The sequence below is a fragment of the Streptomyces sp. NPDC057438 genome (genome assembly GCF_042802995.1).
Taxonomy (GTDB): Bacteria; Actinomycetota; Actinomycetes; order Streptomycetales; family Streptomycetaceae; genus Streptomyces.
The window spans coordinates 1-50,923 of record NZ_JBHVDD010000067.1 but is presented as its reverse complement, the minus strand read 5'-3'; the positions used below and the strand labels follow the sequence as shown (position 1 = coordinate 50,923).

The following is a 50,923-nucleotide window of genomic DNA, read 5'->3' as shown; positions in this document are numbered from 1 at the left end:
GACGAGGTCACGCGGGTGGCGAACGAGGTGGGTGCCGAGGGCCGGCTGGGCGGTCAGGCGCAGGTGCCGGGCGCGGCCGGGACGTGGAAGGACCTGACGGACTCCGTCAACACGGCGTTCCGGAATCTCACCGGGCAGGTGAGGAACATCGCGGCGGTGACGACGGCCGTGGCCAACGGCGACCTCTCGCAGAAGGTCACCGTCGATGTCGCGGGCGAGATGCTCGAACTGAAGAACACCGTGAACACGATGGTGGACCAGCTGTCGAGCTTCGCCGACCAGGTGACGCGGATGGCCCGGGACGTGGGTACGGAGGGCCGGCTCGGCGGTCAGGCCCGAGTGGACGGTGTGTCGGGTACGTGGAAGGAACTCACCGACTCCGTCAACTCGATGGCCGGCAACCTGACCTCGCAGGTGCGCAACATCGCGCAGGTGACGACGGCGGTGGCGCGGGGCGACCTGTCCCAGAAGATCGACGTGGATGCGCGCGGCGAGATCCTGGAGCTGAAGAACACCATCAACACGATGGTCGACCAGCTCTCCTCCTTCGCCGACCAGGTGACCCGGGTGGCCCGGGACGTGGGTACGGAGGGCCGGCTCGGCGGTCAGGCGCAGGTGCCCGGCGTCGCCGGTGTGTGGCGGGACCTCACCGAGTCGGTGAACGGCATGGCCGGCAACCTGACCGGCCAGGTCCGCAACATCGCGCAGGTCGCCACGGCGGTGGCCCGCGGCGACCTGTCCCAGAAGATCACCGTGGACGCGCGCGGCGAGATCCTGGAGCTGAAGAACACGCTGAACACGATGGTGGACCAGCTGTCGTCGTTCGCGGAGGAGGTCACCCGGGTCGCCCGTGAGGTGGGTACGGAGGGCCAGCTCGGCGGTCAGGCCGAGGTGCAGGGCGTCTCCGGCACCTGGAAGGACCTCACGCAGTCGGTGAACTTCATGGCGAACAACCTGACGATCCAGGTGCGCCAGATCGCCGAGGTCACGACCGCGGTCGCCAAGGGCGATCTGTCGAAGAAGATCACCGTCGACGCCAAGGGTGAGATCCTCGAACTCGTCACCACCGTGAACACGATGGTGGACCAGCTGTCGTCCTTCGCCGAGCAGGTGACCCGGGTGGCCCGTGAGGTGGGCACCGAGGGCATCCTGGGCGGCCAGGCGCACGTGCCGGGCATCACGGGCATCTGGAAGGACCTCAGCGGCAACGTCAACCTGATGGCCAAGAACCTCACCATGCAGGTGCGGAACATCTCCCAGGTCGCGGCCGCCGTCGCCAACGGCGACCTGACCCGCACGGTGACGATCGAGGCGGCCGGTGAGGTCGCGGAGCTGGCAGACACCTTCAACAGCATGGTGAAGACGCTCAGTTCGTTCGCCGACCAGGTCACCAAGGTGGCCCGTGAGGTGGGCACGGACGGCATCCTGGGCGGTCAGGCGCACGTACCCGGTGTGGCGGGCACGTGGAAGGACCTCACCGAGTCCGTGAACTCGATGGCGTCCAACCTGACCGGACAGGTCCGCAACATCGCGATGGTGACGACCGCCATCGCCAAGGGCGACCTGACCAAGAAGATCGACATCGACGCCCGCGGCGAGATCCTGGAGCTGAAGACCACCATCAACACGATGGTCGACCAGCTGTCGTCCTTCGCCGAGGAGGTCACCCGGGTGGCCCGCGAGGTGGGCACCGAGGGGCAGCTGGGCGGTCTCGCGCGGGTGCGGGACGTCGACGGCACCTGGCGGGACCTCACCGAGTCGGTGAACGAGATGGCCGGGAACCTGACCCGGCAAGTGCGCGCCATCGCGCGGGTGGCCACGGCGGTGACCCGGGGCGACCTGAATCTCAAGATCGACGTCGACGCGTCCGGCGAGATCAAGGAGCTGCAGGACTACATCAACAAGATGATCGCCAACCTGCGCGACACCACGATCGCCAACCAGGAGCAGGACTGGCTCAAGGGCAACCTGGCCCGGATCTCCGCCCTGATGCAGGGCCGCCGGGACCTCGACGACGTGGCCTCGCTGATCATGAGCGAGCTGACGCCGGTGGTGTCCGCGCAGCACGGCGCGTTCTTCCTCGCGCTGCCGTTCCTCGACGGCAAGGACCTCGCCCCGGACAACGACGACCAGTACGAGCTGCGCATGCTGGGCTCGTACGGCTACTCCATGGGGTCCATGCCGGCGTCGTTCCGGCCGGGGGAGGCGCTGGTCGGGACGGCCGCGAAGGAGAAGCGCACGATCCTGGTGGAGAACGCCCCGAGCGGTTATCTGAAGATCTCATCCGGGCTCGGTGAGGCACCGCCGGCGCAGGTCATCGTGCTTCCGGTGCTTTTCGAGGGAACCGTGCTCGGTGTGATCGAGCTGGCTTCGTTCACGCCGTTCACGCAGATCCAGAAGGACTTCCTGAACCAGATCGCGGAGATGATCGCGACCAGCGTCAACACCATCTCCGTCAACACCAAGACCGAGGTGCTGCTGAAGCAGTCGCAGGAGCTGACCGAGCAACTGCGCGAGCGGTCCGACGAGTTGGAGAACCGGCAGGAGGCCCTCCAGGCGTCCAACGCCGAGCTGGAGGAGAAGGCCGAGCTGCTGGCCCGGCAGAACCGCGACATCGAGGTCAAGAACACCGAGATCGAGGAGGCGCGGCAGGTCCTGGAGGAGCGCGCCGAGCAGCTCGCGGTGTCCATGCGCTACAAGAGCGAGTTCCTGGCGAACATGTCGCACGAGCTGCGTACCCCGCTCAACTCGCTGCTGATCCTCGCCAAGCTGCTCGCGGACAACGCCGAGTCGAACCTGACGCCCAAGCAGGTCGAGTTCGCCGAGACGATCCACGGGGCGGGCTCGGACCTGCTCCAGCTGATCAATGACATCCTGGACCTGTCGAAGGTCGAGGCGGGCAAGATGGACGTGTCGCCGACCCGTATCGCCCTCGTCCAGCTCGTCGACTACGTGGAGGCCACCTTCCGGCCGCTGACGGCGGAGAAGGGCCTCGACTTCTCGGTACGGGTCTCGCCGGAGCTGCCCGCCACGCTGCACACGGACGAACAGCGCCTGTTGCAGGTGCTGCGGAACCTGTTGTCCAACGCGGTGAAGTTCACCGACTCGGGCGCCGTGGAGCTGGTGATCCGGCCGGCCGGCGCGGATGCGCCGGTGGCCATCAAGGAACAGCTGCTGGAGGCGGGCTCGCTGCGGGACGCGGACGCCGACATGATCGCGTTCTCGGTGACGGACACCGGCATCGGGATCGCGGCCAGCAAGATGAGGGTCATCTTCGAGGCGTTCAAGCAGGCGGACGGCACCACGAGCCGCAAGTACGGCGGTACGGGCCTCGGACTGTCCATCTCGCGGGAGATCGCCCGGCTGCTGGGCGGCGAGATCCATGCGCAGAGCGAGCCGGGCCGCGGTTCCACCTTCACCCTGTACCTGCCGCTGCACCCGAGCGAACTGCCCCCGCAGGGCTACGCGCACGCCGCCCCGGCCGCGCTGGAGGCGGGGGAGCTGCTGGCCTCCGAGAACGAGCTGGCCGAACGCAGCCGCAGCGAGACACCGGCGGAGGTGAAGTCGTACCGCGAGACCCAGAACGGGGCCGCGGCGCTTTTCCGCCGGCGCCGCAGGTCCGTGCCGGCGAACTCAGGCTCCGACCTGGTCCAGCAGGGCAACGGGCAGCCGCAGGAGCACTGGGCGCAGGAGGCGGCGGCGCAGCCGCGCCGGACGGTCCGCTTCGACGGCGAGAAGGTGCTCATCGTCGACGACGACATCCGCAACGTCTTCGCGCTCACCAGTGTCCTGGAGCAGCACGGTCTGTCGGTGCTGTACGCGGAGAACGGCCGTGAGGGCATCGAGGTCCTGGAACAGCACGACGACGTGACGGTCGTCCTGATGGACATCATGATGCCGGAGATGGACGGGTACGCGACGACCACGGCGATCCGCAGGATGCCGCAGTTCGCCGGACTGCCGATCATCGCGCTGACGGCCAAGGCGATGAAGGGCGACCGGGAGAAGGCGATCGACTCGGGGGCCTCGGACTACGTGACGAAGCCCGTCGACCCGGATCATCTGCTGGCCGTCATGGAGCAGTGGATGCGGAGTGAGTGACAGGAGATACGGCTCGTGGTCACAATCCGTCGAGAGGCGCCCGGAGTTGTTGACTGAGTGTGGCCGAAGCCGTGTAGAAACGCGGGATTCGGGGAACCTTCTGGTCCCCGCTTGCGTTTCTGCTACGAGCACAGTGACATCACGGTGACAGGGTGTGGCGACGGGCGGGGTGCGGCTACGATGACCGGCACAAGGACGGGTGGCGCGAGGGAGTCGTCCCCTGGGGTGACACCGACCGGTGTCGCGCCGAGTCCTGCGGACAGGGGAGGCCCCAAGCCGGGGCGAGGAGGACGGGCCATGGTGCAGAAGGCCAAGATCCTCCTGGTCGATGACCGGCCGGAGAATCTGTTGGCGCTGGAGGCCATCCTCTCCGCGCTCGATCAGACACTGGTGCGGGCATCGTCCGGGGAGGAAGCGCTCAAGGCGCTGTTGACGGACGACTTCGCGGTCATCCTGCTGGATGTCCAGATGCCGGGAATGGACGGTTTCGAGACGGCCGCGCACATCAAGCGGCGTGAACGGACCCGGGACATCCCGATCATCTTCCTGACCGCCATCAACCACGGCCCGCACCACACGTTCCGTGGGTATGCGGCGGGTGCGGTCGACTACATCTCGAAACCGTTCGATCCCTGGGTGCTGCGTGCCAAGGTCTCGGTGTTCGTCGAGCTGTACATGAAGAACTGCCAGCTCAGGGAGCAGGCGGCGCTGCTGCGGCTTCAGTTGGAGGGTGGCGGCAAGGGCAACGCGGGTGGTTCCAAGGAGCCTTCCGGCGGCATTCTCGCCGAGCTGTCCGCGCGGCTCGCGGCCGTCGAGGAGCAGGCGGAGGCGCTGTCCAAACAGCTCGACGACGACTCGGCGGACGCCGCGGCCGTGGCCACCGCCGCCCATCTCGAACGCAAACTGACGGGCCTGCGCCGGGCGCTGGACGCGCTGGAGCCGGGCACGGGCGGTCCGCCGTCCCTGCCGTCGCAGAACTGAGCGGGTTCCCGGGTGTGTTCCTGGGCGCGGGCGGGGTCGGACAAGTGACCTCGGGCCGCGCCCGTTTGCGTCCGGCCGCCGTGCGGCTGAGGGACTGTCACACCACGTCAGTTTCGGAGCTCGGACGTCGCGACACGAACGGGTGAAGCAGGAGGCACACGTGTCGGCCGTGGTCTCCACCGGTAACCTCACACTCATGGCCTCACGTCAGTCCGCAGCGAAGAAGCCGCCCGCGAAGAAGGCGGCCGCTCCGACGAAGGCTCCGGCGAAGAAGGCCCCCGCGAAGAAAGCCGCCGCCCGGAAGGCACCCGCCAAGAGGGCGGCGGCGAAGAAGACGGCCCCTCCGAAGCCGGCGCCCAGTCCCACCGGAGGCGTGTACAGACTCGTACGCGCCGTCTGGCTCGGTGCCGCGCACGCCGTCGGCGCCGTCTTCCGCGGCATAGGGCAGGGCGCGAAGGGTCTCGACCCGGCGCACCGTAAGGACGGCGTCGCGCTCCTGATGCTCGCCCTCAGCCTGATCGTCGCCGCCGGTACCTGGTCCAACCTGCGCGGGCCGGTCGGCGATCTCGTCGAGATGCTCGTGACCGGCGCCTTCGGCCGTCTCGACCTGCTCGTGCCGATACTGCTCGCGGTCATCGCCGTGCGGTTCATCCGGCATCCCGAGAAGCCCGACGCCAACGGCCGCATCGTCATCGGCCTGTCCGCGCTCGTCATCGGCATCCTCGGCCAGGTCCACCTCGCGTGCGGCTCGCCCGCGCGCAGCGCCGGGATGCAGGCGATAAGGGACGCCGGGGGGCTCATCGGCTGGGGCACGGCCACCCCGCTGACCTACACCATGGGCGAGGCGCTGGCCGTGGCGATGCTCGTGCTGCTCACCGTCTTCGGACTGCTCGTCGTCACCGCGACACCGGTCAACGCGATCCCGCAGCGGCTGCGGCTGCTCGGGCAGAAGCTGGGCATCATCGCCGACGACGAGGACGGCGCCGAGTACGGCGAGGACGACACCCGCTACGACGAGCAGTGGCGCGACGCGCTGCCCGCGCGCTCCCGCGGGCGCGGCTCCGCCCCCGAGCCGTACGACCCGGAGGGCGCCGAGCAGGAGGCCCTCACCCGGCGCCGGCCGAGGCGCTCCGCGATGCGGCAGCCCGACCCGAACCGGCCGATGGACGCCGTGGACGTGGCCGCTGCGGCCGCCGCCGCGCTCGACGGAGCGGTGCTGCACGGCATGCCGCCCTCGCCGGTCGTCGCCGACCTCACCCAGGGCGTGAGCGCGGGCGACCGGGAGGAGACCACTCCCGTCCCGGCCGCGCGCAGCAAGCCGGCCCGGCAGGAGCCGCCGGCCGCCAAGCCGCCCAAGGGCGCCCGGCAGGACACCGTGGTGCCCGACCTGACCAAGCAGGCCCCCGAGGAGCACCGCGAGCTGCCGCCGCGCGCCGAGCAGCTGCAGCTCTCCGGCGACATCACCTACTCCCTGCCCTCGCTCGACCTGCTGGAGCGGGGCGGCCCCGGCAAGACCCGCAGCGCCGCCAACGACGCCATAGTGGCCTCCCTGTCGAACGTGTTCTCGGAGTTCAAGGTCGACGCGGCCGTCACCGGCTTCACCCGCGGGCCGACGGTCACCCGGTACGAGGTCGAGCTGGGCCCGGCGGTGAAGGTCGAGCGGATCACCGCGCTGACCAAGAACATCGCCTACGCCGTCGCCAGCCCGGACGTACGGATCATCAGCCCGATCCCCGGCAAGTCGGCCGTCGGCATCGAGATCCCCAACACCGACCGCGAGATGGTCAATCTGGGCGACGTGCTGCGTCTCGCGGACGCGGCCGAGGACGACCATCCGATGCTGGTCGCGCTCGGCAAGGACGTCGAGGGCGGCTATGTGATGGCCAATCTGGCGAAGATGCCGCACGTGCTCGTCGCGGGTGCGACCGGCTCCGGCAAGTCGTCGTGCATCAACTGTCTGATCACCTCGGTCATGGTCCGTGCGACCCCCGAGGACGTCCGGATGGTCCTCGTCGACCCCAAGCGCGTCGAGCTGACGGCCTACGAGGGCATCCCGCACCTGATCACGCCGATCATCACCAACCCCAAGCGGGCCGCCGAGGCACTGCAGTGGGTCGTGCGCGAGATGGACCTGCGCTACGACGACCTGGCCGCTTTCGGCTACCGGCACATCGACGACTTCAACGAGGCCATCCGCAACGGCAAGGTCAAGCTGCCCGAGGGCAGCGAACGCGAGCTGTCGCCGTACCCGTACCTGCTGGTGATCGTGGACGAGCTGGCCGACCTGATGATGGTCGCGCCGCGCGACGTCGAGGACGCGATCGTGCGGATCACGCAGCTGGCGCGCGCGGCCGGCATCCACCTGGTGCTCGCCACGCAGCGGCCGTCCGTGGACGTCGTCACCGGTCTGATCAAGGCGAACGTGCCCTCCCGGCTCGCCTTCGCCACCTCCTCGCTCGCCGACTCCCGCGTCATCCTCGACCAGCCCGGTGCCGAGAAGCTGATCGGCAAGGGCGACGGGCTGTTCCTGCCGATGGGGGCGAACAAGCCGACCCGTATGCAGGGCGCGTTCGTGACCGAGGACGAGGTCGCGGCGATCGTGCAGCACTGCAAGGACCAGATGGCGCCGGTCTTCCGGGACGACGTCACCGTGGGCACCAAGCAGAAGAAGGAGATCGACGAGGAGATCGGCGACGACCTCGACCTGCTGTGCCAGGCGGCCGAGCTGGTCGTCTCCACCCAGTTCGGCTCGACCTCGATGCTCCAGCGCAAGCTGCGCGTCGGCTTCGCCAAGGCCGGGCGACTCATGGACCTGATGGAGTCGCGGGGCATCGTGGGGCCGAGCGAGGGCTCCAAGGCACGTGACGTTCTTGTGAAACCCGACGAGCTGGACGGCGTGCTGGCCGTGATCCGGGGGGAGACTGAGGCGTAGGGGCCGCAGGCGGGATCGCGCAGGGGACGCGAGAAGGGCGCACGGCAGGGAGAAACCGGTTGTCCGGCGGGCGGAACGCGGATGCGATTACGGCATCCGGGTATTCGAACGTGACTCACCCGTAAGGAAATGGTGAGCAACCGTTTCCCTTCGGCGTACGTCAAGTTGGACGAGGGGAAAGCCCCGTGCCCCACCCTCACCACCAGCAGGATGACCGGCCATTCTGATGGCGTACAAAGTCCCACCGCCCGGTTGCCCCACCCTTTCGTACCCCCCCTAGACTGAACTTCCAGCACAGGTGGCTACACGCTCGAAAGGCGCCCCCGTGTCCATCGGCAACTCCCCTGACGGCAACTTCCCCGAAGACGAGCGTCCGTTCGAAGACGACCTCGACGAACGCTCGGCGGAACGCCCCTCGATCGGTCGTGCCCTCCAGCAGGCACGCATCGCGGCCGGGCTGACCGTCGACGACGTCAGCAACGCCACCCGGGTCCGCATCGCCATCGTGCACGCGATCGAGCAGGACGACTTCGACCCCTGCGGTGGCGACGTCTACGCGCGCGGTCACATCCGCACCCTCGCGCGTGCGGTGCGCATCGACCCCGTCCCGTTGCTCGAACAGTACGACGAGGCCCACGGCGGACGGCCCGCGCCGACGCCCGCGGCCCCGCTGTTCGAGGCGGAACGGATCCGGCCCGAGCGACGCGGCCCCAACTGGACGGCCGCCATGGTCGCCGCGATCGTCGCGGTGATCGGCTTCGTCGGCTTCACCGCGTTCGACAGCGGGGACGACGACGGCTCCTCCACCCAGGTCGCGGAGGGCTCCACGCCGACCACCAGCAAGCCCGCCTCGCCCAAGCCCAGGACCGACAAGCCCGACGCCGACCCCAAGCCCGACCCGACCGACAGCGCCATCGCCGCCGCGCCCCGCGACAAGGTGACCGTGCGGGTCACCGCCTCCGACGGGCGCAGCTGGATCTCCGCCAAGGACCACAACGGCCGGCTCCTGTGGGACGGCCTCCTCAAGCAGGGCGAGTCCAAGACCTTCCAGGACGGCTCCAAGATCGACCTCGTTCTCGGCGACGCCGGGGCCGTCCAGCTCTACGTCAACGGCAAGAAGATCGAGGACGACTTCCAGCCCGGCCAGGTCGAGCGGCTGACGTACACGAAGGGCGACCCCGAGGTCGGCTGAGCCCTCCGTACGTCCGGGCCACGGATGGGCGGACGATCCGAACGAAGACGCGTGGCACGGGGTTGGCCAGGATCGGCCAACCCCGTCGACGTGGGCTGTCACTGGGACGAAGTAGTCTTGAGCCCATGCCTGAACGCCGTACCGTCGCACTCGTCACTCTTGGCTGCGCCCGTAACGAGGTGGACTCGGAGGAGCTCGCAGGCCGCTTGGAGGCGGACGGCTGGGAGCTCGTCGAGGACGCCGAGGAAGCGGACGTCGCGGTCGTCAACACCTGTGGCTTCGTCGAGGCCGCCAAGAAGGACTCCGTCGACGCGCTCCTGGAGGCCAACGACCTCAAGGGTCACGGCAGAACCCAGGCCGTCGTGGCGGTCGGCTGCATGGCCGAGCGGTACGGCAAGGAGCTGGCCGAGGCGCTGCCCGAGGCCGACGGCGTGCTCGGCTTCGACGACTACGCGGACATCTCCGACCGCCTCCAGACCATTCTGAACGGCGGCATCCACGCCTCGCACACCCCGCGCGACCGCCGCAAGCTGCTCCCGATCAGCCCGGCCCAGCGCCAGGAGTCGGCGGCCGGGGTCGCGCTTCCGGGGCACGCCCCGGCCGATCTTCCGGAAGGGATCGCTCCGGCCTCCGGACCGCGATCGCCGCTGCGCCGTCGTCTGGACGGCTCGCCCGTCGCCTCGGTGAAGCTCGCCTCCGGCTGCGACCGCCGCTGCTCCTTCTGCGCCATCCCCTCCTTCCGCGGCTCCTTCATCTCCCGCCGCCCCTCGGACGTCCTGAACGAGACCCGCTGGCTGGCCGAGCAGGGCGTCAAGGAGGTCATGCTCGTCTCCGAGAACAACACCTCGTACGGCAAGGACCTGGGCGACATCCGCCTGCTGGAGTCCCTGCTGCCCGAGCTGGCCGAGGTCGACGGCATCGAGCGGGTGCGGGTGAGCTACCTCCAGCCCGCCGAGATGCGGCCCGGCCTCATCGACGTGCTCACCTCCACGCCCAAGGTCGTGCCCTACTTCGACCTCTCCTTCCAGCACTCCGCTCCGGCCGTGCTCCGCTCCATGCGCCGCTTCGGCGACACCGACCGCTTCCTGGAACTGCTCGACACCATCCGCGGCAAGGCACCCGAAGCGGGCGTGCGGTCCAACTTCATCGTGGGCTTCCCGGGCGAGAGCGAGGACGACCTCGCCGAGCTGGAGCGTTTCCTGAACGGCGCCAGACTGGACGCCATCGGTGTCTTCGGCTACTCCGACGAGGACGGCACCGAAGCGGCCACGTACGAGAACAAGCTGCCCGAGGACGTCGTCGCCGAGCGGCTCGCGCGCGTGTCACGGCTGGCCGAGGAACTGGTCTCGCAGCGTGCCGAGGAGCGCGTCGGGCAGACCGTGCGCGTGCTGGTCGAGTCGGTCGACGGTGAGGAGGGCGCGTACGGCCGCGCCGCCCACCAAGCGCCCGAGACCGACGGCCACGTGCTCTTCACGAGCGGCGAGGGGCTGAGCGTCGGCCTTATGGTCGAGGCGAAGGTGGTCGGCACGGAAGGCGTGGATCTGGTGGCCGAGATGCTTCCGGGCTCTGTCGGCTCCCCCGTGTGTACTGAGGAGGCGGCCAGATGACGGGAGTCCCGGCATCCGCGGCGGGCGGCACCTCCGGCGCCAAGGGCGCGACGAGCGCCCCGGGCGTTCCCGACGCCCCGAGCGCCGCCGCCTCCAGCGATGCCGGGGAGGCACGGGCCGTGCGTGGCGGGAAGCTGGGAGCTGCCGCCGTCAACCAGGCCAGCCTCTGGAACATCGCGAACATCCTGACCATGGTCCGCCTGGTCCTCGTGCCGGGCTTCGTCGTGCTGATGCTCATGGACGGCGGGTACGACCCGGTCTGGCGGGCCTGGGCGTGGGCCGCCTTCGCCGTCGCCATGATCACCGACGTCTTCGACGGTCATCTGGCCCGGACCTACGACCTCGTCACCGACTTCGGGAAGATCGCCGACCCCATCGCCGACAAAGCGATCATGGGTGCCGCGCTGATCTGTCTGTCCTATCTCGGTGATCTGCCCTGGTGGGTGACGGGAGTCATTCTCGGCAGGGAGTTGGGGATCACGCTCCTGCGCTTCGTCGTCATCCGGTACGGAGTCATCCCGGCGAGCCGCGGCGGCAAGCTGAAGACCCTGACCCAGGGCATCGCCGTCGGGATGTACGTCCTGGTGCTGGAGGGACCGCTGGCCACTCTGCGGTGGTGGGTGATGGCGGCGGCCGTCATTCTGACAGTGGTCACCGGAATCGACTATGTGAGACAGGCCATTGTGCTGCGCCGGCGCGGAACCGCCGAGCGCGAGGCCGCTGCGGAGGGAGCGGAACATTGACGTCCACGGCCGCCGAAGTGCTGCGACTACTGACGGTGAGGGGTGAGACGCTCGCCGTCGCCGAGTCGCTGACCGGCGGTCTGGTCGCGGCCGCGCTCACCGCGGCCCCCGGCTCCTCCCAGGCCTTCCGTGGCTCCGTCACCGCGTACGCCACGGAGCTCAAGCACCAGTTGCTCGATGTCGACGCCACCCTCCTGGAGCAGCGAGGAGCGGTGGACCCGCAGGTCGCGGCCCAGATGGCCGACGGTGTCCGCAAGGCGCTCGGCGCCGACTGGGGAATTTCGACCACCGGAGTCGCGGGTCCCGAACCACAGGACGGCCAACCCGTCGGCACGGTCTATGTGGCTATCGCCGGGCCGGGGGCCTCCGAATCCGGCGTATCACGTGGCGGGAAAGTGTCGTCGTTGCGGTTGAACGGCGCCCGGGCGGAAATCCGTATGGAGAGTGTACGGAGCGTACTCGCACTGCTTCTCGAGGAGCTTGCGGGCGAACAGACCGGAAATGAGCGGGCACAGGATACGGAACAGAACGGGGGGACCTGATGTTTGCAGCCCTGAGTGAACACAACAGCGCTCCCCGCACGGCCGCAGCGCAAGGCGGTACGGTGGGGCGTGAAGGATGCGGCTACGCGGTCCGAGGAGGGAGCCACCGATGATTCTGCTCCGTCGCCTGCTGGGTGACGTGCTGCGTCGGCAGCGCCAGCGCCAGGGCCGTACTCTGCGCGAAGTCTCCTCGTCCGCCCGAGTCTCACTCGGCTATCTCTCCGAGGTGGAGCGGGGGCAGAAGGAGGCGTCCTCCGAGCTGCTCTCCGCCATTTGCGACGCGTTGGACGTACGGATGTCCGAGCTCATGCGGGAAGTGAGTGACGAGCTCGCCCTTGCCGAGCTGGCCCAGTCCGCAGCGGCCACCGAGCCGGTGCCAGCACCAGTGCGTCGACCGATGCTCAACTCCGTCTCGGTGGCCGGTGTGCCGCCGGAGCGGGTCACGATCAAGGCGCCCGCCGAAGCGGTGGACGTCGTCGCGGCCTGAACCCGCCGCGACGGTGTGCGCGCGGTGCGGCGCATGCCGGTGACGTGAGGTTCGGCACGCGTGCCGGTGAAGAACGAGAAGTCACGCGAGAGCCCCGGTCGGGGCCTTCAGGGAGACCTGAGGGTGCCGGCCGGGGCTCTTTCGCGTCGCGCCTGTCCCGGGTTGGGGGTCCGGGCTGGGGTCCGGCCGTCCCGTTTGCCGGGGTGGTGGTGTGCGGTCATGGTGGAGGGGCGGAACGGGGACCTGCGCGCGACTCGTTCGTCTGTGCGGGCGCACGGGGTCGTACGGTCGTCTCAAGAATCCGGAGTGCGCTGATGTACGTGGTGAAGAGCCCGCTGTCCGAGGCCGATCTCAGGACCGTCTCCGAGGCGCTGCAAGGTGCCCTCGTCGATCTCGTCGACCTCTCGCTCGTGGCCAAGCAGATCCACTGGAACGTGGTCGGGCCGCGCTTCCGCTCGGTCCACCTCCAACTCGACGAGGTGGTGGACACCGCACGGCTGCACTCCGACACGGTCGCCGAACGCGCCTCCACCCTGGGTGTCTCGCCGGACGGGCGGGCCCAAACGGTGGCCGGGAGCAGCGGGATCGGCACGGTCCCGGACGGCTGGGTCAAGGACGCGGACGCGGTGGGAACCCTGGTGGACGCGCTCGGTGCGGTGATCACCCGCATGCGGACGCGGGTGGAGAGCACCGCGGAGGCGGATCCGGTGAGCCAGGACATCTTCATCCAGATCACGGCGGATCTGGAGAAGCACCACTGGATGTTCCAGGCGGAGAACGGTTAGAGCGACGGCGCTGCGAGCCGGTGCCGCACTTCCGTGCGCCTCCGGTCCGGTGGGCCGTGCCCCCCCGGGGCGGAGGGCGCGGCGGGGGCGTGCGGGCGGCGGTGCGTGGCCCCGGGGCGCATCACACACCCCGTGGGCGCGGTCCGTGTGAGAGGTACGTGCGTCCCTGTGCCGGTGGTGCGCCCTCTCCGGCCGTGACGAGGGCCGTCTAGCGTCGTGTCGGGGGCCCGGAGGCCTTGGAGGTGGCGGCCATGCGGATAGTTCGCTGGGGGGCGGCTCTGGGGTTCGGTGCGCTGTGGTGGTGGGGTGTGCTGCGGCTCGCGCTCGTGCCGGACGCCGGCGCGGTGGAGGGAGCCGTGGCGGCCGGGGGGTGGGGGCTGAGCCTCCTGCCTGTGCACTGCGTACCGAAGGGACGGGCACCGGGACGGCCGGGGGGCGCGTCAGGGGGCGCGAGGGGTGGTCCGGTTCTGGAGGGCGCGGTGGGGGCCGCGGTCACCAGGGCATGGCCACCCCGCCGTTCGGGCGGAGGATCTGGCCCGTCGTGAACGCCGAGGCGTCGGAGGCGAGGTGCAGCACCGCGTGCGCGATGTCGTCGGGCTCGCCGACCCGGCCCAGGGGTGACAGCCGGGCCATGAAGGACTCCGTGCGCACCTGAGCCTCGCCGTCGTGGCGGTCGGTCATGGGCGTGCGGATCCAGCCCGGGGCCACCGCGTTGACCCGGATGCCGTGGGTGCCGACCTCGGTCGCCAGGGTTCTCGTCAGCTGGACCACCGCCGCCTTGGTCACGCCGTAGCAGAGCAGTCCCGGGCCGCCGGTGTCGATCGCGCCCGAGGCCATGGTCACGATGCTGCCGCGCGTCCCGTCGGCGATCATCCGGCGGGCCGCCGCCTGGCAGGCGTGGAGAACACCTTTGAAGTTGACGCTCCACACCCGCTCCAGATCCTCGTCACGCGTCTCCAGAACCGGGCTGCTGTGCATGATCCCGGCGATCGCGGCCATCACATGGAGCCGCTCGCAGGCGGCCACGGCCCGCGTGAGCTGGGCCCCGTCGGTGACGTCGAGATGGTGGGTGTGGGCGGTGGCGTTCCTGGCCTTGATGAGGGTCGCCGTCTCGTGCAGGCCGGCCGCGTCGCGGTCCGCGCAGTGCACGGTCGCGCCCGCCTCGGCGAGCAGCACCGCCGACGCGCGGCCGATACCGCTGCCGGCGCCGGTGACGAACGCGGTGCGACCGGTGAGGTCGTACGCCTGGAGGGACATGACTCGACGGTACGAGTGTTTCTGACGGTCCGTCAATTAGGTGGCCGGCGCCGGACCCGGTTGCCGGGATGAGGAGTTCGCGCGGTGTTCGGGGCCGGTGCCGGACCCGGCTGGCACGCGGGGCACCAGTAGGTGGGGCGTTCACGGGAGCCGTCGCCCTGGTCGGCCGCGCGGACCGGGGTGTGGCAGCGCAGACAGGGGCGGGGGGCCCGGCCGTACACGAACAGGTCGTGGTGGCGGTGGCCCGTCGTGTTGCGGACCGGGCGGTCGCGGTTGGCTTCGAGCACCTTCTTGGCGAGGGCGGGCAGCCGCGCGGCGAGCTCCTCCGGGAGCGCGCCCACGGGGAGCCACGGGGTGACCCGGAGCAGGAAGCACAGCTCGCTCTTGTAGACGTTGCCGATACCGGCGAGATTGCGCTGGTCCAGGAGCGCCTCGCCGAGTGCCCGGTCCGGGTCGCTCAGGAGGTTGGCGAGGGCGAGGCCGGGGTCCCAGTCCGGGCCGAGCAGATCGGGGCCGAGATGGCCGACGGCGCGGTGCTCGTCGGCGGTGCGGATCAACTCCAGTACGGGCAGGCGGTAGCCGACGGCCGTGCGTTCGGTGGTGCCGAGGATGGCGCGGATCTGGTGCGCCGGGCCCCCGCGCCAGCGCTCCCCCTTGGCGTACACCTTCCAGGAACCGTCCATCCGCAGGTGCGAGTGCAGTGTCAGGCCGCCTTCGACGCGGGTGAGGAGATGCTTGCCCCGGGGAGTGACGTCCAGAACGGTACGACCGGTGAGGTCGGCCGTGGCGTACTTCGGCACGCGGAGGTCGGAGCGGGACAGCACCTGGCCGGCGAGGGCGGTGTGGAGTCGCCTCGCCGCTTGCCAGACGGTGTCACCTTCGGGCATGGGTCAAGGGTGGCACGGGTTCGGGTTCGGGCGCCGAGTGGTTGGGGGTGGGCGGGGGCCGGACCGCGTCGGGTTCGGTGGTCATGCTCGGATGCGCAGGCCGCGTGGGGTCGCGATGAAGCCGGCGGCTTCCAGGAGGGGGCCGTGGGGGGAGGTGAGGGCGGAGGCGCCGTTCACCCGCTCCACCGTGACCGTGCCGAGGGAGCCCGCGCGGGCGGCGTCCGCCAGGGCTTCTGCGGCCGGGCGGAGGCGAGGGTCGTCCAGGGGCCTGGCGTCCGGGTCGGCGGGCCAGGCCAGGAGCGTCTTGCCGCCGCGCTCCATGTAGACGGTCAGCTCGCCGTCGACCAGGACGACCAGGGAGCCCGCCTTGCGGCCCGGCTTGTGTCCTGCCTCGGTGGGCGGATCGGGCCAGGGAAGGGCGGCACCGTAGGCGTTCGCGGGGTCGGCCGCGGCCAGGACGACGGCGCGGGAAGAGGGCGCGGGGCGGGTGCGGTGCGGGTCCCGGCCCGAGCGGGCGCGGGGGCCGCCGTCGAAGTCCCCCGAGGCGGAGAAGGCGGCAGCGGCGTACGGATCGTCGGGGCTGGGACTGGGGCTGGGGCTGGGGCCGGGGCCGGGGCTGGGGCCGAGACCGGTGCCGGGGAGGCTCGACGCGTCCGGGAAGTCGTCCCAGGGGGTGTGGGCCGGGTGCGGGCCGGGGGCTTCGGCGGAGCCGTTCGGAGCGAGGTTTCCCAGGGGCTCGCCGCGGTCGCGGGCGTGGGACACCGCGCGGAGCCGGTCCACTGCGCCGTCCATCGCGAACTGGGCGGCGCCCAGGCCCTCGACGACATAGCCGCGGCGGGCCTGGCCGCTCTCCTCGAAGACGGACAGGACGCGGTAGACGGCGGAGAAGCCGCCCTCGATGCCCTCGGCGCCCACGGCACCCCGGGTCACGACACCGTGGCGGTCGAGCAGCGTGCGGGCCAGGGCGTGGGCACGGACGGTGTGGTCGGGCTCGGGGGCGGGCAGGAGGGACCATCGGCCGGCCACCGTGGGCGGCCCCGTACGGGACTGGGGGCGGGCGGCGGCGGTCAGGGACCCGTACCGGCCGCGCGGGACGGTGCGTCTGGCCCGGTGGGCGGTGGACCCCGCGGTGCGGCCCGAGCCCAGCAGGGAGCGCATGGGGGTGAGCGTGTCGTTGGTGAGCCGGCCGGACCAGGCGAGATCCCATACGGCGTCGGCCAGTTGGGGATCGGTGGCGTCGGGGTGCGTGGTCGCGCGGACCTGGTCGGCGATCTGGCGGAAGAAGAGGCCGTAGCCGCCCGTGAGGCTGGTCAGGATCGACTCGTGGAGCGCGGTCGGCTCCAGGGGGTGCGGTGGGGGGAGGAGGAGCGGGGCCGCGTCCGCGAGATACAGCGAGACCCAGCCGTCCTTGCCGGGGAGGGCTCCGGCGCCCGCCCAGACGATCTCGCCGGCCGCGGTGAGTTCGTCGAGCATCGCGGGGGCGTAGCCCGCGACCCGGGAGGGCAGGACCAGCTTCTCCAGGGCGGAGGCGGGCACGGAGGCGCCCTGCAGCTGCTCGACCGCGCGGACCAGTCCGTCGATACCGCGGAGTCCGTGACCACCGCCCACGTGCTGCCACTGCGGCAGGAACTGGGCGAGCGCGGCGGGCGGTACCGGCTCCAGCTCGTGCCGCAGAGCCGCCAGCGAGCGGCGGCGCAGGCGGCGCAGCACGGCCGCGTCGCACCACTCCTGACCGATGCCCGCCGGGTGGAACTCGCCCTGCACGACACGGCCGTTCGCCGCAAGACGATGAAGTGCCCCGTCCGTTACGGCCACGCCGAGGCCGAAGCGGGCGGCGGCCGTGGCCGAGGTGAACGGGCCGTGGGTGCGGGCGTATCGGGCGAGCAGGTCGCCGAGGGGATCCTTGACGGGCTCGGTGAAGGCTTCCGGGACACCGACCGGCAGAGCCGTGCCGAGCGCGTCGCGCAGGCGGCCCGCGTCCTCGATCGCCGCCCAGTGGTCGGTGCCGGCGATCCGGACGCGGATGGCGCGGCGGGCTCCGGCCAGCTCCCGCGCCCACTGCGGCTCGGCGCCGCGCTCGGCCAACTCGGCCTCCTTGAGGGGACCGAGGAGTCGGAGCAGGTCCGCGACACCTTCGGCGTCCTTGACCCGTCGGTCCTCGGTGCGCCACTGCAGCTCCCGCTCCAGCTCGGTCAGAACCTCGGCGTCGAGCAGTTCGCGCAGCTCCGCCTGGCCCAGCAGCTCGGCCAGCAGCCGGGAGTCCAGCGACAGGGCGGCGGCGCGGCGCTCGGCGAGCGGGGAGTCGCCCTCGTACAGGAACTGGGCGACGTAACCGAAGAGGAGGGAGCGGGCGAAGGGGGAGGGCTCCGGGGTGGTGACCTCGACGAGGCGGACCTTGCGGGATTCGATGTCGCCCATCAGCTCGCTGAGACCGGGGACGTCGAAGACGTCCTGCAGGCATTCGCGGACCGCCTCCAGGACGATCGGGAACGAGCCGAACTCACTGGCCACCTGCAACAGTTGGGCGGCACGCTGACGCTGTTGCCACAGGGGCGTGCGCCTACCCGGATTGCGGCGGGGCAGCAGCAGCGCACGGGCGGCGCACTCGCGGAAGCGGGACGCGAACAGCGCCGAGCCGCCCACCTGGTCGGTGACGATCTGATCGACCTCGCCCTTGTCGAAGGCGACGTCCGCCGCGCCGATCGGGGCCTGCTCGGCGTCGTATTCGGTGCCCGCCTTCATGGGCTCCATGTCGAGCAGGTCCAGGCCCATCAGATCGGCGTCCGGGAGGCGGAGCACGATGCCGTCGTCGGCGTGCATGACCTGGGCGTCCATGCCGTACCGCTCGGAGAGCTTCGCGCCCAGGGCGAGCGCCCAGGGGGCGTGGACCTGGGCGCCGAAGGGGGAGTGGACGACGACCCGCCAGTCGCCCAGCTCGTCGCGGAAGCGCTCGACGACGATCGTGCGGTCGTCGGGGACGTGGCCGCAGGCCTCACGCTGTTCGGCCAGGTACGACAGGACGTTGTCGGCGGCCCAGGCGTCGAGTCCGGCTGCCAGCAGGCGCAGCCGGGCGTCCTCCTGGGAAAGGGAGCCGACCTCGCGCAGGAACGCACCGACCGCGCGGCCCAGTTCGAGCGGGCGGCCGAGCTGGTCCCCCTTCCAGAAGGGCAGGCGGCCCGGGACACCCGGCGCGGGGGAGACCAGCACCCGGTCGCGCGTGATGTCCTCGATGCGCCAGGAACTGGTGCCGAGGGTGAACACGTCCCCGACCCGGGACTCGTACACCATCTCCTCGTCGAGCTCTCCGACCCGGCCGCCGCCCTTCTTGGGGTCGGAACCCGCGAGGAAGACCCCGAAGAGACCGCGGTCCGGGATCGTGCCTCCGGAGGTGACCGCGAGCCGCTGGGCGCCGGGCCGTCCCGTGATCGTGCCCGCGACCCGGTCCCAGACCACGCGCGGGCGCAGCTCCGCGAACGCGTCGGACGGATAGCGGCCCGCGAGCATGTCGAGGACGGCTGTGAAAGCGGACTCGGGGAGAGCGGCGAAGGGCGCCGCGCGGCGGACGGTGGCCAGGAGCTCGTCGAACTGCCAGGTGTCCATCGAGGTCATGGCGACGATCTGCTGCGCCAGGACGTCCAGGGGGTTGCCGGGAATCCGCATGGACTCGATGGAGCCGCTGCGCATCCGCTCGGTGACCACGGCCGACTGGACGAGATCCCCGCGGTACTTCGGGAAGACCACGCCCGTCGAGACCGCGCCCACCTGGTGTCCCGCGCGTCCCACGCGCTGAAGGCCGGAGGCCACCGAGGGCGGTGACTCCACCTGGACGACGAGGTCCACCGCGCCCATGTCGATACCCAGTTCGAGGCTGGAGGTGGCGACCACGGCCGGCAGCCGGCCCGCCTTCAGATCCTCCTCGACCAGGGCGCGCTGCTCCTTGGAGACCGAGCCGTGGTGGGCCCTGGCCAGGACCGGGGGCGCCCCCTGGGCGGCGCCCGAGCCGCCCATCAGCTCGGCCGGGCCGTGGTGTTCGTCCAGCTGCTCGCCGGTGGCCCGCTCGTACGCGATCTCGTTGAGCCGGTTGCACAGACGCTCCGCGAGGCGGCGGGAGTTGGCGAACACGATCGTCGAGCGGTGCGCCTGCACGAGGTCGGCGATCCGCTCCTCGACGTGCGGCCAGATCGACGGGCGTTCCGCGCCCTCGTTGCCGTCGGCCACCGGGGAGCCGCCCAGCTCCCCCAGGTCCTCCACCGGCACGACCACCGACAGGTCGAACTCCTTGCCGGACGGAGGCTGGACGATCTCCACCCTGCGGCGCGGGGAGAGATAGCGCGCGACCTCGTCGACGGGACGCACCGTGGCGGACAGTCCGATACGACGGGCCGGCCTGGGCAGCAGTTCGTCGAGCCGCTCCAGGGTGAGCGCGAGGTGGGCGCCGCGCTTGGTGCCCGCGACCGCGTGCACCTCGTCGAGGATCACCGTCTCCACGCCCGTGAGCGCGTCGCGCGTGGCCGACGTCAGCATCAGGAACAGGGACTCGGGGGTGGTGATCAGGATGTCCGGCGGACGTGTGGCCAGGGCCCGGCGCTCGGCGGGCGGGGTGTCCCCGGAGCGGATGCCCACCTTCACCTCGGGCTCGGGCAGCCCCAGCCGCACGGATTCCTGGCGGATACCGGTCAGCGGACTGCGCAGGTTCCGCTCCACGTCCACCGCGAGCGCCTTCAGCGGCGACACGTACAGGACCCGGCAGCGCTTGCGGGGGTCGGCCGGGGGCGGGCTCGATGTCAGCTGGTCCAGCGCGGCCAGGAACGCGGCCAGCGTCTTGCCGGAGCCGGTCGGGGCGACCACCAGCACGTCCGAGCCCTCGCCGATCGCCCGCCACGCCCCGGCCTGGGCCGCGGTGGGCGCGGAGAAGGCCCCCGTGAACCAGCCGCGGGTCGCGGGGGAGAAGCCGTCGAGGGCTCGATCTGCGGAGCTGACCATGCCACCATCCTGCACCCGACCACTGACAACGGCCCGGACCTGCGCAAACGAGGGGCCGCGGTGGGGATCCGCCGCCTCCGGCCAGGCACCTGCGGCGGGGGCTGCCCGATCGAGGGGTCACTCGGGCGTCCGTGCGTCCGTGCGTCCGTCCGACCGTCCGACCGTCCGACCGGGCGCGTGGACGGTTGGGCGGCACGGCGTCGGGGCGGGTCCGCCGCGGTGGTGCGCATCCGCCGCAGATCGCGGGGTCGACGGAGGGGAAGCTGCCCGGGCAGGGGGAGCCCGGCCTCCGGTCGGCGGTGCGTCCGCGTGCCCCGCAGCCCCCGGACTTCGCCGCCGGGACGGGCGGCCCCGCAGAATGGGGTCATGGCGGGTTCGGCGGAACGGGCGAGACACTGGCGGTACGCGGAGCTGCCCGGTGTCGATCTGCTGCGGGCGACCTATGTCGAGAAGAAGTTCGTGCGGCACACCCACGAGCACTTCGTGATCGCGGCGATCGCCGACGGGGTCGAGGTGTTCCACCACGGGGGCGCCGATCAGTACGCGGGCCCGGGAACCCTTGCCCTGGTCAACCCCGACACCCCGCACACCGGCCGCGCGGGCGTGCCCGAGGGCTGGCGCTACGGCGCGGTCTACCCGTCGCCGGACGTGGTGGCCGAGATCGCCGCCGAGACCACCACGATCCGCGGCACCGCCGGCTTCGTGACCCCCGTGCTGGAGGACCCGCACGCCGCCGGCCTCGTCCACCAGGTGCTCCGAGCCGTCGACGAGGGCAACGCGCTGGCGGCCGACACGCTGCTGCGGGTGGCCGTGACCCGGCTGCTGCGCCTGAACGGCGGGCCCCTGCCCCAGCGCACCGTCCGCACGGCGGGAGCCCCCGTCGCGGCACGCGCGCGTGCCGTGCTCGAGGAGCGGATGGCCGACCCGCCGACCCTGGAGCGGCTCGCCGCCGACCTCGGCACCAGCTCCTTCGCGCTCCTGCGCGCCTTCCGCGCGGCTTACGGCATGCCTCCGCACACCTGGCTGACGGACGCGCGCGTGCGTCGGGCGCGCGGTCTGCTCGACACGGGTACGGCTCCCGCCGCGGCCGCCGTCGCCGTCGGCTTCACGGATCAGCCGCACCTCAACCGCCACTTCAGCCGCATCGTGGGTGTGCCGCCGGGCGCGTACCAGCGGGAGCGCGCGGGCGGCGGGATCGACGACGCACCGCGAGGCCGAGCACGCCGCGCGTGAACGGGAGGACGGGGCGGGGGACGGGGCGGGCGCGCGCAAGAACGTACAAGACCCGTGGACGTGTCCGCTCGTACCGTCCGCGGCGTGGTGACTGAACAGACTGGTCTCGTGGAGACGCAAGAAGACGGCGGCGCGAAACCCGACGGAGCCGTGGTCCGGGACGCCCTCGGTGTCGGGGTCGCCGTCGGACTGTCAGGGTTCGCCTTCGGGGTGACCTCGGCCGGCAGCGGGCTCAGTCTGCTGCAGACCTGCGCGCTGAGCCTCCTGGTGTTCACCGGAGCCTCCCAGTTCGCCCTCGTGGGCGCGCTCGCGGCCGGCGGCAACCCGTTCACCGCGGCGGCCGGGGCCTTCTTCCTGGGCGTGCGCAACGCGTTCTACGGGCTGCGCCTCTCCCAGGTGCTGGCCCTCCCGCGCGCGGTGCGGCCGTTCGCCGCCCAGTGGGTCATCGACGAGACCACGGCCGTCACCCTCGCCCAGCCCACGCGTCGGGCCGCCCGCATCGGCTTCACCGTCACCGGGCTCTGCCTCTACGTCCTGTGGAACCTCACCACGCTGTTCGGCGCGCTCGGCGCCGAGGCCATCGGCGACACCGACGCCTGGGGGCTCGACGCGGCCGGGCCCGCCGTCTTCCTGGCCCTCCTCGCGCCCATGCTGCGGACCACCGCGGAACGGGCCGTCGCCGGCATCGCCGTGATCCTGGGGCTCGGCCTGCTGCCCGTCCTGCCCGCCGGGGTCCCGGTCCTCGTCGCCGCGGTGGCCGCCCCGCTCGTCCTCTGGGCGGAGGGCCGCCGCCTTCCCGCTCGTGGACCCGGCGACCCTCCGGACGACGGCCGGGGCGACGAGCAGGAAGGCGGCGGCCGATGAACGTCTGGATCGCCATCGTCGGCACCGCCGTCGGCTGTTACGCCGTCAAGCTCATCGGTCTGCTCGTCCCCGAGGGCGTGCTCGAACGTCCGCTCGTCCAGCGGCTCGCCGCCCTGCTGCCCGTGGCGCTCCTCGCCGCCCTCACGGCCCAGCAGACCTTCGCCGACGGGCACGCTCTGGTGTTGGACGCGAGGGCCGCCGGGCTCACCGCGGCCGCCGTGGCACTGCTCCTGCGGGCCCCGTTCCTGCTCGTCGTGGCCGCGGCGGTGATCGTGACGGCGGGGGTGCGGGCGATGACGGGCTGACGCGGCTCGTCGTGGGCCCACGCGCGCGTGCCGGTGGACCACCCGCACGCGCGTGGCCCCCGCACGCGCGCGAGGGGCGACCGGTCTCAGCCGATCGGCCGCCCGTACGCCCGCAACGTCCGCAGCGCCTCGATCGTCACGATCGGGCGGCTCTCCATCGCGGTGCTCGCAGCCCACTGGCGCCAGCGGATCGGCCAGCCCCCGTCCCCGGTCTGTTCGCTCGCCAGGTGGTCGAGGGAGCGGGACATCTCCTCGTCGGTGAACCACGCGCGTGCCGGCGATTCCGGGGTGGGCGCGAAGTCGTGCGGGTAGTGGTGCTCGCCCGGCGCGTAACCGGCGGACACCGGGTAGTCGTCCGGCCGTCCCGGATCCAGCGTGGCGAGCCGGTGTTCGCGCACCAGGCGGCCGAGCCGGTCGGCGGCGGCCCGGGCACGCGGACGGTCGGGCACGGACTCCAGGAACGCCACGGCGGCGTGCACCTCGTAGGGGTGCGACTTCTGCAGGGACTCGACCGCCTGCCAGCAGAAGTCGGTGGCCCGGAACAGCCACGCGTGCCACACCTGGTTGCGGTGCAGCAGGCCCACCACGGGCCCGGTGGCCAGCAGATCACTGGGCGGGTCGTCGACGATCGGGACGAACGGGGCCACCGGGTAGCCGCGCTGGCTGGGGTGCACGGCGGGGAGCGCGCCGTCCTGCGTGGACACCGACGTCAGATAGCGGCACACGCGCTCCACCCGCTGTCCGCCGCAGCGGCCGATCGAGTCCAGCACGCGCAGCGCGTGCGCGGTGTGCAGGGGCTGGCTCACGGGCCCGCGGAGATCGGGTTCGAGCGCATGGCCGTACCCGTCGTCGGCATTGCGGTAGGCGGACAGGGCCGTCTCCACCGCGTCGGCTCCCCCGTCCAGGAAGTGGTACGCGAAGCGACGCTGCTCCAGTACGCGCGCGGTCAGCCAGACGAACTGTTCGGCGCGAGCCAGTGGGGTCTGCGCCGGGGACGACGGGGGGAGTGGGGATGCTCCGGTTTCGGACATGGCTCCGACCGTAGGGCGGAAAGCGGTATCGACGAGCAGTCCCGGGCAGGCCCACCCCCTGGGGCGGGATACTGGACTCATGCGGTTGACGGTCTTCTGGCAGCGGATGGCGGATCACTTCGGTGAGGGGTACGCGGACACCTTCGCGCGCGATCATGTGATGTCCGGCCTCGACGGGCGCACGGTGAGTGAGGCGCTGGACGCCGGCTGGGAGGCCAAGGACGTGTGGCGCGTGGTGTGCGCGACCATGGGCGTTCCGGCCGAAAACCGCTGAAAAGCACCGCACTTCACCGGACGGACGCCGACCGTCGGCCCGGAAGGCCCGGGGGCGGCGACTGAATTGTCGGTGTCGTGGGCCAGACTTGCTCCGTGGCACCCACTGACGAGACCGCGCAGTACCGGCATCAGGCATCTCCGCCCGGCACGACACCGTCTTCCGGCCCCCCGGCCGGGCCCGGTGCCGCGTCGAGCGGGCGCATGCCCCGCTGGCTGCCGCGCGCGATGGTGCTGGCGCTCTCCCTCATCGCTGTCTTCCAGCTCGGCAGCTGGGCGTTCCACCAGCTCATCGGCCTGCTGGTCAACATCCTCATCGCGTTCTTCCTGGCGCTCGCGATCGAGCCCGCGGTGAGCTGGATGGCCTCCAAGGGGCTGCGGCGGGGCTTCGCCACGTTCCTGGTCTTCCTGATCACGCTGATCGGGGCCGCCGGATTCGTCACCCTGCTCGGTTCGATGCTCGCCGGCCAGATCATCAAGATGGTCGAGGACTTCCCGGCGTACCTCGACTCCGTCATCAGCTGGATCAACACGAGCTTCCACACCGAGCTCAGGCGCGTCGACATCCAGGAGGGACTGCTCCGCTCCGACTGGCTGCAGAAGTACGTGCAGAACAGCGCCACGGGTGTCCTCGACGTGTCCACGCAGGTACTGGGCGGCCTCTTCCAACTGCTGACGATCGCGTTGTTCTCGTTCTACTTCGCCGCCGACGGCCCCCGGCTGCGGCGCGCGCTGTGCTCGGTCCTGCCGCCCTCCAAGCAGGCCGAGGTGCTGCGCGCGTGGGAGATCGCGGTCGACAAGACCGGCGGTTACCTGTACTCCCGCGGCCTGATGGCACTGATCTCCGGAGCGGCGCACTACGTCCTGCTGGAGTACCTCGACGTGCCCTACGCGCCCGCGCTCGCGGTCTGGGTCGGCCTGGTCTCGCAGTTCATCCCCACGATCGGCACCTACCTGGCGGGTGCCCTGCCGATGCTGATCGCCTTCACGGTCAACCCCTGGTACGCGCTGTGGGTCCTCGTCTTCGTGGTCATGTACCAGCAGTTCGAGAACTACGTGCTGCAGCCCAAGCTGACCGCCAAGACCGTGGACATCCATCCGGCCGTCGCGTTCGGCTCGGTGATCGCGGGTACCGCGCTGCTCGGTGCCGTGGGCGCACTCATAGCCATCCCCGCCGTCGCCACCCTGCAGGCCTTCCTGGGGGCGTACGTGAAGCGGTACGACGTCACGGACGACCCCCGCGTGCACGGACACCGCAGACGCGGCGCGGGCAACCTCCTCGCCCGGCTGCGCGGCCGCCCGCACCGGACGGTGGCGGAGGAGGGTGCCGACGGCGACGTCCTCACACGGGTGCGCAGGAGCCTGGAGGAGAGGCTCGACCACAGGCGTGGCACGAGGCCGTCGGCGCGCGACTCCGCGAACGCGCGGGGAGACGGCGACGAGTCCGCGGACGCGCGCTGACGACGACACCGCGCGCCGGGAGCCGGGGGCCGGCGCGGACTCCGGACCGGAGGGCGGTGCCAGGCCCGAGGGCACCTCCGGACGCGAGGGCGGTACCGCCCCGTAGGGCTGCTGTCGCCGTACCCCGCGATCCTCTGCCGCCACTCGGCGCCGAACCCGCTTCCCGGCTGCCGCTCTCGTGTTTCCCGGCCGCGGTCCCCTGCCACCCGTGCTTCCGGAAGTGCTCCGGGCGCCGCGTGGTGCGCTTGACACTAAATTCGAACATCCATTCTTATGGAGGCTCCGGCGCAGGATCTCGGCCGGAGTTCGGCAGGGTTTTCGTGGAGAAGTGCCCGAGTTATCCACAGGCCGGGCGGGCGCCGGGACCCATTGTCAGTGGCAGGCGTTAGCGTCTTTCACGTGAAGCGATCGACTCAAGCAAACCGGGTGGAACCCATGGCAGGAACCGACCGCGAGAAGGCGCTCGACGCCGCGCTCGCACAAATTGAACGGCAGTTCGGCAAGGGTGCGGTGATGCGCCTGGGCGAGCGGCCGAACGAGCCCATCGAGGTCATCCCCACCGGGTCGACCGCACTCGACGTCGCCCTCGGTGTCGGCGGCCTGCCGCGTGGCCGGGTGATCGAGGTGTACGGCCCGGAGTCCTCCGGCAAGACGACCCTGACCCTGCACGCGGTGGCGAACGCGCAGCGGGCCGGCGGCCAGGTGGCCTTCGTGGACGCCGAGCACGCCCTCGACCCCGAGTACGCGAAGAAGCTCGGTGTCGACATCGACAACCTCATCCTGTCGCAGCCGGACAACGGCGAGCAGGCCCTGGAGATCGTGGACATGCTGGTCCGCTCCGGTGCCCTCGACCTCATCGTCATCGACTCCGTCGCCGCGCTCGTCCCGCGCGCGGAGATCGAGGGCGAGATGGGCGACAGCCACGTGGGTCTGCAGGCCCGTCTGATGAGCCAGGCGCTGCGGAAGATCACCAGCGCGCTCAACCAGTCCAAGACCACCGCCATCTTCATCAACCAGCTCCGCGAGAAGATCGGCGTGATGTTCGGTTCGCCGGAGACCACGACCGGTGGCCGCGCGCTCAAGTTCTATGCCTCGGTGCGCCTCGACATCCGCCGCATCGAGACGCTGAAGGACGGCACCGACGCCGTCGGCAACCGCACCCGCGTCAAGGTCGTCAAGAACAAGGTCGCGCCGCCCTTCAAGCAGGCCGAGTTCGACATCCTGTACGGACAGGGCATCAGCCGCGAGGGCGGCCTGATCGACATGGGTGTGGAGAACGGCTTCGTCCGCAAGGCGGGTGCCTGGTACACCTACGAAGGCGACCAGCTCGGCCAGGGCAAGGAGAACGCCCGTAACTTCCTGAAGGACAACCCCGACCTCGCCAACGAGATCGAGAAGAAGATCAAGGAGAAGCTGGGCGTCGGCGTTCGGCCCGAGGACCCCACCGGACAGCCCGGTGCGGACGCGGCGGTCTCCGCCACACCCGCGGACGACACCGCGAAGGCGGCTCCGGCGTCGGCTGCCAAGACCGCCAAGACCAAGGCCGCGGCGGCGAAGAGCTAGTCCGTGACACGCAGAACGGACTGGGGCGAGTACGCATACCCCAGTGCCCCCGAGGGCCGGGGGCGCAGGGGCACCGGCGAGGGCGCCGGCGCATCCATCGCCGACGGGTACGGACACGGACCGTACGACGACCCACCGTCGTACGGCACGGACGGACCCCCCGACGGTGAGCCCTACGACGAGGGGCCCCACGAGGACCGTCCGTTCGACGGCGAAGGCCGAGGCGGCGGAGGTGCCGGTCGGCGGGCGGAGGAGTCACGCTCCGGTGCGGGTTCGGCAGCCGACACCCGTCGGCGCGGCGGCGGTGACTCGCGTGGCGCGGGCGGTGGCGCGCGGGGGCGGCGTGGCGGGCGGAGCGAGCGACGGCGTGGCTTCGGGGAATCGGGCGAGGGCCCGGACGGCCGGCCGCAGGACGGGGGTTCGTCTTTCTCGTCGAGGGCCGAGAAAGGGGAGTCCTCAGGGGACCCGGCTGAGCGGGCGCGGGCCATCTGCCTGCGCCTGCTCACCGGGACCCCGCGCACCCGCAAGCAACTCGCGGACGCCCTGCACAAACGGGAGATCCCCGAGGACGTGGCGGACGAGGTGCTGTCGCGGTTCGAGGAGGTCGGCCTGATCAACGACGGCGCGTTCGCGGATGCCTGGGTGGAGTCCCGGCACCACGGCCGGGGCCTGGCCAGGCGGGCCCTCGCCCGGGAGTTGCGTACCAAGGGGGTCGACTCGACCCTGATCGACGAGGCCGTCTCCCAGCTCGACCCCGAGCAGGAGGAGACCACCGCGCGCGAACTCGTCGCCCGCAAGCTGCGCTCCACACGAGGCCTCGACCGCGACAGACGCCTCCGCCGTCTCGCGGGCATGCTCGCCCGCAAGGGCTACTCCGAGGGCATGGCCCTCCGTGTGGTCCGGCAGGCGCTGGAGGAAGAAGGGGAGGACACGGAGGGGCTGGAGGACGAGGCGTACTGAGCTGCGGTTACGGACACGCGGGGCGAGGGACGGCGAGCCGGAGTACCGGGGCGGAACGGCGAGGAAGCGATTTCCGTGTCGCCCGAAGCGTTCGGGCGAGGCGCCTACGGAGCCACAGCCGCGGCCCGGCCCGGGATCACTGCCAGTCGGCCGGACGCTCCACGTGCTCCAGGCGCAGCACCTGTCCCGTGCGGCTGTAGCGGCGGATGCGGGGGAGGGGCGGGTAGTAGGCGTGGACCGAGACCGCGTGCTCCTCGGTGGACTCGTTGAGCACCTCGTGGACATGGTGCCGCCCGAAGGAGCGGCCCTTGCCGGCGGACAGCCGCCGTTCACGGTCGACGCCTTCGGTGAGTTCCAGGGTCTTCCAGCCGTCGGTGGGCAGCCGGGCGGCGAGCGAGTACTCCTTCAGTTCGCCCGCGGCGGTGACGAAGGCGCCGACCGAGTCGGCGTGATCGTGCCATCCGGTACCGGTGCCGGGCGGCCAGCCGATAAGCCAGGCCTCGCTGCCACCGGGGCCTTCGAGCCGCACCCAGGTGCGGCCCTCGGGGTCGAGCGGGAGCGACGCGATCAGCTCCGCGTCGGCGGCCGTCCGGCGCGCGAAGTCGAGCAGTTCGGCCTGCGTGGGGGCGGAGAGGGGCGGGGCGGGGGCGGGGGGAACAACGGGGGACACAGACACGGGTACCGTCCTGAAGTGCGTTCGCTCGGAAGCGCGCGGTGGCACAGGGGTGCGGCGCGCGGAAGGCGAAGGGATTGCCGAAGGTTCGCCGATTCAGCAGGACGGACGACACACGCAGCCCGCATAGCGGACGAGGTCCATATGGACCCTCCGCCACAGGCGCGTCGAGGTGTCGGTCACGGTCCGGAGTAGACCATGACAGCGCGGAGCGGTCAACCGACCGTCACTATGTGGACACACAGTGACGGTCACGGCGAACGGATCCGGGCGCGTCACCGAGTACTCGAAGCCGCCCCGGTGGCCTCGGACCGCTGCTCCGCCTCGCCCAGCGTCGCCGCCGCCGCCGTGTACAGGTCGGCCGGGCGTACACCGCTCAGGGCCGTGACGAGGTATCCGTCAGGCCGGACGAGGAGGACGGTGTGGGCGCCCGCGCCCGGGTAGGACTCGGCGACCAGCAACTCGGCCGGGCGCGGCAGGGCCGAGACGGCGGCGGCCAGCCGCGGCATGATCCCGGCGCTCATCCAGTGCTTGCGCTCCCACACACCGGTACCCGGCGCGATCAGCACCACGAGCAGTGCGCCCCGTCCGAGCCGGTCCCGCAGCGGTACGAAGGAGCCGTCCTCCGCGGTCACCTCCACGTCCACGACCTGGGTGCCCGGCAGGGTGTCGATCGGCGTCTCCGCCTCGGAGTGCGGAGGCATGAGCGGCGAGTCGGAGTACGCCCCCGGCGCACCCAGCGCTCCGCGCCCCAGATGACCGTCGGAGAGCAACGCGTCATGACCCCGGGACGAGCCGGGGACGTACGCGCGCAGCCCCTTGGCGCCCCGCAGGAGGGGCAGGACCTGGTCGGCGGCCCGCAGCCGGGCGGCGACGACCGCGCGCCGCTCCGCCTGGTAGCTGTCCAGCAGTGCCTCGTACGGGCCGTGGTGCCAGGCCAGGGCGAGTTTCCAGGCGAGGTTGTCGGCGTCCCGCAGCCCCTCGTCCAGGCCCTGGGTGCCGAGCGCCCCGAGCAGGTGCGCGGCGTCCCCGGCCAGGAAGACCCGGCCGACCCGCCACCGCCGGGCGAGCCGGTGGTGCACGGTGTGGACGCCGGTGTCCAGCAGGTCGTACGGCGGTGTGGAGCCGCCCGTCCAGCCGGCCAGTGTCTCCCGGACGCGGGCCACCAGGAGTTCGGGCGTCACGAGGTCCTTGCCCGGTGGCAGCAGCCAGTCCAGGCGCCAGACACCGCCGTCGAGCGGCCGTGCGGTGATCTCCCCACCGGAGGGGCCCGAGGTGCGCCACGGCGGCATGCGGTGCAGCAACGCCTCGCCCGGCCAGGGGAGTTCGGCGCGCAACGCGGCGACCGCATGCCGTTCCACCGCCGTACGGCCGGGGAAGCGGATGTCCTGGAGCTTGCGGACCGTCGAGCGAGGCCCGTCGCAGCCCACCAGGTAACTGCCGCGCCACCAGGTGCTCTTGGGCCCGCGCGTGTGGGCGGTGACGCCGGACTTCTCCTGCTCGATCGCGTCGAGCCGGCTCTCCACGGCGACCTTCACGAGCCGCTCGCCGACGATGGCCTCACGCAGGGCGGCGGTCAGGACGTGCTGGGCGATGTGGAGCGGGGGGAGGTCCGCGGAACCCTCGACGACGTCCTCCGGGCCGCCGCGAAGCCCCTTCGGGTCCTCCCCGGGGGGCATGTCCGTCTCGTCGAAGCCGCCGTCCCCGAAACGGACCCGACGCATCACCTGCTTGCGCCGCATCGACCGCCATCCGGCCCAACGGCAGCCGGCCCGGGCGAGGGGGACGCCGGACAATCGTTCCAGCAGCGCGGCCGTGTCCTCGTTCAGCACCACCGTCCGGGCGAGCCGCTGCTCGTCCTTCCCGGGTCCTTCGTCGAGGACCACGGACGGCACCTCCTGCCGCGCCAGCGCGAGGGCGAGCGTGAGCCCCACGGGCCCCGCTCCGACGATGATCACCGGGTCCACGGCGCGGCGCCCCCTGCCCGACGTGACGTCCCGGCGGACGTAGGTGAACAGAAAGTTGGAGCAGGGTGCACGATCACAGAACGTATGCAACCCATTGCCGGTGCTTGCGTCAAGTGACGGAGGGCAGTGGCGATCGTGCCACTGCCCTCCGGGGAGCGAATCGGGGGACATCCTGGGCGGATGTCACCTGATCACCTGTCAGTTTCCGTCGCCGTCGTCGTCACCCGCATCCCCGATGCCGATGCCGCCGACGGCGCCTCCCGCGCCGGTCGCTGCCGTGCCTTCGATCGCCGCCGGGCCCAGCACCACGCCCGTCGACTTCTTGCCCCGCCGCAGCCGCTGCTCCAGCCAGCTCGCGAAGCTGGTGATGATGAAGTTCAGGACGATGTAGATGATCGCGACGATGACGAAGCTGGGCACGACGTTGGCGTACACCGCCGCCAGCGTCGCGCGTCCGCTGAGCAGTTCGGTGAAGCCGATCATCACGCCGCCGAGGGCGGTGTCCTTCACGATGACCACGAGCTGGCTGACGATGGCCGGCAGCATCACCGTGACGGCCTGCGGCAGCAGGATGGAGGACATCGTCTGGCCCTTGCGCAGACCGATCGCCTGGGCGGCCTCCGTCTGGCCCTTGGGGAGGGCGAGGATGCCGGCGCGCACGACCTCGGCGAGGACCGAGGCGTTGTACAGCACCAGACCGGTGACGACCGCGTAGAGCTGCCGTTGCTCGGTGGTGACTTCAAACGAGCGAGCGATGACCTCGTTGGCGAACAGCATCAGCAGCAGGACCGGGATGGCCCGGAAGAACTCGACCACCGCACCGGCCGGGATGCGGACCCACAGGTGGTCGGAGAGGCGCGCGATGCCGAAGAGCGCACCGAGGGGCAGGGCGATCACGATGGAGAGCGCCATGGCCTTGAGCGTGTTGGCGAGACCGGGCAGCAGATACGTCGTCCAGGCCTCGGAGGTGAAGAACGGCTTCCAGAGCCTCCACTCCAGCTGGTTCCTGCTGTCCAGCGCTCCCCAGAGCCACCACGCGAGGAGGGCCAGCAGAACGACGAAGACCACCGTGAAGATCACGTTGCGCCGTTTGGCCCGGGGGCCGGGGGCGTCGTAGAGAACAGAACTCATCGCTTCACCGCCAGTCGCTTGCTCAGCCAGCCCAGGATCAGGCCGGTGGGAAGGGTCAGAACAACGAATCCGAAGGCGAAGATCGCGCCGATGAGCAGGGTCTGCGCCTCCTTCTCGATCATGCCCTTCATCAGGTAGGCGGCTTCCCACACACCGATCGCCGCGGCCACGGTCGTGTTCTTGGTCAGCGCGATCAGCACGTTGGCCAGCGGGCCGATGACGGCCCGGAACGCCTGCGGCAGCACGATGAGGCCGAGGACCTGGGTGAAGCTCAGTCCGATGGCGCGTGCCGCCTCCGCCTGGCCGACGGGCACGGTGTTGATGCCCGAGCGCAGCGCCTCACAGACGAATGCCGCGGTGTAGGCCACGAAACCGAGAATGGCGAGCCGAAAGGCCGTGGCCTTGACGTCGTTGCCCGCTCCCATCGTCACCCGGAAGATGTCGGCGAGGCCGAGCGAGGTGAAGACGATGATGACGGTCAGCGGGATGTTCCGCACGACGTTCACGTACACGGTGCCGAAGCCGCGCATCAGGGGTACGGGGCTCACACGCATGGCCGCGAGCAGCGTCCCCCAGATCAGGGAGCCGATGGCTGAGAAGACGGTGAGCTTGACCGTCATCCAGAACGCACCCAAGAAGGTTGGGTCGTTGTAGTTTGAAAGGAAGTCGAACACAGTCTCCCGCGCTTCCGGGTGTGTGGCGTACGAGGCAGGCGACGCACCGCGCCGCCGCCTCTACCGCACGATGCGGCGGGCGGCGGCGCGACTACGAGAACCGCGCTGGGTGCGGATGTCCGCTTACTTGATGTCGCCGATCTTCGGGGCGGGCTCGTTCTTGTAGTCCGCCGGGCCGAAGTTCTCCTTGACCGCGGTCTCCCAGGCGCCGTCGCTGACCATCTTCTCCAGGGCGGCGTTGATCTTGTCGACGGTCGCCTTGTCGCCCTTCTTGACACCGATGCCGTAGTTCTCGTTGCTGAGCTTCAGGCCCGCGAGCTTGAACTGGCCCTTGTAGTTGTCCTGGGCGGCGAAGCCCGCGAGGATCGAGTCGTCGGTGGTGACCGCGTCCACGGCGCCGCTCTGCAGACCGGCGATGCACTCCGAGTAGCCGCCGTACTCCTTCAGCTGAGCCTTCGGAGCGATGTCCTTCTTGACGTTCTCGGCCGAGGTGGAGCCGGTCACCGAGCACAGGGTCTTGCCGTTGAGGTCCGTGCCCTTGCTGATGTCGGAGTCGGCCTTCACCAGCAGGTCCTGGTGGGCCAGCAGGTAGGGGCCGGCGAAGTCGACCAGCTTGGCGCGCTCGTCGTTGATCGAGTAGGTGGCCGCGATGAACTTGACGTCGCCGCGGGCCAGCGCGTTCTCACGGTCCGCGCTCTTGGTCTCGACGAACTCGATCTGCTTGGGCTCGTAACCGAGCTCCTTGGCCACGTAGGTCGCCACGTCGACGTCGAAGCCGGAGAAGGAACCGTCGGGGTTCTTCAGGCCGAGACCTGGCTGGTCGTACTTGATGCCGATCTTGATCTTGTCGCCGCCACCGGAACCGGAGCCCGAGCCGTTCTCCTTGCTGCTGTCGTCGCCACCGCAGGCGGTGGCGGTCAGGGCGAGGACGAGGGCGGTGGCCGCTGCGGCGGAGACCTTGCGGAGCTTCATGGTGAACATCCTTTGACTGGTGAACAGATGCGGACCGTCATGGTGCGGGTGCCGGGGGCCGAGATCGGCGTCGGCAGGGCCGTCAGTGGTGCAGGATCTTCGACAGGAAGTCCTTGGCCCGGTCGCTGCGGGGGTTGCTGAAGAACTGGTCCGGCACAGCCTCTTCGACGATGCGGCCGTCGGCCATGAAGACCACCCGATTGGCGGCCGAACGGGCGAAGCCCATCTCGTGGGTGACCACGACCATGGTCATGCCGTCCCGGGCCAGCTGCTGCATGACCTCCAGGACCTCGTTGATCATCTCGGGGTCGAGGGCCGAGGTCGGCTCGTCGAAGAGCATGACCTTGGGGTCCATGGCCAGCGCCCGCGCGATGGCGACGCGCTGCTGCTGACCGCCCGAGAGCTGTGCGGGGTACTTGTCCGCCTGGGTGCCCACGCCGACCCGGTCCAGCAGGTTCCGGGCCTTCTCCTCGGCCTGCTTCTTGTCGGCCTTGCGGACCTTGACCTGCCCCAGCATCACGTTCTCGAGCACGGTCTTGTGTGCGAAGAGATTGAACGACTGGAACACCATGCCGACGTCCGCGCGCAGTCGGGCGAGCGCCTTGCCCTCGGCGGGCAACGGCTTGCCGTCGATCCGGATGTCGCCGGAGTCGATCGACTCCAGCCGGTTGATGGTGCGGCACAAGGTGGACTTACCGGACCCCGAGGGTCCGATCACCACGACGACCTCGCCCCTGGTGATCGTCAGATCGATGTCCTGGAGTACGTGCAACGCGCCGAAGTGCTTGTTGACGCTCTTCAGGACGACCAGGTCGTCGGCCGCGGGCACCGCGTCCTTGACCACCGAAACTTCGGTCATCGCTTTAAGGCTCCGTCCTCCTCGGTTTCGGAGGACAGTAGTGACCCGCGACGACCAGCGTCATTACATCTGAGCGAGAATTGAGCATAACGATCTGGTAGCCGGACGATCACTGCACGTGATGGGCCTGTGCGAGGTGTTCCGGCTGGGCGACGGAACCCGTTCGGAACTCGTACGGCCTTGACGGCGTCCTCACTCATCAGTGTGACTGGCAATGGAGGAATGCGCCCGTGCCAGGGATGCGGATCCGCGTAATGTGTGCCAGCCGAGGCGTACACCTGACCGAACGCGGCAGACTGGCCGAGCCGGACGCCAGGCTGGTCGCGCCGGACAACAGGCCGGCCGAGTCCGCCAGCGGACCGGCTGAGTCGAAAAGCAGACAGATCGAGTCGGAAGCCGACGGAAGTCGAAAGACCGGCTGAACCCGTAAGACCGACCGAACCGGAAGGGGCCGAATGAGGCTGCTCCTCGTCGAGGACGACAACCACGTCGCCGCCGCCCTGTCCGCGGTCCTGGCCCGGCACGGCTTCGACGTCACGCACGCCCGCAGCGGCGAGGAAGCCCTCCAAGCCCTCGTTCCGGAGGGCAACGGCTTCGGGGTCGTCCTGCTCGACCTCGGCCTGCCCGACCAGGACGGCTACGAGGTCTGTGGCAAGATCCGCAAGCGCACCAGCACCCCGGTGATCATGGTGACGGCCCGCTCCGACGTCCGGTCCCGCATTCACGGCCTGAACCTCGGCGCCGACGACTACGTGGTCAAGCCGTACGACACCGGCGAGCTCCTCGCCCGTATCCACGCCGTCGCCCGCCGCCGGGCCCCCGACGAGGCCGCGGCGCCCGGTGACAGCGGGCTGCGCCTCGGGTCCGTGCTCATCGAGCTGCCCACCCGCCAGGTCAGCGTGGACGGCACGGCCGTCCAGCTGACCCGCAAGGAGTTCGATCTGCTCGCGCTGCTGGCCCAGCGGCCCGGGGTGGTCTTCCGCCGCGAACAGATCATCAGCGAGGTGTGGCGGACCAGCTGGGAGGGGACCGGCCGCACCCTGGAGGTGCACGTCGCCTCCCTGCGGTCCAAGCTGCGGATGCCCGCCCTGATCGAGACGGTGCGCGGGGTCGGGTACCGGCTGGTCGCCCCGACGCCGTAGCGTGCCCGCGTGCGCACTCGTCTTCTTCCGCTGCTGATCGTCCTGATGGCGGCCGTGCTGCTGGCCCTCGGCATCCCGCTGGCGGTGAGCCTCGCGGCGGCGCGGCAGCAGGAGGTGGTCGTCGACCGCATCGACGACACGGCGCGCTTCGCGGCGCTGGCCCAGTTCGTGACCGAGACGCCGAGCGGTTCCCGGACCAGCGGCGCCACCGACGGCCGCCGGGAGACACTGCAGCACGAACTCGATCAGTACTTCCGCGTGTACGGCATCAAGGCCGGTGTCTTCTACCGGGCCGGAGACGGCCGGGCCATGGCCAACGCCCCCTACAACTGGGAAGTCCCCGACGAGGGTGAGGGACTCGCCGCGTTCGACGAGGCGCTGCTGGGGCGTCGCCCGCACAACCCGGACCAGGTGTGGCCCTGGCAGCGCGGCCGGCTCGTCGTCGCCTCGCCGGTCATCCACGACGGGGACGTGATCGCAGTCGTCGTCACCGACTCGCCCACCGGTCAGATGCGGTCCAAGATCCTCCGTGGCTGGCTGGTCATCGGCGCCGGCGAGTTCGCCGCGATGCTCCTCGCCGTCGGCGCCGCGCTGCAACTGACCGGCTGGGTCCTCAAGCCCGTACGCGTCCTCGACACCACCACCCACTCCATCGCCTCGGGGCGGCTGAAGTCCCGGGTGGCCGTGGCCAGTGGGCCGCCCGAACTCCGGAGACTGGCACGGTCGTTCAACGAGATGGCCGACAACGTCGAGGACGTCCTGGAGCAGCAGCGCGCGTTCGTCGCCGACGCCTCGCACCAACTGCGCAATCCGCTCGCCGCCCTGTTGCTGCGTATCGACCTCCTCGCCCTCGAACTGCCGGAGGGCAACGAGGAGATCGCCTCCGTGCGCACCGAGGGCAAACGCCTCGCCCAGGTCCTCGACGACCTGCTCGACCTGGCCCTCGCCGAGCACGTGGAGGCCGATCTGCGGCTCACCGACATCGGCGAGCTGGCCGCCGAGCGGGTGGCCTCCTGGTCGCCGGTCGCCGACGACAAGGGAGTGACGCTCGTCGGCGAATGCCCCGCCACCACGGCCTGGGCCGACCCCGTGGCGCTGTCCAGCGCCCTGGACGCGGTGATCGACAACGCACTGAAGTTCACACCGGCGGGGGAGAGCGTCGAGGTCCGGGTCGCCTCGAACGGGCCGGTCTCCACGGTCGTCGTCACCGACGCCGGGCCCGGCCTCAGCGACGAGGAGCTGGAACGGGTCGGCGACCGCTTCTGGCGCAGCACGGCGCACCAGAACATCAAGGGTTCCGGTCTCGGCCTCTCCATCTCGCGGGCGCTCATAGTGGCGGGCGGCGGCAGCATCGCGTACACCCACCACGAGCCCCACGGGCTGAAGGTGACCGTGACGGTGCCCAGGACCCGCCTGACGGAGTGAGCAGGTCCTGCGGAGGCGGGCCCCCTGCAGCGGGGCCTGGGCGCCCCGAGGTGGCCCTCAGACGCCCCTGAGGTGGCCCCCGGACGGCCCTGAGGCGGCAGGAGGGCGGGCGGGGCCGGGCGTACGGGCGTACCGTCCGTGCGGCCCGGGGATGCACGCAGGCCGTCGCCCCTCTCGGCTGGCCCTCGGCATGCTGCCGCCCGGCCCTACGGCTTGACCGACCGGTAGTACTCCTTGGCGCCCTTCTGCAGGTACAGCGGGTCCGTGTAGATGGCCGTGCGCAGGTCCACCAGCTGTGCCGCGTGCACGTCCTTGCCGATCCGGTCCCGGTTCTTGATGACCATGCGGGTCAGCCACTCCGTCAGCCGGGGGTCCATGTCCTCGCGGGTGATGAGCAGGTTCGCCACCGTGATGGTGGGCACGGTGGAGGTCCGCAGGATGGTCGGGTAGGCGTCGGCGGGCATCACGGCGGCCCGGTAGTGCAGGAAGGAGTCGTCCTCGCCGTGCAGCTTCGCCACCAGCTCGCTCCCGATCGGGATGAACCGGAACTCGTACCCCGTGTCCGCCAGATCGGTGAGGCCCTTCGTGGGGAGTCCGCCCGACCAGAAGAAGGCGTCGATCCGGCCGCGGCGGAGCTCGTCGGGGCTGGTGCGGATGGTGTCGGGCCGGGACCGGATGTCCTTGTCGATGTCCAGCCCCTCCGCGGCCAGCACGCGCCCCGCTATGAGCCGTACGCCGGAGCCTTCGGGCCCGACGGCCACGCGTTTGCCCTTGAGGTCCGCGATGGTCTGGATCGGGGAGGTGACCGGGACGACCACCTGCACATAGTCGTCGTACAGCCGTGCCAGGCCCCGCAGCTTCCCGGCGCCGGTCCTGTTCTCGTCCAGGTACGTCTGCACGGCGTCGGCCGCGGCGATGGCGAAGTCGGATTCGCCGGTGGCGACCCGTTCGACGTTCTCCTGGGAGCCGTCGCTGGACTTCAGGTCGATCGTCAGGCGGGGCATGTCCCGGGCGATCGCGGTCTTCATCTCCTGGCCGTACTGCTGGTAGACACCGCTCTCGGCTCCGGTGCTGAGCGTGACCGTCCCGCTCGGCGGCTCCTCGCGCGGCCACAGCCACCACGCGAGCAGCCCGAGGACCACCAGCGCAGCCACCGAGCCCAGCAGCGCCTGCCGCGTGCCGATGCGTGGGAGTACCTGGACCATGCGCGAAATCCTGCCAGGTCACCGGACGGGGCGGCCAGGACCGGACCCATCCGGTGCGAGGCTGTGACCTCGGCACCGCCGGACCCGCGCCGATCGGGCCAGGCGGTCAGGACAGAGTTGTCGGACCGGACCGGCCGGTCGATAGGGTCGCCGGATGAGTTCCTCTCCCGTCCACCTGGTCCGCGAGTTCCACCGGGCCTTCGGCCTCGACACCCGGACCGCGCCCACCGAGGTGTCGCCCGAGCTGGCCGCCCATCGCGGCGCGCTGCTGGCAGAGGAAGCCGCGGAGGTGGCCGAGGTGGCGGTCGACGGTCCGCTCGACCGGCTGGCTCACGAGCTGGCCGACGTCGTGTACGTGGCGTACGGCACGGCCCTCGTCCACGGCATCGACCTCGACTCCGTCATCGCCGAGATCCACCGCTCCAACATGACCAAGCTGGGCCCGGACGGACGGGTCGCCCGCCGGGAGGACGGCAAGGTGCTCAAGGGAGACCACTACCGGGCGCCCGACGTGTCCGCGGTGCTGCGCCGACAGGGGTGGACCGGCGGGACGTCCTGACCGACGAGCGCTCCCCGGACGCTGCCTTAGGCTTACGGAGTGACCAACAGCAGCGACCGGAGTCAGTCAGTGGGCGTCAAGACATACGAAGTGCGTACTTATGGATGTCAAATGAACGTCCATGACTCCGAACGCCTGTCCGGTCTGCTGGAGGACGCCGGTTACGTCCGCGCACCCGAGGACGCCGGCGAGGGCAACGCCGACGTCGTCGTCTTCAACACCTGCGCCGTACGGGAGAACGCCGACAACCGTCTCTACGGCAACCTCGGCCGCCTCGCCCCGATGAAGACCGCCCGCCCCGGTATGCAGATCGCCGTCGGCGGCTGTCTTGCCCAGAAGGACCGGGACACCATCGTCAAGAAGGCGCCCTGGGTGGACGTCGTCTTCGGCACGCACAACATCGGCAAGCTCCCCGTCCTGCTGGAGCGCGCCCGCGTCCAGGACGAGGCCCAGGTCGAGATCGCCGAATCCCTCGAGGCGTTCCCCTCCACGCTGCCGACCCGCCGCGAGAGCGCCTACGCCGCCTGGGTCTCCATCTCCGTCGGCTGCAACAACACCTGCACGTTCTGCATCGTCCCGGCCCTGCGCGGCAAGGAGAAGGACCGCCGCACCGGCGACATCCTCGCCGAGATCGAGGCCCTGGTCGGCGAGGGCGTCTCCGAGATCACCCTGCTCGGCCAGAACGTGAACGCGTACGGCTCCGACATCGGCGACCGTGAGGCGTTCAGCAAGCTGCTGCGGGCCTGCGGCAAGATCGAGGGCCTGGAGCGTGTCCGGTTCACCTCCCCCCACCCCCGTGACTTCACCGACGACGTGATCGCCGCGATGGCCGAGACCCCGAACGTGATGCCGCAGCTCCACATGCCGCTCCAGTCCGGCTCGGACACGGTCCTCAAGGCCATGCGCCGCTCGTACCGCCAGGAGCGCTACCTCGGGATCATCGAGAAGGTCCGCGCCTCGATCCCCCACGCGGCCATCACCACCGACATCATCGTGGGCTTCCCCGGGGAGACCGAGGAGGACTTCGAGCAGACCATGCACGTCGTCCGCGAGGCCCGGTTCACCCAGGCCTTCACCTTCCAGTACTCGAAGCGTCCCGGCACGCCCGCCGCCACGATGGAGGACCAGATCCCCAAGCAGGTCGTGCAGGCCCGCTACGAGCGCCTCGTCGCCCTCCAGGAGGAGATCTCCTGGGACGAGAACAAGAAGCAGGTCGGCCGCACCCTGGAGCTGATGGTCGCCGAGGGCGAGGGCCGCAAGGACGGCGCCACGCACCGCCTCTCCGGCCGCGCCGCCGACAACCGCCTGGTCCACTTCACCAAGCCGGACCGGGAGGTCCGCCCGGGGGACGTCGTGACCGTCGAGATCACGTACGCCGCCCCGCACCACCTCCTCGCCGAGGGCGCCGTCCTCGACGTGCGCCGCACCCGGGCGGGGGACGCCTGGGAGAAGCGGAACGCGGCGCCCGCGGAGAAGGCGGCCGGGGTGATGCTGGGGCTGCCGAAGATCGGGGCTCCGGAGCCGCTGCCGGCGGCGACCACCGGTGGGTGCGGAGTTCTTCAGTAGCGAGATTCGGCAGTAGCGGAATCTCGAGTAGCGCGTTCGTCGGTAGCCCGTTCGTCGGTAGCGGGTTCGGCTCGGTCCGGACGGTTGTTCTCGGGTTGTCGGTGCGTGGGGGTGCTCGCGCGGTCCCGCGCGCCCTCGAAGGGTGCGTGTGTCGCCCTCGCTCGCGGAAGTTACCCTGCGGATCATGCTTGTCGCCGCCGCCGTGTGCCCCTGCCCCCCGCTGCTCGTGCCGGACGTCGCCGCCGGAGCCGCGTTCGAGCTGGACCCGGCGCGGGACGCCTGCGCGGACGCGCTCGGCGTGCTCGCCGCCGCCCGGCCCGACCGGCTGGTCGTCGTGGGCCCCGACGAGCGGGACGCCTCGTATCCGGAAGGAGTGCGCGGATCCTTCCGGGGCTTCGGCGTGGACCTCGACGTCCGGCTGGGACACGGGGCCGGGGACACGACCGGCACGCTGCCCGCCTCCCTCGCCGTGGCCGCCTGGCTGCTCGACCGCGCCGGATGGGCCTGCGCGCCCGTGGAAGGGCTCGGCGTCACGCAACCGCTCCCCGTCGCCAGCTGTGTCCGCGCCGGACAGGACATCGCGGGGCGGGCCGGCCGGGTGGCCCTGCTGGTGATGGGCGACGGCAGCGCCTGCCGGACGCTGAAGGCGCCGGGATACCTGGACGACCGCGCGGCCGGCTTCGACGCGGAGATCGCCCGGGCACTCGGCGCCGCCGACCTCGAGGCCCTCCGGGCGCTGGACGCCGGCCTCGCACGCGAGCTGCGGGCCTCCGGCCGGGCCCCCTGGCAGGTCCTCGCCGGCGCCGCGGAGAACGCGGGCCTCGGCGGCAGCCTGCTGTACGACGACGCGCCGTACGGAGTGGGCTATCTGGTGGCCGCCTGGTCCTAGGCCGGACACGGCGGACGGCCGGGAGATAGGCGCTCCGCGGCCGTCCGGCGATGTGAACTGTTCAGGAAGCCGGCGGCGGTGTGGTGCCGCCACCCGGAGGCGTGGGCGGCGGTGTGGTGCCGCCACCCGGAGGCGTGGGCGGGGGTGTGGGGCCGCTGTCCGCGGGCCGAGAGGCGTGCCTGCCGCCCGTCGGCGGTGTGGTGCGCCCGCCCTCGTCCGTGTGCGCGAGCCGGCCCATGGCGTGCTTCGCCTTGCCCGTGCCCGACTGGATCCGGTCGCTGTACTTGCCTTTGGTCTTCCTGTCGACCGTGTGCGCGGCCTTGTCGAGGCCGTGGTGGATCTTGTCCTCGTGCTTCTGTGCGAGGTGCGAGACCCTGTCCTTGGCCGGGGACAGTTTGGACTTCAAGTTATCCAGCAGACCCATGGTTCACCTTCCCGCGCGGGGCAGTCATGTGCGGGCGCTCTCGCCGGCCTCGTTGTCGGCCGCCTGGTCGGCGGTCTGCTGCTTGGGGATCTCCACGTCGTCCGCCGCCTCGACGGTCTCCGCCGCGGGCTCGGCCGGTGCGTTCCCGGTCGGGGCCTCCTCCTCGGGCCTGGTGGCCTCGGTGGATCCCTTCGCCTCCTCCGACTCCTCCGCTTCGGTCTCGGCGCCCGGTGCGGCTGCCGTCACGACGGCCTCGTCCGCGTTCTTCGCCTTGCGCCGGAACATCGAAAAAACGCCCATATCAACCTCAATGCTAATCATGCGGGCTAATTCCCGCGCTCTCCCGGAGCGTCCCATTGCGTCATCCGGGCCGCCGGAACTCGAATCCGGCGCTTCGAACTCGCAACACGCAACGACGCCGGCTCCCTCGCGTCACGTAGCTCGTTAGAGAAGAGGCACCGACATTTGCGAGACTGGGGCGGTGAGTAGCGCAGTTCCCCCTTCGCGGGTCATCGCCGTCGTCGGACCGACCGCGGCCGGAAAGTCCGATCTCGGCGTCTTCCTCGCCCAGCGTCTCGGCGGTGAGGTCGTCAACGCCGATTCCATGCAGCTCTACCGGGGGATGGACATCGGCACCGCCAAGCTGACCCCCCTGGAGCGCGACGGAGTCCCGCACCACCTCCTGGACATCTGGGACGTCACGGCCGCCGCCAGCGTCGCCGAGTACCAGCGGCTCGCCCGTGCGCGCATCGACGCCCTGCTCGCCGAGGGCCGGTGGCCGATCCTCGTGGGCGGTTCCGGGCTGTACGTCCGGGGGGCCGTCGACAACCTGGAGTTCCCCGGCACCGACCCCGAGGTCCGGGCGCGTCTGGAGGAGGAACTGGCCCTGCGCGGATCCGGCGCGCTGCACGCCCGGCTCGCCGCCGCCGACCCCGAGGCCGCCCAGGCGATCCTGCCGAGCAACGGCCGCCGGATCGTGCGCGCCCTCGAAGTGATCGAGATCACCGGAAAGCCGTTCACGGCGAATCTCCCGGGCCACGACTCCGTCTACGACACCGTCCAGATCGGTGTCGACGTGGCGCGCCCCGAACTCGACGAGCGCATCACCCGCAGGGTCGACCGCATGTGGGACGCCGGACTGGTCGAAGAGGTGCGCGCACTGGAGGCGCAGGGGTTGCGCGAGGGGCGTACGGCGTCGCGTGCGCTCGGCTACCAGCAGGTCCTCGCGGCGCTGGCGGGGCAGAGCACCATGGACGAGGCGCGAGCCGAGACCGTGCGTGCCACCAAGCGCTTCGCGCGCCGCCAGGATTCATGGTTCAGACGCGACCCGCGGGTGCATTGGCTCAAGGGGGGTCTCGCCGACCTGGCGGAACTCCCGGAGCTCGCACTGGCGTTGATCGAACGACCGGTCACAGCCTGATCACGTCATGGCATCGGGTCGCCCCGGCGGTCATCCCGGCCTCCGGGGGCGTGCCATCATCGAGCTTCGATCGACCAAGTGGAGTCCGAGTTGGGAGGGCGCGTGGCGATGGAGGCCGGCCCTCGTGACACCGCACAAGGCGCGGAGCACGGCGCTGCGGAGGACGCGGAACAGCTGGTTACCGAGGGGTACGCACTGGATCCCGACGACGACCCGCTGAGCCCCGACGGTCCTGACGACCAGACTCCCGGCGGCGTGAGCGACGACGGACCGGAACCGGACGAGATGACCGGGCCGGAGGTCGAGGTCGAGCTGCGCCCCCAGCGCAGGCTGCGGCTCTGGCAGCTCGCGCCCATCGTGGGCCTCGGCGCGGTCGGCTCCCTGATGTTCGCCTTCCCGCTCGCCTTCGAGTTCGGCGACGGCGGTGCCGTGGTCGCCATGCTGGGCCTGCTGATCTGCGCCACGGCGGCCGGCTGGGGCATGATGGCCGCCCGCCGCGTCGGTTACACGTGGCCCGGACTGCCCGCCCGAGGCACCGGCCGCCGCCCGGACTGGCGCATGGCCCTGCTCTACCTCCTGATCGTCGCCGCCGTGGTGGCGCTGGCCGTGTGGCGGGTGGCCCGGCTCCGTTAGGGGCCCGGTCAGGGCGGCCCCGCCACGTCCTGTCGTGCCGGTAGCCGGCGCCGTCACGAGGGTGCCGGATGTCCTCCGCGCCGACCCGTGCACGCTTCACGGGCTTCCGCACCCGCGTTCCCCGGGCTCTCGTCCCGCCCCTCCCCGGCTCCCGCACCGTTCACCGGTCCTGGCCTCCGGGGTGCTCCCGTACGATCGAGGAATGAGCACGCGGATCGCCTTCCTCAAGGGACACGGGACCGAGAACGACTTCGTGATCGTCCCGGACCCCGAGAACGCCATCGACCTCTCCCCGGCCGCCGTCGCGGCTCTGTGCGACCGCCGCGCGGGCATCGGCGGCGACGGTGTGCTGCACGTCGTCCGGTCCGCCGCGCACCCCGAGGCGAGGGAACTGGCGGCCGACGCCGAATGGTTCATGGACTACCGCAACGGCGACGGCTCCGTCGCCGAGATGTGCGGCAACGGCGTCCGCGTCTTCGCCCGGTACCTCCTGCACGCCGGTCACGTCACCGAGGGCGACTTCACCGTCGCCACGCGCGGAGGCGTGAAGAGGGTCCACATCGACAAGGACGGTGACGTCACGGTCGGTATGGGCGGCGCGCGCCTGCCCGAGGGGGAGGTCACGGTGAGCGTCGGCGCGCACAGCTGGCCCGCGCGCAACGTGAACATGGGCAACCCGCACGCGGTCGCCTTCGTGGACGATCTCGCGCAGGCGGGCGACCTGCTCTCCCCGCCGCCCTTCAGCCCCGCCTCGGCCTACCCGGACGGCGTCAACGTCGAGTTCGTCGTCGACCGCGGTCCCCGGCACGTGGCGATGCGCGTGCACGAGCGAGGCTCCGGCGAGACCCGGTCGTGCGGCACCGGCGCGTGCGCCGTCGCCGTGGCCGCCGCCCGTCGGGACGGCGTCGATCCGGCCGTCACCGGAACCCCGGCGACCTACACCGTCGACGTGCCCGGCGGCACGCTGGTGATCACCGAACGGTCCGACGGCGAGATCGAGATGACGGGTCCCGCGGTGATCGTCGCCGAAGGCGAGATCGATGCCAAGTGGCTGGAAACGGCGGCCCGTTGAGGTGTGGTAGGGCTTGACTTGGCGGACTTTGGACCATGGATGGCGTGCATATCCAAGCCCACCGTGCGGTCAGGGGTGCGAATCCATGGCGCACCCCGAGTGGGGCGGCCCGAAACCGCAAACCCCGGAGCCGTCCCTCGAATGGGTGATCCGTTTCACGCTCGGCGAGAGGCGGTCGGACGGGCGTGATGGGCTCGGTAGCATCAAGCACCGGCACGGACGGGGGAACGACACGATCCCCTGAGCCGCCGCACGCCATGGGGCACCCGTCCGCCGGTCCACGCAGCCGGAGGTGCCCATGAGCGCGGAGGCCACGAACCCCGCCGTATCGCCCGCCCCTGCGCCGTCGCCAGCGCACCGCAGGAAGGGCCGACCCCGTATCGACCTGCGCCGTCTGGGTCGCGCCGCACTCCTGGGTCCGACGACACGCGACCGGTTGCCCGACGCGATCAGCCACGTCGCCGACGCGCACCGCGCCCACCACCCCGACGCCGATCTGGAGCCGCTGCGCCGGGCGTACCTCCTCGCCGAGTCCTCGCACCGCGGCCAGATGCGCAAGAGCGGTGAGCCGTACATCACCCACCCGCTCGCCGTGACCCTGATCCTTGCCGAACTGGGCGCGGAGACCACGACCTTGACGGCCTCCCTGCTCCACGACACCGTCGAGGACACGGATGTGACCCTCGATCAGGTGCGCGAGGAGTTCGGCGAGGAGGTGCGGTACATCGTCGACGGCGTCACCAAGCTGGAGAAGGTCGACTACGGTGCCGCCGCCGAGCCCGAGACCTTCCGCAAGATGCTCGTCGCCACCGGCAACGACGTCCGCGTGATGTCGATCAAACTCGCCGACCGGTTGCACAACATGCGCACTCTCGGTGTGATGCGTCCCGAGAAGCAGGAACGCATCGCCAAGGTCACCAAGGACGTCCTGATCCCGCTCGCCGAACGGCTCGGCGTCCAGGCGCTCAAGACCGAGTTGGAGGACCTCGTCTTCGCGATCCTCCACCCCGAGGAGTACGCCCGCACCCGCGCACTCATCGCGGAGAACGCGGCGCGCGCGAGCGACCCGCTCGCGGAGATCGCCGACGAGGTGCGCGGGGTCCTGCGCGAGGCGGGCATCCAGGCCGAAGTCCTCATAAGGCCGCGCCACTTCGTCTCCCTGCACCGGGTCTCGCGCAAACGCGGACAGTTGCGCGGCTCCGACTTCGGCCGGCTCCTGGTCCTCGTCGGCGAGGACGCCGACTGCTACGCGGTCCTCGGTGAACTGCACACCTGTCTGACGCCCGTGGTCTCGGAGTTCAAGGACTTCATCGCCGTACCGAAGTTCAACCTGTACCAGTCGCTGCACACCGCCGTCGCCCGCGGTGACGGTCAGGTCGCCGAAGTCCTGGTCCGCACCCACCAGATGCACAAGGTCGCCGAGGCCGGCGTCATCGCGCTGGGCAATCCCTACGCCGCCCCGGCGGAGGAGCATCCCGACGGCGAGGGCGAGCGCGTCGACCCCACCCGCCCCGGCTGGCTCTCCCGGCTCCTCGACTGGCAGGAGGCGGCACCGGACGCGGACATGTTCTGGTCCACCCTGCGTGAGGACCTCGCCCAGGACCGCGAGATCACCGTCTTCCGGCCCGACGGGGGCACGTTGGGGCTCCCCGAGGGCGCCAGTTGCGTCGACGCGGCGTACGCGCAGTACGGCGAGGACGCGCACGCCTGCATCGGCGCCCGCGTCAACGGCCGTCTGGTGCGGCTGAGCACCGTCCTCAAGGACGGCGACACCGTCCAGCTCCTCATGGGCCAGGACCCGGCTTCCGAGCCCTCCAGGGAGTGGCTGGAGCACGCCCACACACCCGGCGCGCGCATCGCCATCCAGCGCTGGCTCGCCGCCCACCCCTCGCCCGCAGCCGACGAGGGGCACGAGGAGAGCGACGGCGCACGCAAGGACGGGACACCGGCCCTGCGCCCGGCCCTCGACGAGCCCGCCGCCACCTCCGACTCCGTCGGCGCCGCGGTCGTCGTCGACAGACCCGCGGCGACGGTACGCCTCGCGGGCTGCTGTACGCCCGTACCGCCCGATGAGGTCACCGGCTTCGCCGTCCGCGGGGGAGTCGTGACCGTGCACCGCGTCGCCTGCGCCGCCGTCACGCGCATGAAGGACCTGGGGCGCCCCGAGATCGAGGTGCGCTGGGGGGACACCACCGAGTTCCGGGTCACGCTCGTCGCCGAGTCCTTCCAGCGGCCCCACCTGCTCGCCGACCTCACCGAGGTCATCGCCCTCGAAGGCGTCGACATCGTCACCGCCACCGTCGAACCCCCGACCCAGCAGCGCGTCCGCCACACCTACACACTCCAACTCCCGGACGCCGCCCACCTCCCCGGCCTGATGCGGGCCATGCGGAACGTGCCCGGCGTGTACGACGTGGGCCGTGCCCAGCACCAGGCCGCGGCCACCGAATGACGTCGACGGCCGGTCTCCGCCGACGTCAGCGGGCTGCCGCCGCGTGACCCCCGGGGGGTGAAGGCGGCCCGGCGGACGGCAGGCCGCTCGTTCGGGTGGGACCGCTGCGCGTCGGCCACGCGCGACGCGGGAGCGCTGGTAGCGGTGGTCCATGCCGCTCACCCCACGCTCCAGGAGCCGCCGCGTCCAGGCCGCGCTGCTCGCCTCCGCCGTCTCCGTCTGCCTGATCGCCGCGAGCGCCCCCTCACCCGCCGAGCCCCTCGGCATCGGCGACCGCCTCTTCCCGCACCTCGGCAACCCCGGGTACGACGTGCGGTCGTACGACCTCTCCTTCCGCTACCCCGGCGGCAACCGTGAGCCGCTCACGGCCGTCACCACGATCGACGCCCGGACGACCTCCCGGCTGGAGCGGGTCAACCTCGACTTCTCGCACGGGAAGGTCGGCTCCGTCGAGGTCGACGGGGAACCCGCCGCCTTCACGAGCGCGGGCGAGGACCTGGTGATCACGCCCGAGGAGCCGCTGCCCGAGGGCCACCGCACCCGGATCACTGTGCGGCACACCAGTGACCCCGTGTACCCGCAGGGCGTGGAGGGCGGCTGGCTGCGGACCGCCGACGGACTCGCGATGGCCAACCAGGCCGACGCGGCGCACGTGGTGTTCCCCTGCAACGACCACCCCTCCGACAAGGCCATGTTCACCGTCCGTGTCACCGTGCCCGACGGCTACACGGCCGTCTCCAACGGCCTCGTCACCGGCACGGACCGCGCCGCCGGAACCACCACGTGGACCTATCGCACCCAGCACCCCATGGCCACCGAACTGGCCCAGGTCTCCATCGGCCGCTCCGCGGTCCTGCGCCGGACCGGACCGCACGGCCTGCCCGTGCGCGACGTGGTCCCCGCGAAGGACCGCGAGAAGCTCGAACCGTGGCTCAGGAAGACGCCCGCGCAGATCAAGTGGATGGAGGACAGGGTCGGCCCGTACCCCTTCGAGACGTACGGCGTGCTGATCGCCGAGGCGCAGACCGGGTTCGAGCTGGAGACACAGACCCTCTCCCTCTTCGAGCGAGAGCTGTTCGTCCGGCCCGAGTACCCCCGGTGGTACGTCGAGTCGATCATGGTGCACGAGCTGGCCCACCAGTGGTTCGGCAACAGCGTCAGCCCTCGCACCTGGTCCGACCTGTGGCTCAACGAGGGGCACGCCACCTGGTACGAGGCCCTGTACGCCGAGGAGGTCGCGGGCCGGACGCTTCAGGCGCGGATGAAGGCCGCGTACGGCGCCTCCGACCGCTGGCGTGCCGCCGGAGGGCCGCCCGCCGCACCCAAGGAGCCCAAGGACGGCCAGAAGATCGGCATCTTCCGGGCCAATGTCTACGACGGTGCCGCGCTCTTCCTCTACGCCCTGCGCCAGGAGATCGGCGCCCCCGCCTTCGACCGGCTGCAGAGGGCCTGGGTCACCGTCCACCGGGACGGTGTCGCCTCGACCGCCGACTTCCGGGACCTCGCCTCCGCGATCGCCGGACGCGACCTGCGCGGGTTCTTCCACGCCTGGCTGTACGAGGTCAGGACCCCGCCGATGCCGGGACACCCCGACTGGAAGCCGGTCCCGGCGAAGACGCCGGCGAAGCGGTAGCCGGCGGTGGGCGGCCGACGCCGGCGGTGGGTTGCGGATGCCGGTGGTCAGGGGCGGATGCCGGTGGTGGGCGACGGTCGTGAAGCGGCGGGCGGGGTCCATCGGGGTGTGGCGCCGGTGCGGACGGGCAATAACCCGGGTGACGAGACGGGGCGTACCGTGCGACCATCTTCGGGTCGGCGACGGGAATCTCCCGCAAGCCCCGGGCGTTGTCGCCTTCGACGGATCGTGATTCCTGTCGTGATCCGTCGCCTTCGGTATCCCTATCGACGTAAGGACCCAATGACCTCCTCTTCTTCCCCTTCCCAGGCCGCACAGAGCGCCTTCGCGCAGAACAACCCCGAGAATCTTCGGGCCGATGCCCTGATGGAAGAGGACGTCGCCTGGAGCTTCGAGATCGACGGAGAGCGGGACGGCGACCAGTTCGACCGCTCCGACCGCGCGGCTCTGCGCCGCGTCGCGGGCCTCTCCACCGAACTCGAGGACGTCACCGAGGTCGAGTACCGACAGCTCCGCCTGGAGCGCGTCGTACTCGTCGGTGTCTGGACCACGGGAACCTCGCGGGACGCGGAGAACTCGCTGGCCGAGCTGGCCGCCCTCGCGGAGACCGCGGGCGCGCTCGTGCTCGACGGCGTGATCCAGCGTCGCGACAAGCCGGACGCGGCCACCTACATCGGCTCCGGCAAGGCCAACGAGCTGCGGGACGTCGTCCTGGAGTCGGGCGCGGACACCGTCATCTGCGACGGTGAGCTGAGCCCCGGCCAGCTCATCCATCTCGAAGACGTCGTCAAGGTCAAGGTCATCGACCGAACGGCTCTGATCCTCGACATCTTCGCCCAGCACGCCAAGTCCCGCGAGGGCAAGGCGCAGGTCGCGCTCGCGCAGATGCAGTACATGCTGCCGAGGCTCCGAGGCTGGGGTCAGTCGCTGTCCCGTCAGATGGGCGGCGGCAAGGGCGGCGGCCTCGCCACCCGTGGTCCCGGTGAGACCAAGATCGAGACGGACCGGCGGCGGATCCGCGAGAAGATGGCGAAGATGCGCCGGGAGATCGCGGAGATGAAGACCGGCCGCGAGATCAAGCGTCAGGAGCGCCGCCGGAACAAGGTGCCCTCGGTCGCCATCGCCGGCTACACCAACGCGGGCAAGTCCTCCCTGCTCAACCGCCTCACGGGCGCGGGTGTGCTGGTGGAGAACGCCCTGTTCGCGACCCTCGACCCGACCGTGCGCCGGGCCGAGACGCCGAGCGGGCGGCTGTACACGCTGGCGGACACCGTCGGCTTCGTACGTCACCTGCCGCACCACCTCGTCGAGGCGTTCCGCTCCACGATGGAGGAGGTCGGCGACGCCGACCTGATCCTGCACGTGGTCGACGGCTCGCACCCCGACCCGGAGGAGCAGCTGGCCGCCGTGCGCGAGGTGATCCGTGACGTGGGCGCGACCAAGGTGCCCGAGATCGTGGTGATCAACAAGGCGGACGCGGCCGATCCGCTGACGCTGCAGCGGCTGCTGCGGGTCGAGAAGCGCTCCATCGCGGTCTCCGCCCGTTCCGGGCAGGGCATCGAGGAACTGCTCGCCCTGATCGACAACGAGCTGCCGCGCCCCTCGGTCGAGATCGAGGCACTCGTTCCGTACACCCACGGCAAGCTCGTCGCCCGCACCCACACCGAGGGCGAGGTGATCTCCGAGGAGCACACGCCGGAGGGCACCCTGCTCAAGGCCCGGGTGCACGAGGAACTGGCGGCCGACCTGGCGCCGTACGTTCCGGCGGCGACGGTCTGAGGCCGGACGGTTTCTGTCTGAGGCCGGACGGTTCCAGTCTGTGGCTTGATGGCCGGCGGCTTGCGGCCGGATGGTTTCGATCTGAGGCCTGACTCCAGCGCGGGATTTTTCGATCCCGCACTCGTGACCGACCAGAGGCCCGCCCCCTCCGCCGTGGGGGCGGGCCTCTGCTGTGTGATCGACAGCCGTATGCCTGTCACGCCGCCCACTGCGCGGGCGCTCCAAGGCGCACGGCGGAGGGCGCGTGACCCACCGAGGTCA

General features: G+C 71.0%; 42 protein-coding genes. 27 read left to right on the top strand and 15 right to left on the bottom strand.

Translation table 11 applies throughout. The features are described 5' to 3' along the window. Both ACFU5F_RS29635 and ACFU5F_RS29630 read left to right on the top strand, forming a co-directional pair. A partial coding sequence (locus tag ACFU5F_RS29635) for a HAMP domain-containing protein (protein ID WP_383893663.1) occupies positions 1 to 4,101 on the top strand: 4,101 nt, incomplete at its 5' end. A 297-nt stretch (positions 4,102 to 4,398) separates the two neighbouring features. After that, positions 4,399 to 5,082 carry a two-component system response regulator gene (locus ACFU5F_RS29630; RefSeq protein WP_383893660.1) on the top strand — a complete coding sequence of 228 codons (684 nt, stop codon included), beginning with the start codon at positions 4,399 to 4,401 and terminating at the stop codon, positions 5,080 to 5,082. A gap of 207 nt (positions 5,083 to 5,289) precedes the next feature. Here ACFU5F_RS29630 and ACFU5F_RS29625 read toward each other — a convergent pair whose 3' ends face one another. After that, positions 5,290 to 5,448: a hypothetical protein gene (locus ACFU5F_RS29625; protein WP_383893657.1), complete on the bottom strand. Its 159-nt coding sequence runs from the start codon at positions 5,446 to 5,448 to the stop codon at positions 5,290 to 5,292. Between the two features lie 7 nt (positions 5,449 to 5,455). Between ACFU5F_RS29625 and ACFU5F_RS29620 the strand changes: the two genes are divergently transcribed. The 7 genes from ACFU5F_RS29620 (at position 5,456) to ACFU5F_RS29590 (ending at position 13,370) form a co-directional block, all read left to right on the top strand. After that, positions 5,456 to 8,014 carry a DNA translocase FtsK 4TM domain-containing protein gene (locus ACFU5F_RS29620; RefSeq protein WP_383893653.1) on the top strand — a complete coding sequence of 853 codons (2,559 nt, stop codon included), beginning with the start codon at positions 5,456 to 5,458 and terminating at the stop codon, positions 8,012 to 8,014. 325 nt (positions 8,015 to 8,339) lie between these two features. Then, on the top strand, positions 8,340 to 9,206 hold the full coding sequence (locus ACFU5F_RS29615; RefSeq protein WP_383893650.1) for a helix-turn-helix domain-containing protein: 867 nt from the start codon (positions 8,340 to 8,342) through the stop codon (positions 9,204 to 9,206). 125 nt (positions 9,207 to 9,331) lie between these two features. Beyond that, on the top strand, positions 9,332 to 10,813 hold the full coding sequence (gene rimO / locus ACFU5F_RS29610) for a 30S ribosomal protein S12 methylthiotransferase RimO (protein ID WP_383893647.1): 1,482 nt from the start codon (positions 9,332 to 9,334) through the stop codon (positions 10,811 to 10,813). Then, complete coding sequence (gene pgsA / locus ACFU5F_RS29605; protein WP_383893644.1) at positions 10,810 to 11,556, top strand: CDP-diacylglycerol--glycerol-3-phosphate 3-phosphatidyltransferase; 747 nt, start codon at positions 10,810 to 10,812, stop codon at positions 11,554 to 11,556. The genes rimO and pgsA overlap by 4 nt, the downstream gene beginning before the upstream one ends. After that, a complete protein-coding gene (locus tag ACFU5F_RS29600) occupies positions 11,553 to 12,098 on the top strand; it encodes a CinA family protein (protein ID WP_383893641.1) in 546 nt (181 codons plus the stop codon). The genes pgsA and ACFU5F_RS29600 overlap by 4 nt, the downstream gene beginning before the upstream one ends. 109 nt (positions 12,099 to 12,207) lie before the next feature. Beyond that, positions 12,208 to 12,585, top strand: a complete 378-nt coding sequence (locus ACFU5F_RS29595) for a helix-turn-helix domain-containing protein (protein WP_005481441.1) — start codon at positions 12,208 to 12,210, stop codon at positions 12,583 to 12,585. A gap of 314 nt (positions 12,586 to 12,899) precedes the next feature. Continuing rightward, entirely contained in the window at positions 12,900 to 13,370 is a 471-nt protein-coding gene (locus ACFU5F_RS29590) for a Dps family protein (protein ID WP_383893637.1), read from the top strand. 492 nt (positions 13,371 to 13,862) lie between these two features. Here the strand turns inward: ACFU5F_RS29590 and ACFU5F_RS29585 are convergent, their stop codons facing one another. From ACFU5F_RS29585 to ACFU5F_RS29575, 3 genes are all read right to left on the bottom strand, one after another. Next, complete coding sequence (locus tag ACFU5F_RS29585) at positions 13,863 to 14,627, bottom strand: SDR family NAD(P)-dependent oxidoreductase (protein WP_383893634.1); 765 nt, start codon at positions 14,625 to 14,627, stop codon at positions 13,863 to 13,865. Positions 14,628 to 14,659: 32 nt separating this feature from the next. Further along, positions 14,660 to 15,514 carry an Fpg/Nei family DNA glycosylase gene (locus ACFU5F_RS29580; RefSeq protein ID WP_383893631.1) on the bottom strand — a complete coding sequence of 285 codons (855 nt, stop codon included), beginning with the start codon at positions 15,512 to 15,514 and terminating at the stop codon, positions 14,660 to 14,662. 81 nt (positions 15,515 to 15,595) lie between these two features. After that, complete coding sequence (locus ACFU5F_RS29575) at positions 15,596 to 20,497, bottom strand: ATP-dependent helicase (protein WP_383893628.1); 4,902 nt, start codon at positions 20,495 to 20,497, stop codon at positions 15,596 to 15,598. Positions 20,498 to 20,863: 366 nt separating this feature from the next. Here ACFU5F_RS29575 and ACFU5F_RS29570 point away from each other — a divergent pair, with 366 nt between their 5' ends. The 3 genes from ACFU5F_RS29570 to ACFU5F_RS29560 all read left to right on the top strand — a co-directional run bounded on the left by ACFU5F_RS29570 (position 20,864) and on the right by ACFU5F_RS29560 (position 22,899). Beyond that, complete coding sequence (locus ACFU5F_RS29570; protein ID WP_383893625.1) at positions 20,864 to 21,730, top strand: AraC family transcriptional regulator; 867 nt, start codon at positions 20,864 to 20,866, stop codon at positions 21,728 to 21,730. An 87-nt stretch (positions 21,731 to 21,817) separates the two neighbouring features. Beyond that, a complete protein-coding gene (locus tag ACFU5F_RS29565) occupies positions 21,818 to 22,594 on the top strand; it encodes an AzlC family ABC transporter permease (RefSeq protein WP_383893675.1) in 777 nt (258 codons plus the stop codon). Then, on the top strand, positions 22,591 to 22,899 hold the full coding sequence (locus tag ACFU5F_RS29560; RefSeq protein WP_383893622.1) for an AzlD domain-containing protein: 309 nt from the start codon (positions 22,591 to 22,593) through the stop codon (positions 22,897 to 22,899). The genes ACFU5F_RS29565 and ACFU5F_RS29560 overlap by 4 nt, the downstream gene beginning before the upstream one ends. A gap of 86 nt (positions 22,900 to 22,985) precedes the next feature. Here ACFU5F_RS29560 and ACFU5F_RS29555 read toward each other — a convergent pair whose 3' ends face one another. Beyond that, positions 22,986 to 23,930 (bottom strand): hypothetical protein, encoded by a 945-nt coding sequence (locus tag ACFU5F_RS29555; RefSeq protein WP_383893619.1) that lies wholly within the window; start codon positions 23,928 to 23,930, stop codon positions 22,986 to 22,988. 79 nt (positions 23,931 to 24,009) lie between these two features. Between ACFU5F_RS29555 and ACFU5F_RS29550 the strand changes: the two genes are divergently transcribed. From ACFU5F_RS29550 to recX, 4 genes are all read left to right on the top strand, one after another. After that, positions 24,010 to 24,204, top strand: coding sequence for a DUF3046 domain-containing protein (locus tag ACFU5F_RS29550; protein WP_383893616.1), 195 nt, complete (start codon positions 24,010 to 24,012; stop codon positions 24,202 to 24,204). Between the two features lie 95 nt (positions 24,205 to 24,299). Then, positions 24,300 to 25,664 (top strand): AI-2E family transporter, encoded by a 1,365-nt coding sequence (locus tag ACFU5F_RS29545; protein ID WP_383893613.1) that lies wholly within the window; start codon positions 24,300 to 24,302, stop codon positions 25,662 to 25,664. Positions 25,665 to 26,099: 435 nt separating this feature from the next. Next, complete coding sequence (gene recA, locus ACFU5F_RS29540) at positions 26,100 to 27,227, top strand: recombinase RecA (RefSeq protein WP_383893610.1); 1,128 nt, start codon at positions 26,100 to 26,102, stop codon at positions 27,225 to 27,227. A 3-nt stretch (positions 27,228 to 27,230) separates the two neighbouring features. Beyond that, positions 27,231 to 28,187: a recombination regulator RecX gene (gene recX / locus ACFU5F_RS29535; protein WP_383893607.1), complete on the top strand. Its 957-nt coding sequence runs from the start codon at positions 27,231 to 27,233 to the stop codon at positions 28,185 to 28,187. Positions 28,188 to 28,323: 136 nt separating this feature from the next. Here recX and ACFU5F_RS29530 read toward each other — a convergent pair whose 3' ends face one another. The 7 genes from ACFU5F_RS29530 to ACFU5F_RS29500 form a co-directional block, all read right to left on the bottom strand. Then, entirely contained in the window at positions 28,324 to 28,863 is a 540-nt protein-coding gene (locus ACFU5F_RS29530) for a cysteine dioxygenase (RefSeq protein WP_383893604.1), read from the bottom strand. Between the two features lie 93 nt (positions 28,864 to 28,956). After that, positions 28,957 to 29,043, bottom strand: a complete 87-nt coding sequence (locus ACFU5F_RS29525; protein WP_316731559.1) for a putative leader peptide — start codon at positions 29,041 to 29,043, stop codon at positions 28,957 to 28,959. Positions 29,044 to 29,135: 92 nt separating this feature from the next. Beyond that, complete coding sequence (locus ACFU5F_RS29520; protein ID WP_383893601.1) at positions 29,136 to 30,827, bottom strand: FAD-dependent monooxygenase; 1,692 nt, start codon at positions 30,825 to 30,827, stop codon at positions 29,136 to 29,138. 198 nt (positions 30,828 to 31,025) lie between these two features. After that, the gene (locus tag ACFU5F_RS29515) at positions 31,026 to 31,958 is read right to left on the bottom strand and encodes an amino acid ABC transporter permease (protein ID WP_383893598.1); all 933 of its coding nucleotides are present in this window, start codon (positions 31,956 to 31,958) and stop codon (positions 31,026 to 31,028) included. After that, positions 31,955 to 32,632 carry an amino acid ABC transporter permease gene (locus ACFU5F_RS29510; RefSeq protein ID WP_383893595.1) on the bottom strand — a complete coding sequence of 226 codons (678 nt, stop codon included), beginning with the start codon at positions 32,630 to 32,632 and terminating at the stop codon, positions 31,955 to 31,957. The genes ACFU5F_RS29515 and ACFU5F_RS29510 overlap by 4 nt, the downstream gene beginning before the upstream one ends. 123 nt (positions 32,633 to 32,755) lie before the next feature. After that, complete coding sequence (locus ACFU5F_RS29505) at positions 32,756 to 33,604, bottom strand: glutamate ABC transporter substrate-binding protein (protein ID WP_383893592.1); 849 nt, start codon at positions 33,602 to 33,604, stop codon at positions 32,756 to 32,758. Positions 33,605 to 33,686: 82 nt separating this feature from the next. Continuing rightward, positions 33,687 to 34,463 (bottom strand): amino acid ABC transporter ATP-binding protein, encoded by a 777-nt coding sequence (locus tag ACFU5F_RS29500; RefSeq protein ID WP_059081467.1) that lies wholly within the window; start codon positions 34,461 to 34,463, stop codon positions 33,687 to 33,689. A gap of 455 nt (positions 34,464 to 34,918) precedes the next feature. Between ACFU5F_RS29500 and ACFU5F_RS29495 the strand changes: the two genes are divergently transcribed. Both ACFU5F_RS29495 and ACFU5F_RS29490 read left to right on the top strand, forming a co-directional pair. Next, positions 34,919 to 35,605 (top strand): response regulator transcription factor, encoded by a 687-nt coding sequence (locus ACFU5F_RS29495; RefSeq protein ID WP_383893588.1) that lies wholly within the window; start codon positions 34,919 to 34,921, stop codon positions 35,603 to 35,605. Positions 35,606 to 35,614: 9 nt separating this feature from the next. After that, complete coding sequence (locus ACFU5F_RS29490; protein WP_383893585.1) at positions 35,615 to 37,030, top strand: ATP-binding protein; 1,416 nt, start codon at positions 35,615 to 35,617, stop codon at positions 37,028 to 37,030. 206 nt (positions 37,031 to 37,236) lie between these two features. On the opposite strand, the gene ACFU5F_RS29485 is transcribed toward ACFU5F_RS29490, so the two are convergent. After that, a complete protein-coding gene (locus ACFU5F_RS29485; RefSeq protein WP_383893582.1) occupies positions 37,237 to 38,235 on the bottom strand; it encodes a TAXI family TRAP transporter solute-binding subunit in 999 nt (332 codons plus the stop codon). Between the two features lie 154 nt (positions 38,236 to 38,389). Between ACFU5F_RS29485 and ACFU5F_RS29480 the strand changes: the two genes are divergently transcribed. The 3 genes from ACFU5F_RS29480 to ACFU5F_RS29470 all read left to right on the top strand — a co-directional run bounded on the left by ACFU5F_RS29480 (position 38,390) and on the right by ACFU5F_RS29470 (position 41,249). After that, complete coding sequence (locus ACFU5F_RS29480) at positions 38,390 to 38,794, top strand: MazG nucleotide pyrophosphohydrolase domain-containing protein (RefSeq protein ID WP_383893579.1); 405 nt, start codon at positions 38,390 to 38,392, stop codon at positions 38,792 to 38,794. Positions 38,795 to 38,833: 39 nt separating this feature from the next. Beyond that, the gene (gene miaB / locus ACFU5F_RS29475) at positions 38,834 to 40,360 is read left to right on the top strand and encodes a tRNA (N6-isopentenyl adenosine(37)-C2)-methylthiotransferase MiaB (protein ID WP_383893576.1); all 1,527 of its coding nucleotides are present in this window, start codon (positions 38,834 to 38,836) and stop codon (positions 40,358 to 40,360) included. 184 nt (positions 40,361 to 40,544) lie between these two features. Next, entirely contained in the window at positions 40,545 to 41,249 is a 705-nt protein-coding gene (locus ACFU5F_RS29470) for a class III extradiol dioxygenase subunit B-like domain-containing protein (RefSeq protein ID WP_383893573.1), read from the top strand. Positions 41,250 to 41,310: 61 nt separating this feature from the next. On the opposite strand, the gene ACFU5F_RS29465 is transcribed toward ACFU5F_RS29470, so the two are convergent. Together ACFU5F_RS29465 and ACFU5F_RS29460 are read right to left on the bottom strand one after the other, a co-directional pair. Further along, entirely contained in the window at positions 41,311 to 41,673 is a 363-nt protein-coding gene (locus tag ACFU5F_RS29465; protein ID WP_383893570.1) for an antitoxin, read from the bottom strand. Positions 41,674 to 41,697: 24 nt separating this feature from the next. Then, a complete protein-coding gene (locus ACFU5F_RS29460; RefSeq protein ID WP_383893566.1) occupies positions 41,698 to 41,973 on the bottom strand; it encodes a hypothetical protein in 276 nt (91 codons plus the stop codon). Between the two features lie 181 nt (positions 41,974 to 42,154). Between ACFU5F_RS29460 and miaA the strand changes: the two genes are divergently transcribed. The 6 genes from miaA (at position 42,155) to hflX (ending at position 50,662) form a co-directional block, all read left to right on the top strand. After that, positions 42,155 to 43,093: a tRNA (adenosine(37)-N6)-dimethylallyltransferase MiaA gene (gene miaA, locus ACFU5F_RS29455; RefSeq protein ID WP_383893563.1), complete on the top strand. Its 939-nt coding sequence runs from the start codon at positions 42,155 to 42,157 to the stop codon at positions 43,091 to 43,093. 102 nt (positions 43,094 to 43,195) lie between these two features. Beyond that, positions 43,196 to 43,726: a hypothetical protein gene (locus tag ACFU5F_RS29450; RefSeq protein WP_383893672.1), complete on the top strand. Its 531-nt coding sequence runs from the start codon at positions 43,196 to 43,198 to the stop codon at positions 43,724 to 43,726. Positions 43,727 to 43,928: 202 nt separating this feature from the next. Next, positions 43,929 to 44,798: a diaminopimelate epimerase gene (gene dapF, locus ACFU5F_RS29445; RefSeq protein WP_383893560.1), complete on the top strand. Its 870-nt coding sequence runs from the start codon at positions 43,929 to 43,931 to the stop codon at positions 44,796 to 44,798. 298 nt (positions 44,799 to 45,096) lie between these two features. Further along, on the top strand, positions 45,097 to 47,250 hold the full coding sequence (locus ACFU5F_RS29440; protein WP_383893557.1) for a RelA/SpoT family protein: 2,154 nt from the start codon (positions 45,097 to 45,099) through the stop codon (positions 47,248 to 47,250). 151 nt (positions 47,251 to 47,401) lie between these two features. Next, positions 47,402 to 48,883: a M1 family metallopeptidase gene (locus tag ACFU5F_RS29435; protein WP_383893555.1), complete on the top strand. Its 1,482-nt coding sequence runs from the start codon at positions 47,402 to 47,404 to the stop codon at positions 48,881 to 48,883. A 282-nt stretch (positions 48,884 to 49,165) separates the two neighbouring features. Continuing rightward, positions 49,166 to 50,662 (top strand): GTPase HflX, encoded by a 1,497-nt coding sequence (gene hflX / locus ACFU5F_RS29430; protein ID WP_383893552.1) that lies wholly within the window; start codon positions 49,166 to 49,168, stop codon positions 50,660 to 50,662. Positions 50,663 to 50,923: the final 261 nt, after the last annotated feature.

Coding starts and splice junctions, on each gene's coding strand:
- ACFU5F_RS29630 (WP_383893660.1), top strand. CDS start 4,399: ATGGTGCAGAAGGCCAAGATCCTCCTGGTCGATGACCGGCCGGAGAAT.
- rimO (WP_383893647.1), top strand. CDS start 9,332: ATGCCTGAACGCCGTACCGTCGCACTCGTCACTCTTGGCTGCGCCCGT.
- pgsA (WP_383893644.1), top strand. CDS start 10,810: ATGACGGGAGTCCCGGCATCCGCGGCGGGCGGCACCTCCGGCGCCAAG.
- ACFU5F_RS29595 (WP_005481441.1), top strand. CDS start 12,208: ATGATTCTGCTCCGTCGCCTGCTGGGTGACGTGCTGCGTCGGCAGCGC.
- ACFU5F_RS29590 (WP_383893637.1), top strand. CDS start 12,900: ATGTACGTGGTGAAGAGCCCGCTGTCCGAGGCCGATCTCAGGACCGTC.
- ACFU5F_RS29585 (WP_383893634.1), bottom strand. CDS start 14,627: ATGTCCCTCCAGGCGTACGACCTCACCGGTCGCACCGCGTTCGTCACC.
- ACFU5F_RS29580 (WP_383893631.1), bottom strand. CDS start 15,514: ATGCCCGAAGGTGACACCGTCTGGCAAGCGGCGAGGCGACTCCACACC.
- ACFU5F_RS29575 (WP_383893628.1), bottom strand. CDS start 20,497: ATGGTCAGCTCCGCAGATCGAGCCCTCGACGGCTTCTCCCCCGCGACC.
- ACFU5F_RS29570 (WP_383893625.1), top strand. CDS start 20,864: ATGGCGGGTTCGGCGGAACGGGCGAGACACTGGCGGTACGCGGAGCTG.
- ACFU5F_RS29560 (WP_383893622.1), top strand. CDS start 22,591: ATGAACGTCTGGATCGCCATCGTCGGCACCGCCGTCGGCTGTTACGCC.
- ACFU5F_RS29555 (WP_383893619.1), bottom strand. CDS start 23,930: ATGTCCGAAACCGGAGCATCCCCACTCCCCCCGTCGTCCCCGGCGCAG.
- ACFU5F_RS29550 (WP_383893616.1), top strand. CDS start 24,010: ATGCGGTTGACGGTCTTCTGGCAGCGGATGGCGGATCACTTCGGTGAG.
- recA (WP_383893610.1), top strand. CDS start 26,100: ATGGCAGGAACCGACCGCGAGAAGGCGCTCGACGCCGCGCTCGCACAA.
- ACFU5F_RS29515 (WP_383893598.1), bottom strand. CDS start 31,958: ATGAGTTCTGTTCTCTACGACGCCCCCGGCCCCCGGGCCAAACGGCGC.
- ACFU5F_RS29505 (WP_383893592.1), bottom strand. CDS start 33,604: ATGAAGCTCCGCAAGGTCTCCGCCGCAGCGGCCACCGCCCTCGTCCTC.
- ACFU5F_RS29500 (WP_059081467.1), bottom strand. CDS start 34,463: ATGACCGAAGTTTCGGTGGTCAAGGACGCGGTGCCCGCGGCCGACGAC.
- ACFU5F_RS29495 (WP_383893588.1), top strand. CDS start 34,919: ATGAGGCTGCTCCTCGTCGAGGACGACAACCACGTCGCCGCCGCCCTG.
- ACFU5F_RS29485 (WP_383893582.1), bottom strand. CDS start 38,235: ATGGTCCAGGTACTCCCACGCATCGGCACGCGGCAGGCGCTGCTGGGC.
- ACFU5F_RS29480 (WP_383893579.1), top strand. CDS start 38,390: ATGAGTTCCTCTCCCGTCCACCTGGTCCGCGAGTTCCACCGGGCCTTC.
- ACFU5F_RS29470 (WP_383893573.1), top strand. CDS start 40,545: ATGCTTGTCGCCGCCGCCGTGTGCCCCTGCCCCCCGCTGCTCGTGCCG.
- ACFU5F_RS29465 (WP_383893570.1), bottom strand. CDS start 41,673: ATGGGTCTGCTGGATAACTTGAAGTCCAAACTGTCCCCGGCCAAGGAC.
- ACFU5F_RS29460 (WP_383893566.1), bottom strand. CDS start 41,973: ATGGGCGTTTTTTCGATGTTCCGGCGCAAGGCGAAGAACGCGGACGAG.
- dapF (WP_383893560.1), top strand. CDS start 43,929: ATGAGCACGCGGATCGCCTTCCTCAAGGGACACGGGACCGAGAACGAC.
- ACFU5F_RS29440 (WP_383893557.1), top strand. CDS start 45,097: ATGAGCGCGGAGGCCACGAACCCCGCCGTATCGCCCGCCCCTGCGCCG.
- ACFU5F_RS29435 (WP_383893555.1), top strand. CDS start 47,402: ATGCCGCTCACCCCACGCTCCAGGAGCCGCCGCGTCCAGGCCGCGCTG.
- hflX (WP_383893552.1), top strand. CDS start 49,166: ATGACCTCCTCTTCTTCCCCTTCCCAGGCCGCACAGAGCGCCTTCGCG.